The organism is Microvirga sp. GN3 (assembly GCF_055792825.1).
In genome coordinates, this window is the sequence record NZ_JBVVAK010000030.1 from 1 (window position 1) to 57,671 (window position 57,671).

Annotated in this window: 48 protein-coding genes (1 of these 48 running past the window's edge); 24 read left to right on the forward strand and 24 right to left on the reverse strand. The window is 60.1% G+C overall.

Annotated features, from left to right (window positions below):
* Nucleotides 1–136: 136 nt before the first annotated feature.
* The 4 genes from ACS5Q1_RS16075 to ACS5Q1_RS16090 all read right to left on the reverse strand — a co-directional run bounded on the left by ACS5Q1_RS16075 (nucleotide 137) and on the right by ACS5Q1_RS16090 (nucleotide 4,156).
* A complete protein-coding gene (locus tag ACS5Q1_RS16075) occupies nucleotides 137–802 on the reverse strand; it encodes a LuxR C-terminal-related transcriptional regulator (protein WP_473099160.1) in 666 nt (221 codons plus the stop codon).
* A gap of 268 nt (nucleotides 803–1,070) precedes the next feature.
* Nucleotides 1,071–1,754: a response regulator gene (locus ACS5Q1_RS16080; protein WP_473099161.1), complete on the reverse strand. Its 684-nt coding sequence runs from the start codon at nucleotides 1,752–1,754 to the stop codon at nucleotides 1,071–1,073.
* The gene (locus ACS5Q1_RS16085) at nucleotides 1,729–3,153 is read right to left on the reverse strand and encodes a sensor histidine kinase (protein ID WP_473099162.1); all 1,425 of its coding nucleotides are present in this window, start codon (nucleotides 3,151–3,153) and stop codon (nucleotides 1,729–1,731) included. Before ACS5Q1_RS16085 ends, ACS5Q1_RS16080 begins: the two co-directional genes overlap by 26 nt.
* Before the next feature lie 301 nt (nucleotides 3,154–3,454).
* On the reverse strand, nucleotides 3,455–4,156 hold the full coding sequence (locus tag ACS5Q1_RS16090) for a GntR family transcriptional regulator (RefSeq protein WP_473099163.1): 702 nt from the start codon (nucleotides 4,154–4,156) through the stop codon (nucleotides 3,455–3,457).
* A gap of 128 nt (nucleotides 4,157–4,284) precedes the next feature.
* On the opposite strand from ACS5Q1_RS16090, the gene ACS5Q1_RS16095 reads away from it, so the two are divergent.
* From ACS5Q1_RS16095 to ACS5Q1_RS16105, 3 genes are all read left to right on the forward strand, one after another.
* Nucleotides 4,285–5,211, forward strand: coding sequence for a dihydrodipicolinate synthase family protein (locus ACS5Q1_RS16095; RefSeq protein WP_473099164.1), 927 nt, complete (start codon nucleotides 4,285–4,287; stop codon nucleotides 5,209–5,211).
* Between the two features lie 79 nt (nucleotides 5,212–5,290).
* Complete coding sequence (locus ACS5Q1_RS16100; protein WP_473099165.1) at nucleotides 5,291–6,307, forward strand: 4-hydroxyproline epimerase; 1,017 nt, start codon at nucleotides 5,291–5,293, stop codon at nucleotides 6,305–6,307.
* 42 nt (nucleotides 6,308–6,349) lie between these two features.
* A complete protein-coding gene (locus ACS5Q1_RS16105) occupies nucleotides 6,350–7,585 on the forward strand; it encodes an NAD(P)/FAD-dependent oxidoreductase (protein ID WP_473099166.1) in 1,236 nt (411 codons plus the stop codon).
* A gap of 357 nt (nucleotides 7,586–7,942) precedes the next feature.
* Here ACS5Q1_RS16105 and ACS5Q1_RS16110 read toward each other — a convergent pair whose 3' ends face one another.
* From ACS5Q1_RS16110 to ACS5Q1_RS16120, 3 genes are all read right to left on the reverse strand, one after another.
* Nucleotides 7,943–8,365, reverse strand: a complete 423-nt coding sequence (locus ACS5Q1_RS16110; protein ID WP_473099167.1) for a hypothetical protein — start codon at nucleotides 8,363–8,365, stop codon at nucleotides 7,943–7,945.
* A 7-nt stretch (nucleotides 8,366–8,372) separates the two neighbouring features.
* Nucleotides 8,373–9,215: a TIGR02587 family membrane protein gene (locus ACS5Q1_RS16115; protein ID WP_473099168.1), complete on the reverse strand. Its 843-nt coding sequence runs from the start codon at nucleotides 9,213–9,215 to the stop codon at nucleotides 8,373–8,375.
* A 150-nt stretch (nucleotides 9,216–9,365) separates the two neighbouring features.
* On the reverse strand, nucleotides 9,366–11,240 hold the full coding sequence (locus tag ACS5Q1_RS16120) for a glycoside hydrolase family 2 protein (RefSeq protein ID WP_473099169.1): 1,875 nt from the start codon (nucleotides 11,238–11,240) through the stop codon (nucleotides 9,366–9,368).
* A gap of 206 nt (nucleotides 11,241–11,446) precedes the next feature.
* On the opposite strand from ACS5Q1_RS16120, the gene ACS5Q1_RS16125 reads away from it, so the two are divergent.
* Both ACS5Q1_RS16125 and ACS5Q1_RS16130 read left to right on the forward strand, forming a co-directional pair.
* Nucleotides 11,447–12,760, forward strand: coding sequence for a family 1 glycosylhydrolase (locus ACS5Q1_RS16125; RefSeq protein WP_473099170.1), 1,314 nt, complete (start codon nucleotides 11,447–11,449; stop codon nucleotides 12,758–12,760).
* A gap of 20 nt (nucleotides 12,761–12,780) precedes the next feature.
* On the forward strand, nucleotides 12,781–14,013 hold the full coding sequence (locus tag ACS5Q1_RS16130; RefSeq protein WP_473099171.1) for a glycoside hydrolase: 1,233 nt from the start codon (nucleotides 12,781–12,783) through the stop codon (nucleotides 14,011–14,013).
* Nucleotides 14,014–14,061: 48 nt separating this feature from the next.
* Here ACS5Q1_RS16130 and ACS5Q1_RS16135 read toward each other — a convergent pair whose 3' ends face one another.
* Together ACS5Q1_RS16135 and ACS5Q1_RS16140 are read right to left on the reverse strand one after the other, a co-directional pair.
* Entirely contained in the window at nucleotides 14,062–14,946 is an 885-nt protein-coding gene (locus tag ACS5Q1_RS16135) for a 2-dehydro-3-deoxygalactonokinase (protein WP_473099172.1), read from the reverse strand.
* 11 nt (nucleotides 14,947–14,957) lie between these two features.
* Nucleotides 14,958–16,109 carry a mandelate racemase/muconate lactonizing enzyme family protein gene (locus ACS5Q1_RS16140; protein WP_473099173.1) on the reverse strand — a complete coding sequence of 384 codons (1,152 nt, stop codon included), beginning with the start codon at nucleotides 16,107–16,109 and terminating at the stop codon, nucleotides 14,958–14,960.
* A 114-nt stretch (nucleotides 16,110–16,223) separates the two neighbouring features.
* Between ACS5Q1_RS16140 and ACS5Q1_RS16145 the strand changes: the two genes are divergently transcribed.
* The 8 genes from ACS5Q1_RS16145 to ACS5Q1_RS16180 all read left to right on the forward strand — a co-directional run bounded on the left by ACS5Q1_RS16145 (nucleotide 16,224) and on the right by ACS5Q1_RS16180 (nucleotide 25,199).
* Nucleotides 16,224–17,954 carry an SMP-30/gluconolactonase/LRE family protein gene (locus tag ACS5Q1_RS16145; protein WP_473099174.1) on the forward strand — a complete coding sequence of 577 codons (1,731 nt, stop codon included), beginning with the start codon at nucleotides 16,224–16,226 and terminating at the stop codon, nucleotides 17,952–17,954.
* A 27-nt stretch (nucleotides 17,955–17,981) separates the two neighbouring features.
* Nucleotides 17,982–19,079, forward strand: coding sequence for an ABC transporter ATP-binding protein (locus ACS5Q1_RS16150; protein WP_473099175.1), 1,098 nt, complete (start codon nucleotides 17,982–17,984; stop codon nucleotides 19,077–19,079).
* On the forward strand, nucleotides 19,076–19,882 hold the full coding sequence (locus tag ACS5Q1_RS16155) for an SDR family NAD(P)-dependent oxidoreductase (protein ID WP_473099176.1): 807 nt from the start codon (nucleotides 19,076–19,078) through the stop codon (nucleotides 19,880–19,882). Before ACS5Q1_RS16150 ends, ACS5Q1_RS16155 begins: the two co-directional genes overlap by 4 nt.
* Before the next feature lie 68 nt (nucleotides 19,883–19,950).
* Nucleotides 19,951–21,237 (forward strand): extracellular solute-binding protein, encoded by a 1,287-nt coding sequence (locus tag ACS5Q1_RS16160; RefSeq protein ID WP_473099177.1) that lies wholly within the window; start codon nucleotides 19,951–19,953, stop codon nucleotides 21,235–21,237.
* Nucleotides 21,238–21,311: 74 nt separating this feature from the next.
* Nucleotides 21,312–22,253, forward strand: a complete 942-nt coding sequence (locus tag ACS5Q1_RS16165) for a carbohydrate ABC transporter permease (RefSeq protein WP_473099178.1) — start codon at nucleotides 21,312–21,314, stop codon at nucleotides 22,251–22,253.
* A gap of 1 nt (nucleotide 22,254) precedes the next feature.
* Nucleotides 22,255–23,091: a carbohydrate ABC transporter permease gene (locus ACS5Q1_RS16170; protein ID WP_473099179.1), complete on the forward strand. Its 837-nt coding sequence runs from the start codon at nucleotides 22,255–22,257 to the stop codon at nucleotides 23,089–23,091.
* The gene (locus ACS5Q1_RS16175; protein WP_473099180.1) at nucleotides 23,088–23,999 is read left to right on the forward strand and encodes a dihydrodipicolinate synthase family protein; all 912 of its coding nucleotides are present in this window, start codon (nucleotides 23,088–23,090) and stop codon (nucleotides 23,997–23,999) included. Before ACS5Q1_RS16170 ends, ACS5Q1_RS16175 begins: the two co-directional genes overlap by 4 nt.
* A gap of 6 nt (nucleotides 24,000–24,005) precedes the next feature.
* Nucleotides 24,006–25,199, forward strand: a complete 1,194-nt coding sequence (locus tag ACS5Q1_RS16180) for a mandelate racemase/muconate lactonizing enzyme family protein (protein ID WP_473099181.1) — start codon at nucleotides 24,006–24,008, stop codon at nucleotides 25,197–25,199.
* Nucleotides 25,200–25,227: 28 nt separating this feature from the next.
* Here ACS5Q1_RS16180 and ACS5Q1_RS16185 read toward each other — a convergent pair whose 3' ends face one another.
* From ACS5Q1_RS16185 to ACS5Q1_RS16245, 13 genes are all read right to left on the reverse strand, one after another.
* Nucleotides 25,228–26,412, reverse strand: coding sequence for a hypothetical protein (locus ACS5Q1_RS16185; RefSeq protein WP_473099182.1), 1,185 nt, complete (start codon nucleotides 26,410–26,412; stop codon nucleotides 25,228–25,230).
* 98 nt (nucleotides 26,413–26,510) lie between these two features.
* Entirely contained in the window at nucleotides 26,511–27,737 is a 1,227-nt protein-coding gene (locus ACS5Q1_RS16190) for a polysaccharide pyruvyl transferase family protein (protein WP_473099183.1), read from the reverse strand.
* A 130-nt stretch (nucleotides 27,738–27,867) separates the two neighbouring features.
* A complete protein-coding gene (gene galE / locus ACS5Q1_RS16195; protein WP_473099184.1) occupies nucleotides 27,868–28,863 on the reverse strand; it encodes a UDP-glucose 4-epimerase GalE in 996 nt (331 codons plus the stop codon).
* 80 nt (nucleotides 28,864–28,943) lie between these two features.
* Nucleotides 28,944–30,131 (reverse strand): polysaccharide pyruvyl transferase family protein, encoded by a 1,188-nt coding sequence (locus tag ACS5Q1_RS16200; protein ID WP_473099185.1) that lies wholly within the window; start codon nucleotides 30,129–30,131, stop codon nucleotides 28,944–28,946.
* Nucleotides 30,132–30,165: 34 nt separating this feature from the next.
* Nucleotides 30,166–31,473 (reverse strand): glycosyltransferase family 4 protein, encoded by a 1,308-nt coding sequence (locus ACS5Q1_RS16205; protein WP_473099186.1) that lies wholly within the window; start codon nucleotides 31,471–31,473, stop codon nucleotides 30,166–30,168.
* Between the two features lie 7 nt (nucleotides 31,474–31,480).
* Nucleotides 31,481–33,649: a glycosyltransferase family 2 protein gene (locus tag ACS5Q1_RS16210; RefSeq protein ID WP_473099187.1), complete on the reverse strand. Its 2,169-nt coding sequence runs from the start codon at nucleotides 33,647–33,649 to the stop codon at nucleotides 31,481–31,483.
* Between the two features lie 78 nt (nucleotides 33,650–33,727).
* The gene (locus tag ACS5Q1_RS16215; RefSeq protein WP_473099188.1) at nucleotides 33,728–34,498 is read right to left on the reverse strand and encodes a hypothetical protein; all 771 of its coding nucleotides are present in this window, start codon (nucleotides 34,496–34,498) and stop codon (nucleotides 33,728–33,730) included.
* On the reverse strand, nucleotides 34,495–35,781 hold the full coding sequence (locus ACS5Q1_RS16220) for a glycosyltransferase family 4 protein (RefSeq protein ID WP_473099189.1): 1,287 nt from the start codon (nucleotides 35,779–35,781) through the stop codon (nucleotides 34,495–34,497). Before ACS5Q1_RS16220 ends, ACS5Q1_RS16215 begins: the two co-directional genes overlap by 4 nt.
* On the reverse strand, nucleotides 35,778–36,614 hold the full coding sequence (locus ACS5Q1_RS16225) for a class I SAM-dependent methyltransferase (protein WP_473099190.1): 837 nt from the start codon (nucleotides 36,612–36,614) through the stop codon (nucleotides 35,778–35,780). Before ACS5Q1_RS16225 ends, ACS5Q1_RS16220 begins: the two co-directional genes overlap by 4 nt.
* Nucleotides 36,611–38,845: a glycosyltransferase gene (locus ACS5Q1_RS16230; protein ID WP_473099191.1), complete on the reverse strand. Its 2,235-nt coding sequence runs from the start codon at nucleotides 38,843–38,845 to the stop codon at nucleotides 36,611–36,613. Before ACS5Q1_RS16230 ends, ACS5Q1_RS16225 begins: the two co-directional genes overlap by 4 nt.
* A 77-nt stretch (nucleotides 38,846–38,922) precedes the next feature.
* Nucleotides 38,923–39,663: a calcium-binding protein gene (locus ACS5Q1_RS16235; protein WP_473099192.1), complete on the reverse strand. Its 741-nt coding sequence runs from the start codon at nucleotides 39,661–39,663 to the stop codon at nucleotides 38,923–38,925.
* Between the two features lie 360 nt (nucleotides 39,664–40,023).
* Nucleotides 40,024–41,412: an HlyD family type I secretion periplasmic adaptor subunit gene (locus ACS5Q1_RS16240; protein WP_473099193.1), complete on the reverse strand. Its 1,389-nt coding sequence runs from the start codon at nucleotides 41,410–41,412 to the stop codon at nucleotides 40,024–40,026.
* Nucleotides 41,409–43,130: a type I secretion system permease/ATPase gene (locus ACS5Q1_RS16245; RefSeq protein WP_473099194.1), complete on the reverse strand. Its 1,722-nt coding sequence runs from the start codon at nucleotides 43,128–43,130 to the stop codon at nucleotides 41,409–41,411. The genes ACS5Q1_RS16240 and ACS5Q1_RS16245 overlap by 4 nt, the downstream gene beginning before the upstream one ends.
* 372 nt (nucleotides 43,131–43,502) lie before the next feature.
* On the opposite strand from ACS5Q1_RS16245, the gene ACS5Q1_RS16250 reads away from it, so the two are divergent.
* Both ACS5Q1_RS16250 and ACS5Q1_RS16255 read left to right on the forward strand, forming a co-directional pair.
* Nucleotides 43,503–44,012, forward strand: a complete 510-nt coding sequence (locus ACS5Q1_RS16250) for a MarR family transcriptional regulator (RefSeq protein WP_473099195.1) — start codon at nucleotides 43,503–43,505, stop codon at nucleotides 44,010–44,012.
* Nucleotides 44,013–44,493: 481 nt separating this feature from the next.
* Entirely contained in the window at nucleotides 44,494–44,871 is a 378-nt protein-coding gene (locus ACS5Q1_RS16255) for a hypothetical protein (RefSeq protein WP_473099196.1), read from the forward strand.
* 118 nt (nucleotides 44,872–44,989) lie between these two features.
* On the opposite strand, the gene ACS5Q1_RS16260 is transcribed toward ACS5Q1_RS16255, so the two are convergent.
* Nucleotides 44,990–45,589, reverse strand: a complete 600-nt coding sequence (locus ACS5Q1_RS16260; RefSeq protein ID WP_473099197.1) for a GntR family transcriptional regulator — start codon at nucleotides 45,587–45,589, stop codon at nucleotides 44,990–44,992.
* Nucleotides 45,590–45,838: 249 nt separating this feature from the next.
* Here ACS5Q1_RS16260 and ACS5Q1_RS16265 point away from each other — a divergent pair, with 249 nt between their 5' ends.
* Nucleotides 45,839–47,275: a M20 family metallopeptidase gene (locus ACS5Q1_RS16265; RefSeq protein WP_473099198.1), complete on the forward strand. Its 1,437-nt coding sequence runs from the start codon at nucleotides 45,839–45,841 to the stop codon at nucleotides 47,273–47,275.
* A 79-nt stretch (nucleotides 47,276–47,354) separates the two neighbouring features.
* On the forward strand, nucleotides 47,355–48,212 hold the full coding sequence (locus ACS5Q1_RS16270) for a transporter substrate-binding domain-containing protein (protein WP_473099199.1): 858 nt from the start codon (nucleotides 47,355–47,357) through the stop codon (nucleotides 48,210–48,212).
* A gap of 45 nt (nucleotides 48,213–48,257) precedes the next feature.
* On the opposite strand, the gene ACS5Q1_RS16275 is transcribed toward ACS5Q1_RS16270, so the two are convergent.
* Complete coding sequence (locus ACS5Q1_RS16275; protein ID WP_473099200.1) at nucleotides 48,258–48,692, reverse strand: MarR family winged helix-turn-helix transcriptional regulator; 435 nt, start codon at nucleotides 48,690–48,692, stop codon at nucleotides 48,258–48,260.
* 59 nt (nucleotides 48,693–48,751) lie between these two features.
* Between ACS5Q1_RS16275 and hmgA the strand changes: the two genes are divergently transcribed.
* From hmgA to ACS5Q1_RS16310, 7 genes are all read left to right on the forward strand, one after another.
* On the forward strand, nucleotides 48,752–50,110 hold the full coding sequence (gene hmgA, locus ACS5Q1_RS16280) for a homogentisate 1,2-dioxygenase (RefSeq protein ID WP_473099201.1): 1,359 nt from the start codon (nucleotides 48,752–48,754) through the stop codon (nucleotides 50,108–50,110).
* Between the two features lie 6 nt (nucleotides 50,111–50,116).
* Nucleotides 50,117–51,427 carry a fumarylacetoacetase gene (fahA, locus tag ACS5Q1_RS16285; protein WP_473099202.1) on the forward strand — a complete coding sequence of 437 codons (1,311 nt, stop codon included), beginning with the start codon at nucleotides 50,117–50,119 and terminating at the stop codon, nucleotides 51,425–51,427.
* 112 nt (nucleotides 51,428–51,539) lie between these two features.
* Entirely contained in the window at nucleotides 51,540–52,175 is a 636-nt protein-coding gene (maiA, locus tag ACS5Q1_RS16290; protein WP_473099203.1) for a maleylacetoacetate isomerase, read from the forward strand.
* A gap of 1,294 nt (nucleotides 52,176–53,469) precedes the next feature.
* Nucleotides 53,470–54,660: an ABC transporter substrate-binding protein gene (locus tag ACS5Q1_RS16295; RefSeq protein ID WP_473099204.1), complete on the forward strand. Its 1,191-nt coding sequence runs from the start codon at nucleotides 53,470–53,472 to the stop codon at nucleotides 54,658–54,660.
* Nucleotides 54,661–54,728: 68 nt separating this feature from the next.
* Nucleotides 54,729–55,652, forward strand: a complete 924-nt coding sequence (locus tag ACS5Q1_RS16300; RefSeq protein WP_473099205.1) for a branched-chain amino acid ABC transporter permease — start codon at nucleotides 54,729–54,731, stop codon at nucleotides 55,650–55,652.
* 5 nt (nucleotides 55,653–55,657) lie between these two features.
* Nucleotides 55,658–57,442, forward strand: coding sequence for a branched-chain amino acid ABC transporter ATP-binding protein/permease (locus ACS5Q1_RS16305; RefSeq protein WP_473099206.1), 1,785 nt, complete (start codon nucleotides 55,658–55,660; stop codon nucleotides 57,440–57,442).
* Nucleotides 57,443–57,457: 15 nt separating this feature from the next.
* Nucleotides 57,458–57,671 carry the beginning of an ABC transporter ATP-binding protein gene (locus tag ACS5Q1_RS16310; RefSeq protein ID WP_473099207.1) on the forward strand. It continues 509 nt past the right edge of the window, so only the first 214 of its 723 coding nucleotides appear in the window; the start codon lies at nucleotides 57,458–57,460; its stop codon lies off the right edge, out of view.

A 57,671-nucleotide genomic window follows, 5' to 3' on the forward strand; every position in this document is an offset into this window, starting at 1 on the left:
ACGCACTCTCGAAGCCTTGGAAGCCGAACTCAAACCAGCCCTCGACACCATCACCGCAAACGATGCCAAAGGCTGGATCAGGCACGCCGGCTATGTCCTACACTGAAACCAAAAACGCTTTAATCAGTGTGCCTTATCAGGAAGCCATCAGGCTTTGTGGAAGATGATTGGATGCAACGAGGGCCGCTTCCACCCGATTGCGGACGCGCAGTTTCTGCAAAATGTTGGTCAGATGATGCTTGATCGTCTTCTCGCTTAGATCAAGCTTGTTGCCGATCTCCTTATTGCTGCGACCTTGAACCAGGATCGACAAGATCTGTTGTTCGCGAGGAGTCAGGTGTGGGAGAGAACCTGGTTCCCGTGCTTCGCTGACGCTACCCGTATCGGATTTCATAAGCAGTTTGGCCGCAAGACTTGGTGAGATGAAGCTTTGTCCCTGGTTCAACACCCGCACCGTTTGTATCAGTTCCGTGCTGCTGGCGCCCTTCAGCAAATAGCCACGTACACCGCGCTTTAAAGCAGTGTAGACGTGCTCTTCGCCCGCCACAACGGCAAGGATTAGGATACGGATCGTAGGATGTTGCTGGAGGATCGACTCCACAGCCCCCATGCTGCAATCGAGCGTACTGGAATCGAGTACAATCGCATCCGGTCGGCTCTTGTTAACAATCTCTATTGCATCCCAAACCGTTGCGCCTTGGCCAACAACTTCGATGTCCGGTTGAGAATTCAAGGCTAGGATGACACCATCCCGAAAGAGAGGATGTTTATCGATCACTCCAACGCGAATTCTGCCTGTCATTGGAGCCCCCCAGTTCCAATCTCGCTTGCCGCTTACAGGTGCAGCAAATATTCATCTGTTCAATAATGAGCTCATTGAACTTCGTCAGGATCTCAGGATACTGAGTTCAATTTGGATTCAGCAATATCTATGAAGTGAGAGAATAGTATCTTACATGCCCTTGCGTGTTATCCCCAAGTGGGTAAGGAATATTTGCCTTCCAAAAATACCAAAAGGCAACTCGATGTGCGTGTCCATCTCAGTCGGGAACAAGGGCTTGTCCACTGCGTCACTTCAGAGATAGCCTCCTCTCAGACAGCCGTTCCGCCGCCACTATCGCGGCCTCCACGCGATTGCGCACATGAAGTTTCTCCATCACGGCGGTCACGTAACCTTTGATGGTTTTTTCGGTCAGTCCGAGTTCGTCCCCGATCAGCCGATTGCTGAGCCCCTGATGAATGAGCATCAAGATCTGTTCTTCTCGATCTGAGAGCTCAGGAAAATGCCTCGCTGTCTCCGAAGAGGTGTTTTCGTCGGATCCCCTCGACATGAAGAGTTGTGCAGCGAAGCTGGGCGATACGTAATTCTGCCCGGCGTTGACCAAGCGTATGGCATTCACAAGCTCCAAGCTGCCGGTTCCCTTTATGAGGTAGCCTTTGGCCCCTTTTCTCAAGGCATCGCGCACTTCATGCTCGTCATCGACGACCGTCAGCATGAGAGCTTTCGTTGAAGGACAACTTTGTGCCACTTTGGCGACGGCATTGACGCCGCCTCCTGGCATGTTCATGTCGAGGAGGAGAACGTCGGGGGCATGGTCCTGAGCGATTTGAAGAGCCTCAAGGGCTGTTTCTCCTTGGCCGACAACCTCGATGTCATGTTCTGACTCGAGCGCGAAGACCACTCCGTCTCTGTAGAGGGGATGATCGTCGATGACCGCGACCCGAATCTTATGCTGCATCCGTCCCCCCAGCATCCATCAGAGGCAGAGATGCTCTGATGCGCGTTCCATCACCCGGCGTGCTCTTGATGCTCAAAGCCCCTCCGATACTCTCAATTCGATCCCGTAGACCGGCCAACCCTAAACGAGGCTCGCCCTTGGTTCCGCTCGATTCGCGTATACCTGGCCCTTTGTCTGCCACTTCGACAGTCACGGTCGCTCCATCCCAGTTGACTTCGACTTGTTGCTCATGGCCATCTGCGTGCTTGAAAGCATTGTTGAGGCTTTCCTGGATATACCGGCACAAGGCGATCTTCACGAATTGCGGCGCTTGGTCCGGAAGGTCTGCAATCATACAGGTGATCGTTGTTCCTGTTCTGCGTTCGTGCTGACGGACGATGAACAGCAGCGCCTCCTTAAGTGTCAGAGTTTGAATCTCCGGCAGGAGAAGACCTTTGCAAATGTTGCGGGTATCGTTGAGCGCATCCAAAAGGGCTTTTTGAATTTTCTGCAGATTGTCTCGATCGCTCTTTGAGCCCTTTACGCGGTCCAACCGCAGAAGTGCGAGGCTGATCAGTTGAGCGACACCATCGTGGAGATCGTAGCCCATTCGCCGCATAAGGCGCTCGTTGTCCTCCGTGGCGTTCTGTGCCGCACGCTCGATGCGTCCTTGCAGAACCCGATTCTGACGCAACAGTTCTGAAAGTTGGGAAACACGCTCTCTCAGCGCTTCGCGCTGTCGATCAATCGTTTTGCTTCCATTGGCGACGATGACGAATAAGCATCCCATCATGTTCAAAGTGATCAGAGCGGTCGAGAGCCATGTTTTCCATTCCGATGCGATCAGTTCCGAGTTCAACGCTTCCGCACGCTCACGAAATTCGACGACGGCAATGACATTGCCGCTTTCGAAATCTCGGATCGGTGCAAAGACTTTGAGTACGGGTATGCCGGTAAAAGGTTCTGTGACTTCATCATCGTCGAATGTGCCATCGAAGTCTGCCACAACCGCTCCAGCCCAGGCACGTCTGGAATGAGGGTCCAGCGGAAATCTCTTTCCTATGAGCGCCGGCTCTGAACCATGCACGATAAGTCCATCATGTTTCCAGACGCGGATCGAGGTGATACTCGCCTGGAGATCCGGTTTTTCCATCGCTTGGTTCAGGCGGCGAGCATTGTGTTCAGAAAGGACGTCGCCTGTTGCAAGATCTTGCAGAAGCGGAGCGAAAATGGTGTTGACATAGAGCGCTGTGGATATGCCTTTAACTTCGGCAACGCTCCTCTCGATCTGCCATGACACGAGAGTACCCATGGCGAGCATGCCCATCAGCATGACGGCGAATGCAACGAGAAGAAATTGTCCTGCAAGACTTCTTCTCTTTCTTGGCATCGGTCCCAAGAGCGTACCAAGCTCTACATGATAAGAAGCAGACACAGCGACGATCCCCCACCCCTGGACCGTAGCCTTCTTGGCGAGGTTGGGACCTAGAGGCTTTCCAAAGTAGGTCCGGAGTCCCTATTGGGTAAATACTATCCCGAAGAGGTAGCGGTTCTCAGGTGGTTTGGTCTGCGATTGCGAGTTGTGCGAGAAGCGAGATGAAGACAAGCAATGTCAAAGACTTAGCCAATGTCTCCTGGTCCGGACAGATTTCTACGGCGAGCTCATTCCCGGTGAGAACGGCATCCCATAGTTAAATGAAGCGAGCATGAGCCCTCATGGTCAACAATGATCATGCTCAGTCAGCTCTCTGATGATTTTCGATATAGACCCGCAAGGACTTGCCGACGTCCTCGATATGCGTCTTTAACAGAGAACAGGCAGCCGTGATCTGTCCACTCTCGCAGAGACTCAATAGCTCGGCATGCTCGGCCTCAGCCCGCTTCATGCCATCCGTCAGAGAGAGTTGAAGCCGGGTATGCCGATCGCATTCCTGAAGGAGGTTGGCGACGATCGCCAATGTGCGGGGTTGCTTGGCGTGAGAGTACAGAAGCGTATGAAACTCCGTATTCAGCTCGCCCCAGCGCCTGACATGGTGAGCCCGGAGTTCCGCACTGTATTCCTGAAGGATCCGATTGAGTTTCTCGTAGTCATTTGGGGTCAGATGCCGGGCGGATGCTTTGAGGAGGCGCGGTTCAAGCAGCGCCCTGAGTTCAAAAAGCTCCTGCACCTCGTCCGTCGAGAGCTCGGAGACGATGGCACCCCGGTGGGGATGAATCTTGACGAGCCCCTCCGCTTCGAGCTGCATCAGGGCTTCTCGAACCGGGATGCGGCTCACCCCGAACTCGCCCGCCAGAGCGTCCTGCCGCAGTGGAAATCCTGCCTTGAAGTCGCCGTCCAGAATTCGTTGCCGCAGGTTTTCCGCCACCGCAGCCGCAATCGTCCGATGCTGAAGAGACTTCTGCGCTGGTCTGGCGGCTGGCTTGGTTTCGAGCGTCATGGGTTGGGCAATCACTGAACTTGGAAGGTCCACCTCTATAGCAGCATCCCAGGAGTTTGGCTTGACAAGGTAGATTTTATACAATCTACAATAATGCCCATCAATGTCCAGTGTGGGAGAATGGCGGCATGGCTAGAATCGGATGGGAAGGGGTCTTTCCTGCGGTAACCACCCAGTTCAAGTCGAATTATGACTTGGACATCGAGGCTACGGCCAAGGTGATCGACGGGTTGATCCGGGACGGCGTCTCCGGGTTGATCGTCTGCGGAACGGTCGGGGAAAACACGTCTCTGAGCCGTTCGGAAAAGGTGGCAGTCATGGAGACCGCGAAGGATGTCTCCCGTGGCCGTGTGCCGGTGATCGCCGGTATCGCCGAGTTCACGACAGCCTTCGCATCCGAGGTTGCTAAGGAGGCCGAGCGAGTCGGGCTCGACGGCGTCATGGTCATGCCGGCTCTGGTCTATTCCTCGAAGCCGCATGAGACCGCCGCGCATTTTCGCGGCGTTGCCAAGGCCACAGATCTGCCGGTGATGGTCTATAACAATCCCCCTATCTACAAGAACGACGTGACGCCCGATATTCTGGCTTCGCTCGCGGATTGCGAAACGATCGTCTGCTTCAAGGATTCGTCAGGTGATACGCGCCGCTTCACCGATACGAAGAACATGGTCGGCGACCGCTTCGTTCTGTTCGCGGGCCTTGACGATGTCGTCGTCGAAAGCGTGATGCTTGGCGCTGCCGGCTGGGTCTCCGGCATGTCGAACGCGTTTCCCCAGGAAGGCGAGACCCTGTTCCGTCTGGCAAAGGCAGGACGCTACGAGGAGGCGAGGACGCTCTATGAATGGTTCATGCCCCTGCTGCACCTCGATGCCCGGCCCGATCTCGTGCAATGCATCAAGCTGTGCGAGGCCATCATGGGCCGCGGGTCGGAGTTGACGCGTCCTCCGCGTCTTGCTCTCAATGCCCAGGAGCGTGCCGAGGTGGAGGCGGTTATGGACAAGGCCCTGAAGAACCGCCCGGTTCTTCCCGACGTCGGCTTGAAGTCCGCCGCCTGATGCGCTTACGGCGAAGGATCATGAGGTCCTTCGCCCTTTTCGTGATAGTTGGCAATATCTCTGATCAGCGAGTGAAGCGATGGCGCGTCATACCTTCTTTTGCATCGACGGTCACACCTGCGGGAATCCGGTTCGTGTGGTGTCCGGTGGCAGCATTCCCCAATTGAAGGGGGAGACGATGTTCGAGCGCCGTCAGCATTTTCTGGCGGAATACGATTGGATCCGCACCGGCTTGATGTTCGAGCCCCGTGGACACGACATGATGTCTGGTTCGATCCTTTATCCGCCGACGCGTCTCGATTGCGATGTCGGAATTCTGTTCATCGAGACATCCGGCTGTCTTCCGATGTGCGGGCACGGGACGATCGGCACCGTCACCATCGCTCTCGAGAACGGCCTGATCCATCCGAAGACACCAGGTCTCCTGCGTCTCGATACGCCGGCCGGTGTCGTCGAGGCTCGATATGAGCAGAACGGCCCCTTCATCGAGCGGGTCCGCATCACCAACATTCCCTCCTTCCTGTATGGAACGGGCTACGAGGTTGAAGTCGAGGGGCTCGGACACCTGACCGTGGATGTCGCCTATGGCGGCAACTTCTATGCCATCGTGGAGCCGCAACAGCTCTATTCCGACCTGTCGGATATCAACCCCTCAGACATTCTGCGCTGGAGCCCGAAGCTGCGGGAGGCCTTCAACGCGCGCTATCGGATCGCCCATCCGGAGAATCCGGACATCAATCGCCTGACCCATGTTCTGTGGACGGGACGCGCGCAGACCAAGGTGGGTACGGCCCGCAATGCCGTGTTCTATGGCGACAAGGCTATCGACCGTTCACCCTGCGGTACGGGAACTTCGGCTCGCATGGCTCATCTTGCGGATCGCGGCGAGCTGAAAGAGGGCGATGAATTCGTTCATGAGAGCATCATCGGCTCGACCTTCGTCGGACGGATCGAGGGGCGGGCGAAGGTCGGCAATCGCGATGCCATCATTCCGTCGATCGAGGGATGGGCGCGGGTGACAGGCTTCAACACGATCATCATCGACGACCGCGATCCCTTCGCGCAGGGTTTTCAGGTCGTAGATCGGACGAATTAAGCGTAATCAGCAGTAACCTGATACCTTCAAACAGGATGCACGATGCGGATCGCGATTGTCGGTGCTGGAATCGTCGGCCTCGCGGCCGCACATGCCCTCCTCGACAGAGGACATCAGGTTATTCTCATCGAACCGGGCGACCAGACGGCGCGCCCCACGGATGGCAATGCCGGCTGGATTGCTCATACCGACATCATGCCGCTGGCATCTCCCAAGGTCTGGCGAAATCTTCCAAACTGGCTGATGGATCCGCTGGGGCCTCTCACCATCAGGCCTGCCTATCTGCCCACTTTGGCGCCCTGGCTCATCCGCTTCGTGCTGGCATCATCTCCTGCGCGGATCAAGACCAGTATGGCCGCGATCCGCGCTATGAATGCGGAGGCTCTGCCGGCTTGGAAGAAATTATTGTCGTCGTTGAATTTGAGCGATCATCTGCGAGAGAAGGGAATCCTCTCCGTATGGAAGCATCAGGATGCCTTTGAACGGACGAAAGACATCCTCGATCGCCAGCGCGATCTCGGCATCGGTGTCGACATTCTCAGCAGAAACGATCTCGCGAAGCTGGAGCCAGCACTCCACAACGTCGAGGCTGGTGTGCTCTACCCGGAGGCGTGCCACATCTCCGATCCGGCCTACTTGGCGTCCGATCTTTTGAGGCTTGCTCTCGAACGGGGAGCGCAGCACAGAGCAGCACGCGCGGTGGCAGTGGAGCCGAAAGATGGTGGCGTCCATGTCCATACGGATAGTGCCGCGAATGCTGTCATAGCTGACAGGGTCGTCATCGCAGCGGGCATATGGTCACGGCCGCTTGCGAAGCTGTTGGGCGATCGAATTCCTCTCGACACCGAGCGCGGCTATAACGCGACCTATCCCAAGGGGGCGTTCGGCCTCAATCGACCGATCATGTTCGAGGGTGAGGGCTTCGTCACCACGCCTCTCGATGCCGGCGACAGGGTTGGAGGGGCGGTTGAGTTCGCGGGGCTGGAGGCCAAGCCCAATCGTGAGCGCACATCCGCGATGATTGCCCGCTTGAAGCGCTTCCTGCCCGACTTCGATGCCGATCAGGAGGCAAGGCGCTGGATGGGCTTTCGCCCATCCATTCCAGATTCCTTGCCGGTAATCGGTTCAGCTCGGGATGATAGCCGTGTGGTCTACGCATTTGGCCATGGCCATCATGGATTGACCCAGGCCGCCATGACATCGCGGCTCATCGCAGACCTGATCGATGGAAGGACCGGCGAGATCGATCTCAAGCCGTATTCGGCGCAGCGCTTTTGAAACTCGCCCCGGGATCCTCTCCTGACACGCATTATGCCGTAGGCTGAGGCATTGTCGGCGTTACAGGGATCTCCGGCGGTGACGTGGGTGGCACTCCGACCGGTTCGCCCGGCGGTGGAATGTCGCCAGGGGTTGTCGGAGGCACCCCGACAGGCTCAGGCTGAGGTGATTCAGGCGGCGTCGGGGGGCTCACAGGCGCCGGATTGGGATCGGCCGGTGTCGGCTCCGGATAAGGCTGGTTCGGCAGAGGAATGGGCATTCAGACGGCACTCCGCTGATGAGGTGGAAAACGTTACCTTTCAAGGGGCAATCATCAGCGCGACAGGAGGTTCCGGCATGAAACGCGACTGGCACGCTTCAGGGCTTGGCGAATCCTGCCGCCCGTAACGAAAGATGATGCCCTGACTGCGGGTTCTGGGTGAAGAACAGCCCGCCCTTTCGTGCCGAGTGGCCAGGAATGTAGTCGAGGATCACGCTGCTGGTCTCAGGGCCACTACCGCCTGAGATAGTCCCCTCGATCCGTACCTGCGCTGCCGCCGCGCCGCCGACGTTGCGGGCCTCGAATATGACGCGGTAGCCGCCCGCAACCTGGCTTGTCTCCGTTGCTGCAACCGTGATCGCCGGTGAAGAGGTCGCATCGTGCAGTGCCTGCCACCCGATGAAGCCGAAGACGCAGAGCGCCAAGAGAAAACCTAAGCCTGATGCGAGCCATTCGAGCCAGGGGATATGATTCCCGGAGCCGGAGCGACTTTCGTTCTCGATTGCTCTGTTCTGTTCCATCGCCGCCTCATATCACCAGTCGGGCTGTTGCGGCGCCGAGCGAAGCCGGGAACCCGAGTACCACAACCATGTTCGCGATCTCCGTCGGTGCCACCCCCTCCGTGCGGCCAAAGGTCCAGAGCACATAAAAGCTGATGAGCAGGGCAATGCCGTATCCGGCCAACGTGAAGTGGAAGAAAGTGGACAGAAACGTACCACCCTCCAGCCGGCTCTCCTGACCGGAGAACCCGACTGTGTAGACAAGCACGTGCAATAGAATGATGGAGAGGGCGCCGAGCGCCAAGGTGTGCCAAGGGGACATCTGGTAGGCGATCAGGATCATTTCCTCCGTCGGCGCCACATTGAATGCCAGGAACAGGGCGCCTGCCAGCATCAGGAAAAGCTCTCCACCGTATCCGGCTTCCGCTTTGCGCTCCTCTTCGGCTTGGATGTCCTGTCCGCCCCCAAGCTGCTTGCGCCCGAGCATGGCCCCGATGCTCGCCGGCACGCTCTGCAGGGCCACCTTGCCGACGATCTCGTTCCACGTCATGTCGAGGGTGATCACCGCCAGGAGAGCGAGCATGGCCGCCGAGGTGAGGACGCCGACCCCGAAGGCTGCAAAGGCATCCATCGCGTCCTCCTTCCAGCTGAAGGTCTTCTCGAAGCCTGCGAAGTAGGACAAGCCGATCAGGATGGCGAAATTGATGCTCATGAACAGGAGCAGCCGAACAGGCTCCATCGAGAACCCCAGCCACCACATCTCCATGGTCATCAGGAGCGGAATGGCAAAGATGACAGCTCCGCCAAAGGCGCGACCCAGGCCAATGGCATAGTCTTTATTCGTCTCCGGAACGCTCTCTTCGTGCACCATCTCAGCAACCTGCGGCGGACTTCGCCATGAACGAAGCTTGGCCGTGCGAGGAAAACTCGCGTGCTGAGACAAGGTTCCAAAGCAGCCCGCGCTACCGGCGGAAGCTGGAGCTTGTCATGTCCGCTCGCCCGTCGTCGCGGCGGGGACGTGCTATTCCTGCCCGCGCTCACGGCGGCGGCGCTCGACCTCCTGTTTGATCATCACATCGAGGATCTCACTCGGCACCGCCTTCGATGGGCGGCTGTTGACGGCACGCAGACGCTCGAGGTCGAACTTCGGCTCGCGGTTGACGGTCAGAAGGCCGTTGGTCTCCTGGGCCGTATCGGTAAGCTGCGTGTAGCAGAAGCCCGCGAGCGCGGTGGAGGCAAGCAGTGCATCGACGAGTTCCTCATAGCGTGTGAGCAATTCATCGGGGTTGGCGAACTGACCGTAGCCGAACCAGTCCTCGCTGGCCTGCGGCACGAAGCCAAGCCCGCCGAACTCGCTGATCACGATGGGCTCGTCGTCGATCTCGACGCCTTCGCCCAAAAGCGGATGGTGATGCGGACGCACTTCGCGAAACGTGCGCGCGATGGTCTCCCGGTCGGCGTAACGCTCCCGCAACATGTCGCCGGTCGGCGCATAATCATGCACGCCGAAGATGTCGCCCACCGCATGCTGCCATCCATCATTGCTGATCACGGGCCGCGTCGGGTCGAGCGCACGGGTGAGGTGATAGAGCGCCTGCACGAAGTCACGCTGCTGCCTTGACCGATCCAGGTCCGGGACACCCCAGCTTTCGTTCAAGGGTACCCAGGTGATGATCGAAGGATGGTTGTAGTCCCGCCGGACCGCTTCAAGCCACTCGCGGGTCAGCATTTCGGCGGCACGATCCGAGTACACATAGGCATTGGCGGCTTCGCTCCAGACGAGCATGCCGAGCCGGTCGCACCAGTACAGAAAGCGCGGATCCTCCATCTTCTGATGAATGCGGATCCCGTTGAAACCGAGCGATTGCGCCCGCTCCACCTCGCGCTTGAGGGCATCCGCATCCGGGGCGGTCAGGAGCGAATCCGGCCAGTAGTTCTGCGCCAGGACGAGACGCAGGAAAGTCGGAATGCCGTTGATGATGAAGCGCCCGTCGCGGGCCTCAACACGGCGCAGGCCGAAATAGCTTTCAACGCGGTCGACAATGGTGCCATTCCCGTCGATCAGCTCGATTACGGCCTCGATGAGGTTGGGATGTTCCGGGGCCCAGAGCAATGTGCGGCGTCGGCGGATCGCCGCATCGTTGATGTCGAGAAGAAGGTCGCGCCGCAGCTCACGGCCGGAGATCAGATAGGTGTCGTCGATGAGAGTGCGTGCGGGCCGGTCGCCCGTCAGTTGCACCCTCGCGCGCCAGCCAGCGGGAGGCGCGCGGTCGAGCCGGAGGACGAGCCCGGCGCCGAGGCGGTCGACATCGGGCGTCCAGCGCAGCTCGGCAATGGCAACCCTGGGAACGGGTTCCAGCCAGACCGGCTGCCAGATGCCGGTGGTGCGGTGATACCAGATATAGCCGGGCTGCTCCTCCCAGTACTGCTTGCCCCGCGGCTGCTGCAGGTCGCGTGGTTCGTCCTCGGCGCGAACCACGATCACCTGGGTTGTGCCCGGAACGAGCAGAGGGGTGATGTCGCCCGAAAAAGGCGTCTGTCCGCCTGTGTGCTCGACCGCCATGCGACCGTTGACCCAGATGGTGGCCTTGTAATCGACGGCGCCGAAATGGATGAGAAGCCGTTCCCGACGATCCGCCTCATCTACCCCCACCTCACGCCGGTACCAGACGACCGGATGAAAGCCTGTTTCGTGCACGCCGGACAATTTACTCTCGGGGGCAAAGGGCACCAGGATCTCGCGAGTGAAGGGCTCTGTCCGCTCGAACCAGCGTTCGGCAAACCCTCGATCCTCATCGTCGAAAGCAAAGCCCCAGGGGCCGCACAGATCGATCCAGCGTTCGCGGCGCAGCTGCGGGCGGGGATGGAGATCCACAGGGGAGATCGTTTCGGCCATGTCTCGTCTCCTTGTCTGGCGTGAAGCCAGACGGCTCTTCGCCGACCAACGCGCGAGGGCAAGGGATGTTCTCAAGCGGCGGATCAGGTGCAACTTTCTCCGATGTGAGCCGTTTCCTACCCTGGATCCCATGACGGCCGAGGTTCGCCTGCGGCCTAATCGCTGTGCTGCAGTGGAAGCACTGACGCTCAAGAGATGGCCACGGCATGACCCGACCGCTCCCGCCTCGATCTCAACTCCACCGATTGACAGCACCCGAAGCCTTCTGGTGGTCCACCGGAATCGAGGACACCTTCATCACGGCTCCGCACCCGGTCACAGGGCGCACCCTCGACGAGTATGAGCTGACGGGCCATTACGACCGCTGGCATGACGATCTCGGTCTCGTGGCCGAACTCGGCGTTCTCTGCGCCCGCTACGGCGTGCCATGGCACCGGATCCAGCCGACGCCGAGCACTTGGGACTGGACCTTTCCCGACGAGACGCTGGAGCGCCTGCTCGATCTCGGCGTCGACCCTCAGGTCGACCTCGTCCATTACGGATTGCCGTCCTGGATCGAAGGCGCCTTTCTTCATCCCGACTATCCAAAGCTCGTCTCCGATTATGCAGCGCGCCTCGCTGAGCGTTTTCGTGGGCGGATCACCTGGTACACCCCGCTCAACGAGCCGCGCATCACGGGCTGGTATTGCGGGCGCCTCGGCTGGTGGCCGCCATTCCGGCGCAGCTGGCCCGGCTTCGTGGCGCTGATGCTGGCCATCGCAAAGGGCATGGTGGAAACCGTCAAGGCGTTGGAGAACGTCGATCCGGAGATTGTCCCATACTTTGTCGATGCCACCGATCTATTCGATACCGACGATCCCGCTTTCGAGGACGAGGCCCGGCGCCGTCAGGACATCGTTTTTCTCGCGTTGGATCTCGTCTCGGGACGGATCGACGAGCGCCATTCGCTCTGGTCTTGGCTGTTGAAGAACGGCGCGCGGGAAGCCGATCTCGCTTACTTTCTCGACAATGCCGTGGCGCTTCCGGTCATCGGCATGAACCTCTATCCGATGTTCACGCAGAAGAAGCTGCTGCGGGATGCCGGAGGGCGTTTTCGGATCCGCATGCCCTATGCCGGCGCCGATCTCATCACCCGTCTCGGGCGGCTCTATCACGAGCGCTACCAGGCGCCGCTCATGATCTCGGAGACGGCCTCGATCGGCTCCCTCCGCCGTCGGCTCGATTGGCTTGATGCATCGGTCGCGGCCACACGGCAGCTACGTGAAGAGGGAATTCCACTGGTGGGATATACCTGGTGGCCGATGTTCGCCCTTGTCACCTGGGCCTACCGCCAGGGCCGTCGCCCCGTGACGGATCATCTGGCTCAGATGGGGCTGTGGGACATCGTCCCGGACGAGGCCGATCCGCTGCGGCGGGTGCGAACTCCGGCCGTCGACATTTATCAGAGCTTGGTGCGAAGCGGGACCGAGAGCATCGGCAGGCTCGCCGAAATGCCGTCCCGTGCTGCGGCAAGCCTATAAAGCGAAATGGGGAGAGCGGGATGTTCAGAAGCTTCTTTCTGGCCGGTTTCGAGGGATCCACAGGCTACAATCGGCATGGTCATTGGTTCGACCAGGTGGTCGCAACGGGTCATGACAAGACGGTCAATGAGGATTACCGGCAACTCGCCGAGCTCGACATTCACGCGGCGCGCGAAACCATCCGCTGGCCCTTGGTGGATCTCGGGCGCGGACGCTACGACTTCTCCACGGTCGAGCCCTTCGTTGAGGCGGCGCGGCGCTATCATGTGGAAGTCATCTGGGATCTCTTTCACTACGGCTATCCGCGGGGTCTCGACCTGTGGAGCGAGGATTTTCCCAAGCGATTTGCCGATTATTGCTATGCCGTCGGCCGCTACATTGCACAGCGCACGGAAGGCACCTGCGCTTTCACGCCGGTGAACGAGCCCTCGTTTATGGCTTACGCAGCCGGCGAGAAGGGCCTGTTCGCACCGCATGTCACGGGGCGCGGCTGGGACCTCAAGGTGGCGCTTGCGCGGGCGGCCATTGAAGGTATCAACGCCTTGTGGGCGGCCTGCACAGGCGCGCGCATGGTGAATGTTGATCCCCTGTGCCGCGTGGCTAGCCCCTTCGACCGTCCGGAACTTGAGGAAGAAGTGCGAGACTTCAACGAGCGCCTCGTTTTCCAGAGCTGGGACATGCTCTGCGGTCGCCTGTTGCCGGAGCTTGGCGGCAGCCGGGAGCACTTGGACATCGTGGGCATCAACTATTACTGGACCAACCAATGGGAGTTCGGCGGCGCGGTGCGGGAAGATGGCGTGATCCCGCCGCTGGGGGATGACGATCCGCGCCGCTGGCCCTTGAGCGCACTCGTTCGCTCGGTGTGGGAGCGCTATGGCGGCGAAGTGATGATCACGGAAACCAGCCACATCGGCGACAGCCGCGGCCGCTGGCTGTGGGAGGTGGCGCAGGAATCGGAGGAACTGCTTCTAGATGGCGTGCCAATACGCGGCGTATGCCTCTATCCGATCTTAGGCATGCCGGAATGGCACGATCCGGAGATCTGGACGCCGATGGGTCTTTGGGACCCGGTCTGCCATCGCGAGCCCTGCGGCGAGCGATTGATCTGCGAGCCAATGCTCGAAGCTCTGCAATCCGTGCGCCATGTGGACGAGCTCCATCACAGGATGGTCTCTCGTTCCGATCAGCGGAAAACCTCGTTCCAGTCGAAGAGAACCGCAGGGAGGATGGCTGGTCCGGTTGCAGCTGAGTGAAGGACTTTCGCTGCAACCAATACCGATATGGCTGAGGCCGACCCTAGTTCAGAAATGACTCAAGCAAAGCGCGCGAAAGCCCGCGAGAGCGGCGTTATCGGCTAAAACCGATGTCATTCCCGCCTCGCGAAGGGCGAGGCTGTAGCGCTGGCACAGCACTGGCGTGCCGATCAGCGTGACATTCCTGTCCGATGAGCCGTACTCCTCGATCGCCTCTTTGATTTCCGCGCCGATCAGCAGGCCGGAGAGATAATCGCTGATATCGGCAGGAGGCAGTTCCTCGAACAGAACCAGGCTGCGCGCTGAGAAGATGCGCCGCAGGATGCTGCCGCCGATGCGACGATCCTGGCTAAGCCTGACGCCACGCAGGAACGCCTCCGGGTTGTCGGCCGATTGCGCGGGAATGAGCTTGCTGACGAGCGAATTCGATTTGAGCAGCGATGCGATTTCACCCGACATATAGGTGGCGAATTGCTCGATGCGGCCATCCTTGACGGCAACCCATTTGGTGTGGGCGCCGGGGAGGGCGACAAGACCGCTATTCTGGCCCATCGCGCCAAAGACCTTGAGCTCTTCCCCGCGCATCATGTCGGGGAGGGGCGTGCGTACCGAGACGCCGGGAAGAAAGACGAGAGGCTGCAGGCCGTCGATCTGTTTGACGATTGCCCGCGCCGCGATGTCGTTCAGCGAAGCGGGTGTTTCTGCATAGGGCGTCTCGACCCAGCCATTGCGGCTGGTGATCATGCCGGCGAGATAGATGCGGCTCGCCTCTGCCGCCCAATCTCCGACGATTGCGCGCAGCGCGGCCTCAAATCCGCCGTCGGTGACATGGTTGACGCCTTTCGCCTCCTGCCGCTCTCCGAGAAGGGTTCCGTCATGAGCGAAGAGGTAGGCATGGAAGGCAGCCGAAGTCCATTCGATGGCGAGGAACACGCGAAGCTCCCTTAATAGGCCGGCTTGACGGGGAACCAATCCTGCCGCTCGCTGTCGAGATAGGCGCCGACGATGCCGTCGACCGCATAGCGCTGAACGAGATCCTCATCGACCTCGACGCCGAGGCCGGGGGCATCGGGAACCTGAAAGCGTCCGGACAGCATGGCGGGAGGCGCGGGCGAGATATCGCCGCCGAGATAGGCCCGCTCCGTATCGATGGCGAGACTCATATTGGGAATCGACGCCGCGAGGTGAATATAGGCAGCCTGCGACAGGGCGAGCTCCGCGCCGGAATGCAGAGTGACAGGAATGCCGACCGCCTCGCAGATGGCGGCGGCCTTGATCGTCTGCCACAACCCGCCTTCCTCATGCGGATCGAGCAGCACCACATCCGCCGCATCGGCGCGCACGATGTTGCCGATGTCGGATAGGGTATAGGCGCTCTCATCGAGAGCGATCGGGACCGACGTGGACCGGCGCAGGAGCGCGTGGCCCGCCAGATCGTCGAGTTCCAGAGGCTGCTCCACATAGGCCGGATCGAAGGCGAGCAGCTTCTCCAGTTGCCGCTTGGCGGTGCCGGGCGTCCAAGCGCCGTTCACATCGAGCCGCAAGGCGCGCGCGCCGATGGCCTCGCGGGAGGCTTCCGCCAGCAGGATGTCGCTCGGCTCATCGAAGCCGATCTTGATCTTGAAGGTCTCATAGCCGGCATCGAGAAACCTCCCGATCCGCTCCTTCAACTGCTTCGTATCCTTGGTGAAGAGATAGGCGGCGGCTTCCACATCCTTGCGCCAGCGCCCGCCCCAGAGGCTCGACAGAGGAAGCTTGGCCTGTTTCCCCAAAGCGTCCCACATGGCCATCTCGAGCGCGGCGATCGCCATGACGGCCGCTCTCTTGTGGTGGTAGTAGCCGGCGCCGAGAACGTGCCGGTGCAGCCGCTCCACGTCGGCCACGGAATAGCCCAGTCCCACCTTGGCGACGATGTCGGAGAAGACCGCCGGCACGGCCGCGATCAGCGAGATCGTCTCGCCCCACCCGACAATCCCGGCATCCGTTTCGATCCGGCAGATGAGCCGCGTCGTCCCGATCCTCCGGCCCGATCCCCACAGGATATCTTCCGTGAACGGCACCCGTACGAGGGTGTGGTGAATGGCGGTGATTTTCATCGCGAGAAGCCTCTTCAACGAAAGGCGGGTTGACTTGGAACTGAGTTCCAACATAATCGGAGCCATCCTGAAGGGTCAATTGGGCAGCCGGCTCATCCTTTCGACGGAGCTTTGATGGGACGCATGCAGGCCGAGCTGAAAATCGACGATGAGGCCGAGGTCGGTGCTTCCGGGCCGGTTCCCGGCGTGCAGGCGCTCACACGGGGGGTCCATCTCCTCGAGCTTGTCGCCTCAGCAGCCGCGCCTCCCCGGTTCACGGACCTGCTCGAAGGGTCTGGCATGCCCAAGGGCACATTGCATCGCATCCTCCAGGCCCTTGTCGACGAACGGCTCCTGAAGCTCGACAGCCGGGATCAGACCTATCGCCTCGGGTCGCGCCTGTTTCAGTGGGCGCATCGGGTCTGGGACGATTTCGACCTGCGCGGCGCGGCCGAACCCGAACTGGAGCGGTTGCGGGACCTCACCGGCGAGACGGTGCGGCTTGGCATCCTCGACGGCGATGAGATTCTCTACATCGATCAGCGTGAGGCGCCGCAGCCGGTGCGCCTGAGCAATGGCGTTGGTAGCCGAGCGAAGCCTTATGCCAGTGGTCTTGGCAAGGCGATCCTGGCTCATCTTTCACTCGAGATGCGGCGCAGGCTCCTGGGCGAAGCGGAGCTGAAACGGCTGACGCCTCATACCATCGCGGATTTCAACGAACTGATCAGCCAGCTCGATCTCACCAAGGCCCGCGGCTATGCGGTTTCCATTGACGAGCAGAATGTCGGCATCAGCTCCGTGGCCGCGCCCATTCTGGATCACGAGGCCAAGCCCCTCGGCGCCATCGGCGTCATCGGCCCGTCTTTCCGGCTGCCACCCGAGCGCCTTCATGCCCTCGGGCGCGATGTCATCGAGGCGGCGCGCCGAATCTCAGGCAATATTGGCGAGGTGGCGATGTCGCTGAATATCAATCCGCGACCTCTTGGCGCCGACCGGAACGATGTGCGCTGCGCCATTCCCGCCAGCCTCTTCCTGGGCGAGGGGCCGCATTGGTCTGCTCAAGACCAGCAGCTCTATTTCGTCGATATTCTTGCGCCATCCGTCTGTGTTGGCGATCCCGTGAAGGGTTCCTATCGCTCCTGGGCGATGCCGGAGCTCACGAGTTTCCTCATTCCGCGTAAAGGTGGAGGCTTCATCGCCGGCATGCAGAGCGAGGTGCGGGCAATCGATCCGGTGAAGAACGAGAGTACCGTGCTCGCACGGCCGGAAATCAACCGCCCCGGCAATCGCTTCAATGATGGAAAGTGCGACCGTCGCGGCCGGCTCTGGGCCGGGACGCTCGCCATCGACACGACGCCTGGCCAAGGCTTGCTCTGGCGTCTCGATCCGGAGGGCCAAGTTCACCAGATGGACCGGGGCTTCCACGTCTCGAACGGTCTGGGCTGGAGCCCCGACGATCGCCTCTTCTATTTCACCGACACCGCGAAGCAGACGATTTACGTCTACGACTTCGACAGCGAGACGGGCGCCATCGAGAACCGGCGCGTTTTCGTGACCGTGCCGGAAGGCGAGGGAAAGCCGGACGGCCTGACCATCGATGCTGAAGGCTTCGTGTGGAGCGCGCATTGGGATGGCTGGTGCGTCACACGCTATGACCCGGACGGGCGTGTGGAGCGTGTCATCAACCTGCCGGTGCCGCGTCCGACAAGCTGCGTGTTCGGCGGCGCGGGCCTGCAGACGCTGTTCGTCACTTCCGCACGCATCCGGTTGTCCGCTGCACAGATCGCCGATGCTCCCCTGTCGGGCAGCGTCTTTGCGATTGAGACCGGAATAAAGGGATTGCCCGAAAACGTCTTCGGCGGATGACAGATATCGCAAGGGTGCGCAATCAACATGGCTAGATTAGAGCTCCATCAGATCCGAAAATCATTCGGCAATGTCGATGTGCTGAAGGGAATCGACCTGACCGTCGAGGATGGTGAGTTCACCGCCTTCGTCGGTCCGTCGGGCTGCGGAAAATCCACGCTGCTGCGTCTGATCTGCGGGCTCGACGAGATCACATCGGGCCAGATGACGATCGACGATCAGGTAGTGAACGACGTGCCCCCGGCCAAGCGCGGCATCGCCATGGTATTCCAGTCCTATGCGCTCTACCCGCATATGTCCGTTGCCGACAACATGGGCTATGCACTGAAGCTGGCGGGCACGCCGCGCGAAGAGATTCGCCGTCGGGTCGAGGCGGCGACCAAGGTGCTGCGGATCTCCGATTATGTGGATCGCAAGCCGCGCCAATTGTCGGGCGGTCAGCGCCAGCGCGTCGCCATCGGTCGGGCCATCGTGCGCGAACCGAAGATCTTCCTGTTCGACGAGCCTCTGTCGAATCTCGATGCGGCGCTCCGGGTCGAGATGCGCATCGAGATCGCGCGCATGAAGGAGCGGCTCGGCACTACGATGATCTATGTCACGCACGATCAAATCGAGGCTATGACACTCGCTGACAAGATCGTCGTACTCAATGCGGGCCAAGTCGAGCAGATCGGCTCGCCGCTCGATCTTTACAACGCTCCGGTCAATCGCTTCGTCGCAGGCTTCATCGGAAGTCCGCGCATGAACTTCCTGTCCGTGAAAGGGCAGCGTCTTGAAGGCGGCCGGGTGAGGGTGCACGGCGGACTCGTTTCCCTGAACACGCTTCCGCCTGAGGCGCCTGCTGAGATCGGCGTGCGTCCCGAGCATCTGGAACTCTGCGCGCCCGGAACCGGCAATGACCTGGACGGAAAGATCGTCATGACCGAGCATCTCGGCAGCGATACTTATGCCTATGTGGCGCTCGAGGGCACGGAAGAGATGATCGTCGTGCGCCTCGACGGCGAGCGGCCGATCCGCCAAGGTGAGCCTGTGGGCGTCTCGATCAATCCGGACGCGGTGCATGTGTTCTCGGCCGATGGGCGGACGCTGGTTTCCGCAAAGCCGATGGCGAGGAATGCGGCATGAGCATTCATCCCGAACTCGTCCCGCGTGTAACGGTAGAGGGCGCCGTTTATCCGAGCCTGAAAGGGAAGGGTGTTCTGATCACGGGCGGCGGGTCCGGAATCGGCGCGTCCCTGGTCGAGCACTTTTGCGCGCAAGGCGCCCATGTCGGCTTCATCGAACTGAATGCGGATTACGCGGACGAGACGGCGCGACGCATCGAGGTGGCGACCGGCAACCGGCCGCATTTTGAGGCGGTGGATCTGCGCGACATCGGGGCGCTTCGCTCCGCCATCAGTTCTCTCTCCGAGCAGATCGGGACGGTCCGGGTTCTGGTCAACAATGCCGGCAATGACGACCGGATGCCGCTTGAGGACGTGACGCCCGAATACTGGGACGAACGCTTCCAGACGAACCTGCGCCATCAGTTCTTCGCCGCTCAGGCGGTGATCGGCGACATGGCTCAAGCCGGGGGCGGGTCCATCATCAACATGGGGTCGATCTCCTGGATGCGCGGAGCCGCCGGGCTCATCTTCTATACGACGGCGAAATCCGCCGTCATGGGCATGACGAAGTCGCTCGCGCGGGAAGTCGGCGAGCGCAACATCCGCGTCAATTCCATCGCTCCCGGCTGGGTTCTCACCGAGCGCCAGGTCGAGCGGGCGAAGCGCATCTATCAGGGAAAGTTCGCTGAATATCTCGAGGTGCAATGCCTCAAGGAACATCTTCTGCCTCCGGACATCGCCCGGATGGCCCTCTGGCTTGCTGCCGACGACTCACGTCTCGTGACCGCGCAGACATTCATCGTCGACGGAGGGGTGGTCTAGCGCGCAACCGCCTCAAAGAAACATGTGCGCAGGAATATGGGGTTTGCTCCATATCGGGAGGAAGAACAATGAAACAATTCAAGTCGATCGCATCCGTCGCGATGCTGGCAGCAGGGCTCGGCCTGTCGGGCCAAGCTGCGAAAGCCGCCGATGTCAGCTTCATGAGCTTCAGTTACGCGGAAGAGGCCGCCAAGCCCTCCGTTGAAGCATTGCTCAAAGGCTTTGAGGCACAGACCAAGCTCACGGTCGAGCCGTTGGGTTATGCCTGGGGCGATATGCAGAAAAACATTTTCCTGCGCGCCCGCTCCAAGACCCTGCCGGGCGTTGCCCAATTGTCGGAACGCTGGCTCCCGAGCTTCGCCAATGTCGCCGGTCTCGTCGATCTGAACGAGGTCTATGGCAAGGACAAGCTGGCTGCGATGTTCGCGCCTGACGCCCTTGCCATGGGGCAGATCGGCTCCAAGCAGTATGCGCTGCCGCTCATCTCCGGCTCCATCGGCCTCATCGCCAACAAGGCGGTGCTGGAGAAGGCGGGCGTCACAAAGACACCGACGACCATCGAGGAATTCCGGAACGCTCTGGTCGCCGTTCGCGATAAGGTGCCGAATTCGGTTCCTTACACCATGGCGACCAAGAACAACGGCTCGATCCTGCTCGACTTCATGATCTGGACCTGGACCTTCGGCGGTGAAATCATCGACGAGCAAGGCAAGGTGAAGATCGGCAATGGCGATGCCGGCAAGCAGGCACTCGGCTTCATGGTCGGCCTGATGAAGGATCGTCTTGCAGCGCCCGAGATCGACCGCCCCGATGCCCGTCGTCTCGTGGCCCAAAACGCTTCAGCCTTCTTCTTCGACGCGCCTCAGGCCAGGACGCACCTGCGCAGCTTCTCCGGCCAGGGACCGGCTTTTGATGCCAATGTTCTGCCGCTGGCGACGCCGGTAGCGGTTGCTGGAAAGGAGCCTGCTTCCATCCAATGGGGTCATCTGCTGGTTCAGTTCTCGGCCGACGGAAAGGCGAAGGCTGACGCGCCGGCGAGCCAGTTCATCACCTACCTCACTTCTGACGCGGCACAGGCCACGTTCCCGCTGGAGCAGAGCGCACTGCCGGTGACGAAGTCCGCGCGCGCCAATCCGAAGGTGACCGGAGACGCATATCTGACGGCCTGGGCCAAGGCAGCGGGCAACCCGCGCCGCAACGAAGTTGGCATCTGGCCGAACGCCGCCGAGTTGACGCAGATCATCGGCGAGGAGGCGCAGGGCGCGCTGCTCGGCCAGAAGAGCGTCGACGATGCGATCCAGGCGATGCAGAAGCGCCTCGAGACGTCGATGGCGAACGTCAACAAGCAGAACTGATTTCATCGGCCGGCTGTTCGAGAACGTACAGCCGGCCGAACCTTCCTGCATCTTGCATTGCATGTGATGATCCCATGAGTCTTGCCGCCGAGATCACATCAGCTCCTGCACCGGCCAAAGTTTCGCCGCATGCCGTCCGTGGCGGGCTGAAAGCCGGACAGCGCCGGATCGGCATGCTGCTTCTGCTTCCGGCGGCAATCGCCTTCGGCCTCGTCATTCTCTACCCGTTCCTGCAGGCGCTGGCGCTCTCCCTCTTCGAGTACACGCTCGAGACACCGGCGCCGCGATTCTACGGCCTGGGAAATTTCGCCAAGATCGCCGCGACGCCGGATGTGTGGCAGGCTTTCGTCACCACGGCCATCTATGTGTTCTTCACGACGACCGGGACGCTTATCCTCGGTCTCGGCTGGGCGCTGATCCTGAACCAGCCGTTCCGCGGCCGGGGATTGCTGCGCTCCATGTCGCTTCTCCCCTGGGTTCTGCCGAGCACCGTGAGTGCTTTCATCTGGGGCTGGATCTTCAACAGCCGCTATGGGGTGTTGAATGCGTTCCTCATGGAACTCGGCTTCATCGACATGCCACAGGCCTGGCTTTCCACCTCGACCGGCGCCATGGTTGCGGTGATCATCACCAAGATCTGGCTGTCGATCCCGCTCTTCATGGCGTTCTTCCTCGCCGGGCTGCAGAACATGGACCGCGAACAGGTCGATGCGGCGCGGGTCGACGGAGCCAATAACTGGGCGATCCTGCGCGATCATGTGCTGCCGCATCTGCGCCCGGTCCTGATTGTCGTCGTGGTGCTCGGCGTCATCGGCAACCTGCAGCAATTCGATACGATCTATGCCCTGACCGGCGGCGGTCCGGTCCGCGCGACGGCCGTTCTCTCGGTGGAGGTCTATCGCCGTGCCTTCGAACAATGGGATGTCGGTTTCGCCTCCGCCATCGGCGTGCTCTGGGTGGCGACCCTGCTGCCGCCGGCCTTCCTGTACCTGCGCATGCTGGTGAAAGGCGCCTGACATGTTCGATCTCTCCAGCACAATCTCCAAGGTGGTCTTCGGTCTGCTTCTCGCGCTGATCGGCCTCTTCCTGTTCTTCCCCCTCTATTGGCTCGTGATCTCCTCGGTGAAATCGAACGCCGAGCTCTACAGCATCGTCCCGTCGCCGTTTCCGCTCGCGCCGACGCTGACGCATTTCATCACCGCACTGACGACCGGAAAGCTGCCGATGTATCTGGTCAACAGTCTGATCGCATCGGGATCGAGCGCGGCGCTCAACACGCTTCTGGCACTCTATGCCGGCTACAGCTTCGCCAAATACCGTTTCGCGGGCCGCCAGCCCGTGATGCTCTTCATGCTCTCGGCGCAGATGTTTCCGTTTGGACTACTCCTGATCAGCATCTATCCGCTCATGAGCGAAATCGGCCTCCTGGATACCCGTCCCGGGCTGATCCTTAGCTACATCGTCTTTGCCTTGCCGGTCTCGACCTACATGCTCTACAGCTATTTCTCGCAGGTGCCGGACGAGCTGATCGAGGCCGCGCGGGCGGATGGCGCGAGCGATCTGCGCATCTTCCACACGATCGTGATCCCGATCTCGATCCCGCCGATCGTCACGGTTTTTCTCTACTCGTTCATGTGGTCGTGGAACGACCTGCTCTATTCGATGACACTCATCGTGTCCGACGACAAGCGCACCATCGGTCCTGGCCTGCTGCTCACCTATCTGAACGAGGTCAATTCGGATTGGGGTGGCGCCATGGCAGCATCCCTTCTAGCATCGGCCCCGATCGTGGCTGCGTTCCTCTTCCTCCAGCGATATTTCATTCAAGGCGTTACAGCAGGAGCTGTTAAATGACGACCTCGCTTTCCGGTGCATTTCCGGTTCTTCCGACCCCGTTCCGCTCCAATGGGGCCATCGATGAAACCGACTTCCTGGCCATCATCCGGTTCGCTCTCGAGAGCGCTGTCGACGGGGTCGTCTATCCCGGTGTGGCGAGCGAGGTGGATACCTTAAGCGAGGAGGAGAGGCGGAGCCAGGTCAACCTTCTCGCCCGTGAAATCAGCGGTCGCGTTCCGATCATCATCGGCGCGAGCGATCCCGATCCGGCTATCGCCGCCCGCCATGTCGCCCACGCGGCCGAAATCGGCGCGGCCGCGGCGATGGTGATGGCGCCCGGACATCTCGGCAATTCAGTTGAGGCACAGATCGAATATTTCCAGCAGGTTGCCGCCGGGGCCGGCGTGCCGATCATGCTGCAGAACCAGCCCAAGCCCATCGGCGCCGGATTGACGCCGGAGGAGGTGGCGGCCGTGGCCTCCGCTGTCGACATGATCCGCTACATCAAGGAAGAGACGCCTCCCTGCGGCCAGCACCTCACGCGCATCAAGAACGCGGCGAAGGATTCCGTCGATGCGATCTTCGGAGGAGCCGGGGGGCGCTACGCGATGGACGAGATGGCGCGCGGTGCGGCCGGCACCATGCCGGCCTGCGAGCTCGCCGACATTCATGCCATGATGATGAAATCCTGGCGCGAGGGTGACGTCGCAACGGCACGAAAACTCTATTCTGCTTCGCTTCCTCTTCTGAACTTCCAGGCGATCTTCCGAATGCACATGACAAAAGAGGTCCTGCGGCGCCGCGGTGTGATCCGGAACACGTTCGTCCGTTGCAAGGGCCCCAAATTCGACGAGGGAGATCGCGCCGAACTGTCACTTCTTCTCCAAGAGGCGGTGCTTCCCTACAAGCACCACCGTCCGGTCTGATCGCTCATGGGCCATCCCGTCGATTCCATCGTCAAGGTCGAAACCTTCATCATCTCGATCCCGCGCGAGGTGCCCTATCTCGGGCCCTTGAAGGAGGGAGAGCGCATCAACGAGCGTGGCTATCTCGTGCGCAAGGGCAACCGCACGATCTATCCCTCCGCGGACATGACCCTGCTCATCAAGGTCACCGGCGAGAGCGGGCGCGTCGGCTGGGGCGAGTGCTACGGCATCGTGGCACCTGAGGCGACGAAGGCCATCATCGATGATGTCCTCGGACCCGTCATCATCGGGCGCGATCCCGGCGATGCGGTGGTGATCCATGAGGATCTTTACGACCTCATGCGGGTGCGCGGGTTCTTTGGCGGATACTACGTGGATGCTCTCGCCGGTGTCGACATCGCGCTCTGGGATCTCGCCGGCAAGAACCTTGGCGTTTCGGTCTCCACGCTACTCGGCGGGCGGCGGCATTCCACGATCCCGGCCTATGTGTCGGGGTTGCCTCGTGCCACTCTGCAGGAACGCTGCGACCTTGCCGTCGAGTGGGTGGCAAAGGGCTATCGCGGCATCAAGTTCGCGGCCGTCGTGTCCGACGAAGGCATCGTAAAGGAGATGCTGGCCCTGCGTGAGGCGGTCGGTCCCGACATCGACCTCATGGTCGATCTGCATTGGAAATTCGAAGCCTCCGAGGCGGTGCGCCTCATCCGGCGCCTTGAGGCCTCGAACCTCTACTTCGCCGAAGCGCCGTGCCAGCCGGAAGACCTGGAAGGACAGACGCGGGTGGCGCGAAGCATCGGCGTGCCTCTCGCGCTCGGCGAGGAATGGCGGACGGTCTATGAATACCGCCCAAGGTTGGAAGCCCGCTGCATGGGCGTGATCCAGCCCGAGATCGGCCATACCGGCATCACCGAATTCATCCAGATCGGCCGAATGGCACAGACCTTCCACATCAACACGATTCCACACGCCTCGATCAGCGTCGGCATCTTCATGGCGGCAAGCCTTGTGACGTCGTCAGCCCTTCAGCGCGTTCCCTATCACGAGTACCAACACTCCGTCTTTGATCGCAATTTTGCTTTCACGGACGGCGATATGGGCTGCGCAGAGGGACATTACACCGTGCCGACAGGAGCCGGCCTCGGCGTCGAGCCCAGGGACGAGCTGTTCAACTTCGTCGTTGCGGAGGGACGCACCGTCCGTTGATAGCGCGGGACGCGGTTGGCTTAAAACTTCAGCGGTCCAAGGTCACCTTGAACCGAACCAAATCCCTGTTCATGGTGGGGCGCTTTGACTGCCAGTTGAAGCGCGTCAGATACAAATGGAATGTGTTTCCAGCCGATTGAAAGACAGGAGATCGGCTGTCGTGATCGATGATCGAGGGATAGTCGTAATAGGTCTTTCTCTCGGTGGTTCCCCAGGGCGGATCAAACGGGGCCAGCAGCGATGCTGATGACCAGTTTCTCAAGTCCGGCGAGGTTGCATAATAGACGCCGCCTTGATTGTTCACTCGTGTGGACCAGACGACCATCCAGAGGTTCTTGGCCTCCAGCCAGATCAGGGATCGCACCTTGCCGGTGATGTCGCCGCTGCCGAGACGGTCGCATTTCGCCTGAGCGGGTTCCTGTCCGCTTGCCGGATAAGGGTTCGGCGGCGAGACGAAGCGGCCTCCGCTCATCATCCGCCAGCCCGCCACGAGATCGGACCGCGGAGCGCGAAACAGGCAGTTTCCGCGTCCGCCGGGTTCCGCGGCATCCTCCGTCCAGGCAATGAAATAGGCATGGTCTTGATCGAAGACGGCATTGGAGAGCGTGAGAAAGCCCGCGGCGTTGACGCCCGTATCGAACGGCTTGTTCGACCCGGCAATGAGGCGCCGGTCGCGAGGCAGCAGCTTGAATGAGAAATCCCGCTCGCTCGCCTCCAATCCAACGATCGCAAGATACCAGCACTCCGGCTTGCCGGGCCCTTTGGCGCAAAGCCCGTCATGGCGAAGTCCGGAGAATTCCTGGCTCGCCAATCCGAGAATGCGGTCGTCACCAAGCGGGATGAGGCTCTGAACCCAGAAGCGGTCATCATAAGCTGAGGGATCGGCCGATTCCTCGCCTTGGGAAACAACAGAGCAGTTGGGCCGAAGCTCGGCAAAGCCAGGCCCTTCGAGTACCCTGTTCCGGAAGTGCGCCGCAATCAGGGCCACTGAGCCGTCACGGCGGCGATAGGCCCTGGCGGGAGAATCGGGGATCGAGCGCCAGTCGCATCGCTGCCGCTCATAGCTATAGACCTCTTCAGGCTTGGGAGAGACCGAGAAGTGCAGAGATTCGCCCGAGGTCGCGGCCGTGCTCATCACAAGCATCAGAACCGCCGGCCATATGGTGGCGTTCCAATGGCCGATCCTGTTCATGAGATTCGTCAAACGGGCCATGTCAGAACCCTCCCAATCATGCTGCCTGTCGTCCGTGAGGAAATTTCTCAAGAACGGCGATCATGGGGACAGGAGCCATCGTGATCCGACGCCCCAGCTCACTTGCCGGTTGCAATCCGCTGCAGGAAGGATGCGGGCTGGAGCCTGTTTGCCGTGAGGAAGTCGAGATATCTCGATGCAGCTTCACTCCGGTGCCTGTCATAGGAATCCGGATCGAAATTGATCATCTTCTTCAAGCTTGATCGCGTGAGCGGCGCGGTCAGATCGGATGCGGCGACATGCGGAACCCCCGTATTCTCGCAGAGCTCTCGGGTTCGGGAATCGATCGTGACGGTCAAGCCCATGCGCTCGGCCTGAAGAGCCAGGGCTACGCCGTGATAACGGGCTCCGATGGTGAAGTCATACCGGCGCAATGTGTCCATCCAGGCCGGAACGTCATAGAAGGAATGGACATAGTTCCTGCACCACGCCTTGAATTCCTCGAAGGAATAATGCGGGACGGTGTGGTTGTGGATTTCCTTGAGCGCATGAGGATCGATTTCGTCGAAAATGCCTCGAGACACCCTGATCATTTCGCCCATCGATTGGACCACGTATTGACCCGGATACATCGGATCCATCATCAGGCTGATCAGCTGATGCTCGATATCGCGGGTCTTCACCCACGCCTGATGTCCCGCCGCGACGGAAATGGAGCGCGGCAACGCGATGTCCGACCAATGCTTGTGAATTTTCTTGCCGAGCCCCGACTCCTGGTTCGTGAAGTACGAGGGGCAGCCGCCGACAATGGAATCGTGGATGCCGATCTTATCGAGCTGCGAAGTAGTGAACGCACCACGGGTATAGATGTTGGAGGTCGAGGAGGACGGGTTGGAGCGCGCAATGACCTGGGCCCATCGATAGGTCCCATCGGAGAGCTGGATGTCCTGATCGTAGCTGTCGGCCTGGGCTCCAAGTCCAATGGCGACGATCGGTAGTCCGGACCTCTCCAGGTTGTCTGCCATGTTGCCGTAATCCGTGTGACGGCCCAACTGATTGGCGCACGGAATGACGATGATATCCGCGTTTTCCTTCAGGGTCTCCGCCGAGGCGCTCCAGCCAAAGAACTTGACCGGATTGGAAATGTGACTGGCAATGGCATGGACAAATGCCAGATTGCCGTTGTTGTGGCCGATGCCATTGTAAAGGTCCTCGAACGCTGCGTTCGAATAGAGTCCCAGAGACGGGTACTTCCACAGGATCGCCACTCGCAGGGACTTGGCAGGCGGTGTCATCTTGGCGGTGGGTTGATCGAGTGTCCTATCCTTGATGATTTCGTCCAGCATATGAATTCCATTCTAAAATTGAATATTGCGTGCTTGTTTCGGAGCGATTGCATGCCGAAACCTAAAAGATTTTACGAAGCGATGAGGAAGATTTTGCTCGCAGGCACATGAGCCATCGTGCAATCCCCGGCTAAGCAGCTTCCGCTCTGCGAAGTCTCAGGCTGCTTTCCCACGCCAATGCATGGCGGATGATCGCTTCGAGATCGTCGAGCTTGGGCGTCCAATTCAGGACTTCACGAATTTGCGCCGGGCTTGCAATCAAAGTGGCGGGATCACCAGGCCTCCGCGGGGAAAGGTTCACGGTAAAGTCGACACCCGATACCCGCTTGACGGCCTCAATGACTTCAAGAACGGAGTATCCGCGACCATAGCCACAGTTGAGGATGGTGCTGTCGCCTCCCGCATCGAGATAGTCGAGGGCAAGAGTATGGGCATGGGCTAGGTCCGAGACATGGATATAGTCTCGAAGGCACGTGCCGTCCGGCGTTGGGTAATCGGTTCCAAAGATGTCGAGGTGCGATCTCTCACCCAGAGCCGCTTGGGTCGCGACCTTGATCAGGTGCGTCGCCTGTCGCGTACTCTGCCCGCTTCGGCCTTGAGGATCGGCGCCGGCAACGTTGAAATACCGGAGGGCCACAAAGCGGAGAGGATGGGCACGAGCCACATCCCGCAGCATCATCTCGGTCATGAGCTTCGATGTGCCATAAGGCGAGACCGGATTGAGAGGTGTCGCTTCCGAGATCGGGCTCTCCCTGGCGTCGCCATAGACGGCAGCGGTCGAGGAGAAAAGAAACCGCTCAACGCCGTTCCGCACCGCTGCACTGATGAGGGCGCGCGATTTGACCGTATTGTTGAGATAGTAGCCCAGCGGATCCGTGACGGATTCCGGAACCACGATCGATCCGGCGAAGTGAGCAATGGCCTTAACGCCATGCTTCTGAACGATATCCGCGACGAGGGATTCGTCACCCACATCGCCCTGGACGAGGGTTGCCGAAGGATGGACCATCCACTCGAAGCCGGTGCTGAGATCGTCCAGGACGACGACGTCTCTTCCGGCATCGATCAACGCCAGAAGCATATGGCTCCCGATATAGCCGGCACCTCCCGTTACCAATACAGTCATGACTGATCCCCTGCTCTTGGCGATTAGTTGAGAAGAAATGGAAAGGGATGCCGTAGCTCGAACGGCACCCCATGAGACTACTAGGCAGCCTGGAGCTGCCCGTATTCCGGCGGCCTCATCACAGGGAGCATCTTCGTATCCGCCCCGTTCTCAACGAGGAACTGATGCATTTCCCGGTATGTATGATGATAGGCGCGGTTGAACTTGTCGAAGAGTGACTGGTCCCAGTAATCCTCGAGCTTGAACTCCTTGCCTGAGAACACGTCGAAACTCGGAATCTGATAGGTCTCGGCGAATTCGACCGTTCGGCTGTCATAGGTAAAGTAGATCGACGGCACGCCATTCGCGAGCGCCATCAGGTTGCCGTGGAGCCGGTATCCAAGGACGAGATCCTTCTGCTGCACGAGATCCTCGTAGTCGGCAACCACGTCGGAATAGAACAGCCTCTCCCGGTGCAGCTTCTCCATGGCTTCGTCGAGATACCATTCGCTTACCTGCCTGTCCGCGCGCAAAGCTGCGATCGCCTCCTCCCGCTGCTCTGCGGTCCCAAGCACGATCTTCTTCTCCTCGACTTCCCCCTGCGCCATCAGCACCACGTCAAATCGCGCCGCCAGGCTCTTCACGAGGTCCCGATGGAAGGTCAGATACTGCTTGATATCGCGGGCATAGGTGGACGACACCTCGCGTCGGACAGTAATGCCGGCGGTCCGGATGCTCTCAAGAGCCGGCAACTGGATGTTGAGATCGGGGTTGTTCCGGCGGAACGCGGTCGGGCAACCCACGATGCGGATGTTCTTGATTCCAAGATCCCAGAGAACCTGCGCCGAATAGGCCCCACGCACGCCGATGGATGTCGTGGAATCGGCCATCATGCGAAGAACCGTCTTAGTCTCTTCCGAGAGCTCGATCTTGCCCTTGACCGGTGCCTGGGCGCCGATGCCCCAGGCGATGACCGGGATTTTGAGCTTCTTGAGGACGTCGATCGCCTGGTCCCAAACCATGTCCTTGTGCACATAATTGGACCCGCGCAGAAACACGTAATCGTATTCGGCATTGATCCGATCGATCTGGGCGAGGTCGGGATTGGCAATCTCCAATGCGTCGAGCTTGTCGTAGTTCAGAAGCTTGAGCGAAGAGTCGAAGACGAATGCGTCTCCGATGTTGTGGTAGTGGTTGATGCTGCGTTGAACATCTTTGTGCTTATACCAACGGACATTGTCGTGGTTATAGACTTCGCCTGAGGGGCTGATGACCAGGATACGCTTCATCGAGATATCTCCAATTGTGTTCGTGCCAAGCCCGCTAGGCCGTCAGCGCAACAGCCGATGACGCTGTTGCCTTCTTCGTGGCAAGTTCCTGATAGAGTTCGAGGTGCTGCCGAGCGCATTCCTCGTAAGTGATCGGCTGCCCGATGCCGGCGCGCAGGTTTTCCCAGAGCTTCGGTGTGATCAGCGCCTCGGTCATGCGGTCGACGAGATCCTGGGACGAGCCGACCCGAAAGTGCAGTCCGTTGACACCATCGGTGATCTTTTCAGCCATCCCGCCGATATTGCTGCAGATCATGGGGCGGCCGTGAAAGAAGGATTCCTGGATCACGATCGGTGAATTCTCCCACCAGATGGAGGGAATGATCGTCCAGTCGATCGAGCGCATCAGGCGCGGCATCTCGTTGTTCTGGTAGGATCCGTAGAAGCGAACACGAGGACCTGCACGCTCCACCAGCTTCCTGATCTTCTCTTGGAAAGGTTCCGGCTGCCGTTCCAGATTGCCGCCGAAAATCATCAGCTGGGCATCGTCTCCCCAAACAGAGTCCGGAATGCAGGTGACGGCGTCGAGAAGGATGTCGACGCCCTTGAACTGCGTGATCTGGCCGAAATAGCCGAACCGGGAGCGTCGTCCTGCCCGCTGGGGGAGGGGGCGCGGCGGCGCCGGCTCGGCGATATCGAGACCATTTTCGATGACGGTGAATCGCGAACGATCCAGGCCCCAGTCGACATAGCGGTCGACAAGGAACTGACTGGGTGAGACGAAGTAATCGGCAACATCCAGCAGACCGCGTATGAAATGTTCGCGGCGCAGGAAGCGGGCCGGAGAGATTTCCGGAAAGCAGGCATTGCAATCCGAAGGAGACGCCCGGTGGCAGAGCTTGGTGCCGCCTGTCTTCACCATCTGTCCATGATGGTTGCAGATGGAAAGGAACTCATGGAACGTGATCACGATCACGCAATCCGGAAGAGCCTGTCGAACGGCGTAGATCATCTCCAGGCCGAGGCCGATGAAATGATGGAAGTGGACGACGTCGGGCTTCAGGTCTCTCAGAACACGCAGGAAGTCACGCTCGATTTCCTCGGTGTTCCGGTTCGAGATGAGAAAGTGATCATATTCGTCGGCATGGTAAAGGAACTCGCCTTCCGTCTGCCGAAGGCTCATGAGAGCGGTTCCACTGTGCCGTGCGACCGGGTGTCCGACGCGAGCGAAGAAGCGGGATTCGGCTCCACCGACCCGGTTGAGGCCTTTGTGCAGATTATAGGCAGCGATCTCGGCTCCTCCGAGAGAGAAACTCGGATGACCGTGAGAGACGATGAGAATGCGGGGAGAATGTTTGGGCATGATTCCACTACCTCATGTTATTGATGAGGAGCGACCACTTCCGCTCGAAGCTCCAGCGGTCGATCTTCTGGGCCAGGCGATGCATGGGAAGAGCCGACGCGCTGGCATCACTATCGGCTGAGATCATCTCGACATCCGGCAACCAGACGGCGGGCGTCCCTCCAAGCCTCATCTTGAGGCAGAGGTCGCGGCCCTTTTCACCGGCGCCCAGATAGGACCGCGTGAACCCGCCGGCAGACGCAATGGCTTCGCGTGAGACGATGCAGCATGCAAGCGAGCCTGCGATGACTTCGGCCGGTTGCGATCCGCGCACGACATCGCGCGGGTATCCGATATACCGGTCGACAAGCTTCTGCTCTCCATTGTCGAGCCAAGTGCCTGCGAAGCGGATGGAATTGTCCTCGTAGAGGATCGTGGGGCTGACCAAAGCTTTGCCGCCGCGATTGCGATAGGCCCTTTCCAGGGATGAAATCCAGCCCGCTTGGCGCGGCAGAACTCCTGCAGCAAGAAAGATCAGCGTTTCCGCCTTCGTCGCCTGAATGGCAGCTTCAAAAGAATCGCAGGCATCCTGCACGCCTGTCGCGCCGATGACGCGAACCTTGATGCCGTAGAAGCGCGAGAGCCGCTCTGCCTCCGGCGCAATATTGTCGAAGGATTCCACGGGAGCCGCGACGATGATCGGCATTTCCTTCGTCTCAGCATCCAGTGCGAGGAGCGACAATGTAACGGACACTTCCTCGGCATCCATACCCGCTCCGATGACCAGAGCCTTGCCGGCTTCCATGTCGTTGAAGTCGAAGTCACGGGTTTCCGTGATACTCGGTGCAGGCGAGGCCATGGCCTGCATCATCGGCCCGATATGGCGCTCGATGGCAGCTCCAGCCGCTGCAGTCCGTGGATCGAGAGGCGAGATCAACCTCTCCAGGGACCGTCGGGACATGCCTCGAAGAGGTGTGAGAGGATAGAACGCGATTGTGTCGCCGACAGCGAGCTCGAAATAGACGGGCGTCTCTGCCGAGGACGAAGGGCCGGGGACAAAGGCCAGAAAGCCGTGGTCATTACGGGCCGGCTCAAGGCGTCCGACAAAAAGGCTGTTGTGCTGGAATGCCGTCGACACGTCAGCGCGCGGCAGGCGGGTCCAGCTATCATCGACCCGCTGGCTGTTTGCACCGGCGCGCAACGTGAGGGAATCCACATGGCCCTCTGGGTCGAGCATCCAACCGGCGACCAGAATACCTCCGCCAGGAACTTCGGCGACCATATCCATGCCGATGCGAACCGGCACTTTGAGATCCGACACGGTGTCGCGACCGTCGAACCGCTCCCCGGCACGTCGCAATGTCTGTATCGTATCTGCGTTTGCGTTCGCGTGGATCAAACCATCCCGGATATGAGCGGGAACGTCGGTCGGGGACAGGAGAACGCGACGATCATAGACATTAAGTGTCCGCCATCCGTCCTGTCCGCGAAAGAACATCTTCTTGAGCTTGCTTGGATCAAGAGTAGACTCGCCAGTGTCGAGCAGGCCTACGAAGCCCTTGCCTTGCTCTCCCAAGTCACTGCGAGGCACATAAGCCGACTTGAATTCTCCAGCCAGCAATCCGTCATCGGCCGCAAGGATGCGTACCGTATCGCAGGGCAGATCGGAGGCCCAGCCCTGCAGAAAGACCTGGCCCGTGTCAATTGAGCCGATAACCTCGATCCAGCCATCGGTAGTGCCTGCCGATGTCAGGACCGACGAGGCGGCATCCAAACGCTTCTGATTGGTTTTCCCGCCGATCAGGGCATGGACAATGCGATCGAGGATGATTGAGGATCGATCGCCGGCGTCGGAGGTGACGATCTGAATTAAGGCTGGAAGGGACAATGCCGGCCTGATCAGGGTGTAACGGATCGGCTGTCCGCTGCGACGCATGACGACCGAGCGCAAGCGAACCTTGCTTGCGAGCCTAATGGGGACAATCGCCACAAAGCCGATGGCGGATTCCGCAGGCGCGCCTTTCCGAACCCAGTAGACGATATCGGTCTTCATGGACATGGAAGGATCGCCGTTAAGCAACGCTTCGACGTTGTCCGGCATCGTATCGGCCACGCCCGCAATCAACGCGAGGTCATCTCCAACCGGGCTGACAAGAGCGCTCTCGCCGTCGAGAGGAAGATCACGTAGCTCTTGCATTATTTGTGTATTGTTCTGCATCGATTTTCCGGAACTATGTTCGATGATCGTTTCGCCTCTTGCTTTGATGGCTACGGCTTACCACGGAGGATGGCGCAGAAGGACGACCAGCGCCGCGATGGCGCACGCCGCGGAGATTCCCCCGAAGGCAATCAGGAGCGTGACCGCTCTGCGCATGGGACGGTCGACAGATGATCCAAGATCCTCGATCTGCCGCCCGAAATCGGAAAGAATTCTGTCGAAGCGCATATGGAAGACTTCGATATCGGATACCTTCTTGGCCAGATCGGACTGATTGGCTCGCACGACGTCGAGAGCCGCCGCGATGCCGTCCTCCTCACCAACAATGTCGTTGATCTGATTTGACGTGCCGCGGAGGGCTTCCACAGCTTCACGTTGCAGAAGCTGCGATCGCCTCTGCGCCTCGATGAGCAGCTCAAGCCGGTCGAACACACGAGTCAGCGGTGCATTGAGTGCAGCTTCCGCTGCACGCTCATCCTGGCTGGGCGAACGTAGAACGAGTTCCTCTCCGGTCGAAGGAGATGCAGCGATCACGGAAATGCCGGCCGTGCCGTGTTCGGCACCATCAGGCAGCTCGATCTCGAAGGCGTATCCGCCATCACCTATCCCGTTGCGGCGTAGATCGACACGAGGCATGTCGGCCGTGGCCGATGCGATGACTTTTTCATCCAGTATGACGCGCACCTGAAGTCGCTCAGTGGGGCGGGAGCGATCCCAAACCCATCCAAACAGGCGCTGCCCTTCGATCGCATCGACACGACCTTGAAGTTGCGCGTTGCCTGGAGTTGCCGGTAGGGCTACCGCGTTACCGTGCTGTGCTGTGCTCATGCCGCGTTTGCCTTCAGTTCGATGATCTCTGCGCCTTTCAGGAGGCTGTGATAGAGAGCGAGGTGGTGCTCTGCGACGATCGTGATATCGGCCGGCGGATTGATTCCTGCCACGAGGGTTTCCCAGAGTGCCGGTGTCTCGACCGCTTGTTGCATGACACGGGCAAGAGAGACTGGATCGTCTGGACGGACGTGCAGGCCGTCAATGCCATCACGAATAGCTTCAGCCATTCCACCGATGCCGCTCGCAATGACAGGACGCCGGTGTATGAACGCCTCTTGGATGACCAAGGGGGCATTCTCCCACCAGATCGACGGCATCACCACCCAATCGACCGCTGCCATGAGGTCGGAAAGGTCCTCGCGGCCGTAAGGTCCAAGCCTGACGACTTGAGGTTCAGTTTCTGCAAGAAGATCGTCGATCTCGTCGATGAATTTTTGCGACTGAAAGGGCGCCCCGCCATGCAGGCGGAGCTCGAAATCATCAAATCCTGTTGCAACGAGACGTTGGGCGGCTTTGAGGAGAACGGGGATCCCCTTCCATGGGTTCAGGTTGCCGAAGTAGCCGAAGACGGACCGCCTGCCTGAAGAAGTGGGTCGATGGGCAGCCGGCAGGACAGCCGGACGTCCATTGGCAACGACCTCGATCGATTCGGACGGGAGACCCCAGCTCACAAACCGGTCCTTGATGAAGCGGCTCGGAGCAATGAAGCGATGAACCTGATCGAGATGAGTCTGAATGTACTTTTCGCGTAGAAGGAAGCGATCGGGCGTAATGCTCGGGAAGCATCCGCTGCAGCGATTGGGGGTCGCGCGATCGCACCTTTCCCTCCCTTTCGACCGCATCATCAATCCGTCATGAGCGCAAATCGGGTAATAGTCATGAAGCGTCATGACGATGCGAGCGCTTGGCAGAATGCGACGCACCAGGGCTATGAATTCCACTCCGATGAGCAGAACATGATGAATATGGACGACATCAGGTCGAAAGTCCTCAAGTAGGCTGACGAGATGAGGAACAACTCCGTAGCTGTCGATCTGGCTCAGGTTGAGCTGATCGAAGTGTCCGCACCACATGATGACTTCATCCGAAGCGTCACCAGGTGACTGGAAGCTGGTTCCCGGCCGCTGCCCGCGGTGGAGATTGTTGGTCGCCGCGAGGAACAGAGCCTCCACATCGGGACGCGAGCGATACTCGCGAAAGAGATCGTGAGCGAAGATCTCCGTTCCGCCAGGATGAAAGTCCGGATGATTGTGGGCAACGACCAGCACACGTGTCGTCAAGTGATTGACTCCGGCTTAACGGCGATGATGATATCCTGATAGTGAGCGCTCTCAATTCCTCGCCAATGGCCGAGGCTGAGGCGTTGGATCTGCAGGCCTGCGTCCTTCAGGGAACTCTCGATAATCCCGGCGTCGAAGCCGATTGCACCGAGAGGGGCCAAAGGATCGCCATACCACGTGCCGGGCTTCGTCCCCCGCGTGAAGCGCGGGCGAGCGGTCGGCCGATCCGGGTCTCCCGCCGCAACGATGAACGCGGTCAGAAACAGGCGTCCGCCAGGTGTCAGCAACCGCATGATCTCACGGGCGTAAGCAGAAATCTCCGCTTCGGGCAGGTGGGTTGCGACGGATACCATCGTCACGAAATCGAACTTTTCGTCCGCAAAGGGCAGGACGACCTCATGCCCGGCGATTGCTCCTCCGGGATTGTAGAGTTCGTGAGCAATATCCACACGGCAGAACCGGAAGTTCGGATAGGCGGATGTAATGTTCTGCACGCACCATTCGACCCCGGCATTCACAGGATCGATGCCTTCATAGAAAGCCTTTTCGGAATCCAGATATTGTGTCAGCGGGACGGCCATCCGTCCGATGCCGCATCCGATATCCAGGACTGATTCGAATGGCTTGAGTCCACCGATGCGAGCGAAGTGACCGAGATACTCAACGCCGATTGCGCGATAGTCGCCATCACCCACGAAGACGTTTTCGGGCGGTGGAGCAGGCAGCGAGGCGTTTTGAGAAATCTCTTCCATCAAATGACTGAGGTTCGATTCAGCATCGGGATGGAGTTTCAGCGCATTCGAGGCATTCGTAAGATCGAACTGCACATTCATATTGCCGCATTCCTTCCTTTGCGAGGGCGTCCAGCCTGCATCGCTGCGATCATGAGATCACGCCAGCGCTCGCTATGAAGAGCGCAATTGTACTGCCAGGCAATTCCGCGCATGTACTCGGCGTTGAGAGACATCGATCTACGCTCGAGGTGGTAGAGTTCGATGTCTGGAAGATATGCGATCTTGCGATCTGTCATGGTAATTTTGAGGCAAAGATCGCTGTCTTCGTAATCTCCGACCACATAATCTTCCGTGAAACCGCCAACAGCGTCGAAAACGGACTTGGATGTGACAAGGCAAGCCCCGGTCACTGCAGGTACGACACGTTCCTCGCAGGCTGGAGCATAGTCGCGCGGCATGCCTTTATGGAAATGCTGGTTGAGCCAATGCCCGCGGTGATCCTGCGAGAAGTACATCCCGGCGTGTTGAATCGATCCATCTTCGAACAGGAGTTTCGGTCCGACAGCGCCAATCCGGCGGCGACCGTTCAGACGCGCCGTCATTTTCTCCAGCCAGCCCGGAGAGACAGGGATGATGTCGGAATTGACCAGCGCCAAAACGTCGCCTTGAGCGAACGAGACGCCGACATTGTTCGCGCGCGCGTATCCGCCGTTTCGCTCCATGACGACTAGGGTGATGGGCAGACCGTAGACAAGATGGAGGCCACCCAGAAGATGCTCGACTTCCTGGACCTGCTCGGGAGAGTCGAGGACATAAATGATCTCGGCGTTCGTGCGAATCCATGGATCCGCGGCAAAGGCAGCGATCTGGAAGCGGAGAAACTCCAGATTCTTGTAGAGCGGAATGATCACCGAGGCTTTTGGCCGCGCTAGAGGGACTCCGATCTTCTGAAGAGTGGGACGTCCGATTCGCTCGCGTGTCTGTTCGTGGAGATTTGCGATCACAGGGCTGAGGATCTGCGTCAGAACGGATTGATCGACATGTTGTGCCGGAATAGCCCGCAAGGCGGCGGCGCGGGCCGCGACCGGATCGGCGGGCTGAAGCTTCGGCACGAGAGGATGACGGGCACCCGATTTCAGGCGCAGGTGGAAGCGCGGTTGGAGAATGTGTGCCGAGCCGGCGGTTGCGGGTACCAGGACGGCAAATCCGGTGGCGCCAAGGCGGGATCCTTTCGTTGGACCTGCGACTTCGACGGGAAATCTGAACAGATCGGCCGTCAGATCCAGTGAGCCGCCGTCTGGACGGCTCGCTTCAATTCCCGCGAAGAGGCCGACCGGATCGCGGTACCAGCCGGTCACCAGGGTTCCTGCCGGCGTTGCCAGGGCCGATAGGATTTCGGCCGATGGGGTGGTGAGGCTGCTGGAAATCCGTCGTGGACGCAATGGCGAGCGCAGTTGCAGTTCGAGCGCGTAGGCCGGTCCCGCCGAGGAGCGGTCGGATATTTCCGTCAGCATATGCTCGCGCAGGCCCGGTGCTGTGTGCGCGTGCTCGCGGAACCAGCGCTCGATAGAGGGGAGGCGTCCATCGGGCGTGAACATGCGCCGGACGGACAATCCTCCGGGACCAATCAGGATGAGGAGGGACTCGTCAGAGGAAATCCGCGCACGGTCAATCAGGAAATGGACAACATCTCGTCCGCCCTTCGCATCCGGAATCCGGTAGGGGCGCGCAGGAATGCGGGTCGGGCCGTTCCTGCCGAGCGTGTAGATCGCATCGACCTTGCCGAAGCCAGAGACGAGCGATGTCCTTGCCAGAATAAAGTCGTTCGCAATCTGCGCCACGGCAACGGCTTGGCCGGGTGCCGGGGCCATCTGCGAGAGCAGATCCTCCAGAATCCCGATGAAGGTCCGGTTCCGCTGTAGACGGAACATGGTGCCCCATACATTGAACAGGGCAGACACCAGAGCGACGCAGCCCTGCCTGTCGATTCCGTCGACCAACTCTTCGGCATCCACCGGCGCGATGTCCGTGTCGGAATCAATGGTGACGGCTATGGTGCTTCCGAGTGCTTCGAGGGACAGATCCACAGTGATCTGCCCATCGGGCGGACGTTGAAAGACCCAGAAAAGGCGTGTGCCGCCATGAGGCAACGAGAGACGCAAGGAAGCGAGGGGCCAGATGTCATCGCCATCGGTCTTAAGCGTGGGAGACGAAATCCGTTCGGCGTGGGGCACATCCCAGGTGAGCAGAACGACATTGCGTCCGAGAGATGAAACTCCCCGAGAGGCAAGATCCTCGTCCAGCAATGTGAGCATGGCAGAATCCGCCATCGCTTTCCTGTCTCCATATGTCTGAATGGGATGCCGCAGAGAGGTCCGCGACATCCGTGATTTGTTGAAGTCGCAGATCAGTGAACCGAGAAATAGTCGCTCGGATTGCTGTTGATGTCGTCGGCGTTCACATTCACGAGCGTGATTGTGTCGCCGTTGCCAAGGTCAACGATCGTATTGCTGCCGACCTGCTGGACGCGGCCAGCGAGATCTTCGGCCGATGCGATGTCGGTTCCGTTGATGCCCTTGGAGATCTGCAGGATGTCCTGACCGGCCTTGAAGTCGAGAACGACGTCGTTGCCGCCGCCGCCACTGAAGACGAAGGTATCGCCGCCCGAGCCGCCTTGCAGCACGTCGTCACCTTCGCCGCCTTCCAGGATATCGGCACCGGAGCCACCACGCAGAATGTCGTCGCCCGTACCGCCCTGAAGAAGGTCATCGCCGGACCCGCCTTCGAGAAGGTCGCTGCCGTCGCCGCCGCGTTGGATATCGTTGCCGTTGCCGCCGCGGAGATAGTCGTCTCCGGTACCGCCGAGTTGGATATCGTCGCTGTTGCCACCGAACAGGATGTCGTTTCCGGCGTCGCCCTGTTGGACGTCGGCACCGACACCGCCGAACAGCACGTCGTCATCGGCACCGCCGGACATCCAGTCGTCTCCGGACCCGCCGAAGAGAACATCGCTTCCCGTTCCGCCGGAGAGCGCATCGCTGTCGCTGCCGCCGAGGATCAGGTCGTCACCGCCATTGCCGAAGATGACGTCCGCACCCGAAGTGCCATTCAAGACATCGTTCGCGGCTCCACCACCAATAGTCGCCATATCTCTCATCCTTATTGTCAGCACCGGGTAGACCGTTACGCGCCCGGTTGCATGTTTGAGCCAAAATGAAGCGCCATCTGCGCAAGGAGATTTCCGGGATGGTATTTGTGCTGCGAAGATCCCGGTGATGAGTTAAGTAAAACAATAAGTAGTAATTGTAAATCCTAAAGTAGTATTTTCACTTTGCGTCAATTTAATAGCATATATAGGTCAATATTGTATTTGTATTGTTTGGTTTTATTTTATTAATGAAGATGATTTAGTTTTAAATTCGAAATGACGGTTCGAGAGGCGCCATCCCGCCTCCCGCTGCAAGAGAACCGTCGACAGTTGGAGTGAAAACGAAACGCTCGATGCGCCCTATTCTTCTCGGAATGCGCGGTCGAAGCTTTCGGTAATGGGGCTCAGCAGATAGTCGATTGCCCGCCTGGGCTTGTTGATGATGAGCACCTCCGCCGGCATTCCAGGATAGAGCGCTGTCGTAGAGTTCGCCTTGAGGCTTTCCGGTTCGATCTCGGCGCGTGCGACGAAGTAGGCATAATTGTTGCGGTCGTCCATCTGCTGGTCGGCCGAGAGATAAGTCAGCTTTCCCGCGAGGGGCGGGGTGCTGCGACTGTTATAGGCGGTCAGCCGAATCTGGACCGGAGCGCCGACGCGCACGGAATCGACGTCGCGCAGACCGATCTTGGCTTCGACGATCAATGGTTCATTCTCCGGCACGATGTCGAGGATCGGCTGACCGGCGGCAATGACGCTTCCCACGGTATGAGAGCGGATGTTGGTGACGATCCCTCTCTCCGGAGAGACGATCTCGACGCGGCGCAGGACATCGGTCGCGGCGTCGATTCGTCCGATCGTGTCGGCCAGTTCGAGTTGTGCGGTTTGGATATCCGATGCCACCTGCTGCTGGAAGTCGTTGCCGAGTGAAAGAATTTCGAGCTCTGCCGCCGCTTTGGCCTGTTCCGCCTTGGCCTTGCGGGAGACAAGCTCGCCGGCATCGCCCTGGAGCTGGCTTTCGCGCGTCTGCATTTCCGTCAGGCGCGGGCGCGGCGCATAGCCCTTCTCGACGAGACTCGCGATGGCCTTGAGTTCCCGGTCGAGCAGTTCCGATTGCCGCGTGTTCGCGTCGGTTTGGGATCGCACGGCCTGGAGTTCCGCCACCTGTTGCTCGATGGTCTTTTGCTGGATGTCGACGCGGCGATTGAACATCTCGCGCCGTGCCATGAAGAATTTTCGCTCGGCTTTCAGGATCTCTTCTGCCGTTGGCCCTCCAGCCTGGAGCAGGTTGTCGGGAAAGCTGAGATCGGTCAGTCCGGCTTGCTCGGCCCGCAGACGCACAAGGCGCGCCTCAAGCCCGATCCGTCTGGAACGCAGCTGCTCGAGTTCGGCCTTCGCCCTTGTGTCGTCAAGGCGCAGCAGCGGCTGTCCTGCCTTTACGACTTCGCCCTCATGGGCGAGCAAGGTTTTGAGGATGCCGCCCTCGAGGTGGCTGATGGTCTTGCGCTTGGAATCGACCACGACTGTTGCTGTGGCGACCGCGGCACTGTCGAGATGCGCCGAGAAGGCCCACGTCGTGAGACCGCCGAGACCAAGAAAGATCGTCGCCAGGCCGGCGATCACCGGTCCGCGGTAGGAGGGCTCGCGCGCGTCCTGCTTCCGGAAGCGGTCTCTCGTGGCTTCAAGGTTCACGGCGACGTATGTCGCGGGCGCGGGCGCAGGCCGTTGCACGATCTCCGAACGCTTTCTCATGCGGTTCCTTTCACGGCAGCAATCGGCTTCTCGCCGGGAGTGATCGCGCTGACGACCGAGGTTCGCGGGCCGAACTGGCTGATCTTGCCTTCCTGCAGGACCATGAGTTTGTCGGCGGCCTGCATGATGGAAGGCCGATGCGCGATCAGGATGATGATGGCTCCGTCGGCGCGCAGGGCCTCGATGGTGCGCACAAGCGCCCGTTCGCCGTCGGTGTCGAGATTGGAGTTCGGCTCGTCGAGGACGATCAGGCGCGGCTTGCCGTAGATTGCCCGTGCCAAACCGATCCGCTGCCGCTGGCCGCCGGAGAGAGCATATCCCCCGTCTCCCAGAGGCGTATCGTATCCGAGCGGCAGTCGGCCGATCATGTCATGAACCTCGGCGAGCCGGGCAGCTTCCAGCACCAACCGCGGGTCGGATTCCCGCATCCGGGCGATGTTGTCTCGGATCGTTCCATCGAGAAGCGAGACGCTCTGCGGCAGATATCCGACCATGTCGCCGAACGAGCTGCGCTCCCAGAGATAGACATTGTTGCCGTCGAGATAGATGCCGCCGGATGTGGGCTTGGTCACGCCGATGAGCGCGCGCGCCAGAGTGGACTTGCCGGCTGCCGACGGGCCGACGATGCCGAGCACCTCGCCCGGCGACAGGGTGAATGACAGCCCCTTGAGTACAGGCACATCGGAGCCGGGAGGCGCATAGACCAACCGGTCGACGGTGAGTTCGCCCTGCGTGCGCGGCGTCGGCTTGGTTTCGCGTTTGGGTGCCTGGTTCTCGAGGAGATCACCCACATTCTTCCATGCGGAGATCGCCAGGACCCATTGCCGCCAACCGTCGACCATCGAGTCGAATGGCAGGAGCATGCGGCCCATGATGATGCTTGAGGCGACCATCGAACCGGGGCTCGCTTCCTGCCGGATGACCAGGATTGCGCCGGTCGACAGAACGGCAATCTGCATCGCATACCGGCAGGTGCGGGTGAAGGACGCCATGGCGCGGCTCCGGCGAGTCGCGACATCCAGAAGATCCTGTGTGTGCAATTGGGATTGGCGCCACCGATCCGAGAGGGCAGGAAGCATTCCCATGGCTTCAATCGCCTCCGCATGGCGAAGTGTGCCGCTGATCTCGCCGATGTTCTGTACGGAGGATTCGTTGGCGCGCTTCATGGCTCTGCGCGTCAGGAAATCCGACAGCAGGCTGAGCGAGATGATGATGATGGCCGAAATCAGCGCCACCAAACCGTAAAGCCAATGCAGGGCGAACAGGACGGCGAGAAAGATGGGAGCCCAGAAGGCTTCCAATGGGACGCTAATGGCGCTCCCGACGATGAATGACCGAATATCGTTGAGGTCGCGAATCGCCTGACCTGACTTCGAAATGCCCCTCGTCACGGAGGCGGATATCGCAGCCTCCAGGACAGGGAGATTCAGCTTTCTGATCAGCTTGCTCGCCATGACCTGATAGGTGAGGGCGCGCACGTAGTCGAGGATGCAATAGATTGCCAAGCCGATGGCGGAGACGATGATCAGCATGATCAGCGTATCCGTGCTCTGACTGTTCACAACACGGTCATGCACTTGCAGCATGAAAAGAGGAACTGTCAGCTGCAGCACGTTGATGACGGCACTGAGGGCAGCCGCATAGACGACACCAGCTGCAAAGGCCTTGCGGCCTTGGTGGATGATGTCGGCAGCTTCTGGGTTGGCCGTTTTCTTCATGCAGAAATGACTCCAAAAGAGGCAATGGTGCGGCAGATCAAACTTTTGCCTAAAAGATATTCGAGGGGTTTTATGAAACACGGTTGGTAGAACGTCTAGCCATAAAGTATGATTCGACGAATAATAAAAAGTCTCTGGCAGAGGAAACTAAAATAAGGGCCATCCAATTTGTCCAAATTACTTGTTGGATAAGCCGCAAACGCCAAGAGCACTACTAAACTAGTTCGAATTTCGAACTAGTTTAATTGATCGATAATGGGGTATAATATGCAAAATATATCGAACTCCTTGCCTTGGATTGTCGCGCAGGATGAACCGGATTCCAACCTGCATGCTACCTTGCAGGCCTTGTATCGAAGGAGTGACGAACACGTGAGCCGCACGGGAAGCCATGAGCCACCTCAGGCGGAGCCGGCAGGCATCACCCATATCGAGATCGTTCGCGTGATCGAGAGACTGCATCGGCGCTCCCTCGATCTCGTGCGGGCTGATCTGATCGAAGCGGGCATCGATGACCTAAGTCCGTCTCAGGTGATGATGCTGTTCACCATCGGGTCGGGCGAATTGTCGGTCCGTGACCTGATCGAGCGCGGCTACTATCTTGGATCGAACGCCTCTTACAGCCTCAAGCGGCTTGTCGAAGCTGAGTATGTCATTCGCACGGCCTCGGAGCGGGATCGCAGATCCGCTCGCATCCGACTGTCGGACAAGGGGCGCGAATTGTGTGATCTGATCAGGCGGAACGACAGAACCTATCATCAGCTTGTCGCGCGCAATGAGGCGGAAATTCGCGACCTCGAAACCACGTTCCGGACGCTCAAGCGGATCGAGCAGGCGTGGAGCAATGCCGTGCGTTACCGCGGCATCGCTTCGGACGAGTAACTCTATCGCCCGTCATCGTTGATCTCACTGTGGTGCAAAGCGAACGTTCCCCGCGGCCCTCGAACAGGGCCGGCGGACGCTTATGCAGTCCTGTGTATGGAGTCTCTGGTGCGGGCATGGATGGAGAGACCGGTGAAGTCAGTGAGTGTTGTGAAGGATTGATCCTGCGATGTTGCAAGATCTGATACGGACTGAAACGATTTTCATTCAAAATTCGGATCATCTCATTTTCGAGCCCGATTCCGATTGCAAGAAGCTTCTGATTGTTTTTGCGTATATCAACCAGCAACTTGGAACGCGGTCGCATTCGAGTTTCCTGCGCAATGTCGATTGCAAAAAACTCTTCCTGAATCCGGGCCTGAACGAGTGGTACCAGACCGGGGTTCCGGGAGTGGCTTCCTCCTATTCAGGTCTTCTCGCATTTCTACAGAACGTGAAATCAAGTTTCGCCGACCACGAAATTCTATGCCTGGGTCATTCGATGGGCGGCTTCCCAGCCCTGGGCATCGGCGTGAGCATCGGGGCCGACCGTATCCTCGCCTCCGCTCCGGAATATATCTTGAACACGCCCGATAGTCTGAGCATACGGCACTTGAAGGATACCCAGATCGAGTGTGGAGATCTGACCGAGGTTCTCTCTGGCAATTCCAAGAGCTCGATCACGATCCTGGTTGGAAAGCGGAATGCCTTTGATATGAATGTAGCACACCGATTGAGCGAATTCCCGCAGACCGATGTCGTCGAGCTGGAAACAGGGCATAACACGTTTCCCTATCTGAAGGACGTCGGAAGGCTCGGTGCAATGCTGGAGGCCTTCGTCGAGGGCCGGGACATCCGGTCCATTGTTGCCGGTGTGTAGTGCTGGCGCATCGTGCGGCCCTCTGGGGCCGCATCAACGGTGCGCTTTTTAGAGAATGAGCATCGGACCCAAAAGTGCGTCCACTTTTGGGTCCGATGCTCTAGGCCGGTTCGACCCTTCAACGGTCCTTCGGCTGACGGATATGCAGCGCGATGATGTCTTTGAGCTGCTGCGCGTCCCGCGCCTCGAGAGCCTTGATCATGGCATGATGTTCTCGGCTCGATTGCTCGACGCGGGCCCGCGTGCTCCACTGACCGGCCAACGCAGACGACGTCCTGCTGCGGAGATCCGTGACAAGATTGAATAATTCGGGATTGGAGCAAAGGCTGAGCAACTCGCGGTGAAAGGCGAGGTTCGCTTCATATTGGTCCAGGACCGTGCCGTGGAGAATCATCTCGTCGAACTTGCGGGCGAGCGTGTCGATCCGCGCGATGGCAGCAGACGTCGCATTGGCGACGATGCTGTCGACGGCTGCCGTTTCGAGAATGACGCGAAGCTCGAGAATATGGGCCGTCTGGTCGCTGTCCGGCAGAACGACGTGGTACCCGCGATTGGGGACGTGCTGGACCAGACGCTTCTGCGTGAGATAGTCGAGTGCGCGCCGGATGTCCGGGCGGCCAAATCCGTAACGCTGCTCGAGATCGATCTGCTTCAGCCACGCGCCTGGGGCGAAGGAGCCAGCTCGGACGTCGCGCGCGATCAGATCGGCGACGGTCATCCAAGCCTTCTTCAATGGTGAATCCATCGTGGTCATGTAATTTTGTCACGCCTCATGGATTAGCTTTGCTTCGTCTTTAGGCGGAAGGCAAGACGGTTGCAAAATCATTCGTCGGACCTCCTCTTGCATCCCTCCGGCAGGCATGCATCATATTGGTACCAATTTTGGCAAACATCCAATGTCCCAATCGCTGACGTTTCTGAAAAATGCAGATTGAGACGGGGTGACGCAAGGAAAGGGCAGGGCGTGATGGGAAAAAATGCCTCGGAGATCTGGGATCTGGTCGAAGCCAAGCGTGAGGTCTTCTTCGCCCTCAGCGATCGCATCTGGGAGATGCCGGAGCTCAATTTCGAGGAGAGCCGCTCTTGTGCCGAGCACCTGGATGTTCTTGAGCAGCAGGGTTTCCGGATCACCCGCAATGTCGCCGGCATCCCAACCGCCGTCATGGGAGAGGCGGGGGAGGATGGGCCCGTCATTGCCATTCTGGGCGAGTACGATGCTCTGCCGGGTCTGAGTCAGGTCGCAGGACTTGCAGAGCAGAAGCCGGTCGTCGAGGGCGGCAACGGCCATGGCTGCGGACATAACCTGCTCGGCAGTGGCTCGCTCATGGCGGCGACGGCCGTGAAGGATTATCTCGAAGCTCATGGCCTTAAAGGGCGCGTGCGTTATTATGGGTGTCCGGCCGAGGAAGGAGGATCCGCCAAGGGCTTCATGGTGCGGGCAGGGGTCTTCGACGACGTCGACATCGCTATCTCCTGGCATCCTGCACCTTTCGCAGGTGTCAACAATCCGATCTCTCTGGCCTGCAACGAGATCAATTTTCATTTCAGCGGTCGAGCCTCCCACGCAGCGGCCTCGCCTCACTTAGGTCGAAGCGCGCTCGACGCGGTGGAGCTCATGAATGTCGGCGTCAACTACATGCGCGAGCATATGCCGAGCACGGCGCGCATCCATTATGCCATCACCGACACCGGAGGTTCGGCACCGAATGTCGTGCAGGCGAACGCAACGGTTCGTTATCTGATCCGCGCGCGCGACCTGCCGGAAATGCAGGGATTGCTCCACCGCGTGAAGAAGATTGCCGAAGGCGCGGCGCTCATGACGGAGACCACCGTCCGCAGCGAGATCGTCAGCGGCGATGCCAATCTCGTTGGCAACACGCCTCTCGAGCGGTTGATGCACCAGAGCCTGGAGCGGCTCGGACCTCCCGTCTTCGACGAACAGGACAGGGCCTTCGCGGCCGAGATCCAGAAGACGCTGACGGATGAGGACATCAAGTCATCCTTTGTGCGCTTCGGGCTGAAGCCGCGCAAGGATGTCCCGCTGTGCGATACGATCTTTCCGCCGGAGAGCGGAGACGGAACGCTCGTGGGCTCCACCGATGTCGGTACCGTCAGCTGGGTGGTTCCGACCGTTCAGATGCGTGGCGCCACCTATGCCGTTGGCACGCCAGGCCATTCCTGGCAGCTTGTGGCACAGGGAAAAGCGCCTGCGGCTCACAAGGGTATGGAACATGCGGCGAAGGTGATGGCCGGCACGGCGATCGATCTCTTCCGCAACCCGGCACTGATCGACGAGGCCAAGGCCGATTTTCGCGAGCGGCTTTCCGGCACACCCTTCGTCAACCCGATTCCGGACGATGTCGATCCGCCTGTCACCGTGAAAGAGAGCCAGGCTCAGGCATAACGGGCTGTAAGCCGCTCCTTCAACCAACGCTATCCATCCAAATGCGGCACGCTCGCATCTCATCAATAGAGGAACATCTATGAAGACCATCAGCAAATTTTTGGCATTTGCGCTCGCGGGCGCAACACTCGCGCTTGGGACAAGCGCGATGGCGCAGGAGAAGACCTGGACGAAGGTCCGTGTTGCGACGGAAGGAGCGTTCGCGCCGTGGAACTTCACCAAGCCTGACGGTACGCTCGATGGCTTCGAGATCGATCTCTACAAGGACCTGTGCAAGCGCATGAAGGTCGAGTGCACGATCGAGGCGCAGTCCTTCGACGGCATCATCCCGGCGCTGAATGCCGGCAAGTTCGATGCGATCATGGCCGGCATGTCGGCGACCGCGAAACGCGAAGAGGTGATGGCCTTCACCCAGCCCTACGGCACGACCGGTCAGACCTTCGCGGTCCTGACGTCGAGCCCGCTGGCGAACATGCCTCTGAACGCCAAGATCTTTTCACTGGCGACCAATGAAGCTGGAGCCGCTGCCGCCGTGGAGGAGCTCAAGCCGGTTCTGAAGGGCAAGACCATCGGCGTGCAGGGTTCGTCGATCGCAGCGAACTTCCTCGACAAGTACCTGAAGGGCACGGCCGAGATCCGCGAGTACAAGACCACGGAGCAGCACGACCTCGACCTCACGGCCGGACGTATCGATGCGATCATGGCGTCGACGGCATATCTCTCCGGCGCTGCCGCGAAGGTCGGCAACGAGGAGATGACGCTCGTGGGGCCGCGCTTCCAGGGCGGCATGCTCGGACGCGGAAGCTCGGTCGGCCTGCGCAAGAGCGATCCGGAGCTGAAGGCCATGTTCGACAAGGCCATCACCGAGGCGAAGGCCGACGGGACGATCGAGAAGCTCTCGATGAAGTATTTCGGCTTCGACGTCACGCCTCGCTGAGAACCGCATTGGCATCATGGTGTCGGAGCCCTGGCGGCTCCGACATCAGCGTACTCCGAAAATGTGCTCGAGCCGCTTCAATGCGGCCAGGAGCGGCTTAGCTTCGGGCCCGAACTCGTCGAGGATACGACGTTCGAACGCCACCGCCTTCGGGACGATATCCCGGTAAACTTTCCGACCGAGCGCCGTGAGCGTCAGAATCTCCTCCCGCCTGTCCTCCTCGCTTTCACGGCGCTTGAGCCAGCGCCTCTCCTCCAGGGCCCGCACAGCTCGGCTGACCTTGGTCTTGTGCATGGAGGAGTGCCGGCCGATCTCCTTGGCGCTCAGCTCCTCGAACTGGCCGAGGGTGGCCAGAACCCGCCATTCCGGGATCGTCAGATCATGATTGGGGCCGTAGATGGAGCGGAAATCCTGCGACACTGCCGAGGCGATCCGGTTGAGCCGGTAGGGCAGGAATTGTTCGAGCTGGAGTTTGGCCATGGCGTTGTTGGTTACAAAATAGACAGTTACAGTCGTGACTAATTGTGGAGGTCACGACCATGAATGTCCAGAATCCATCCTTGCAGAATGAGACCGCCGATCGGTTGGAGAGCGCCATCCAGCCCGGCTACATGTCCGGCTTCGGCAACGGTTTCGAAACCGAGGCTTTGCCCGGGGCGCTCCCCATCGGGCGCAATTCACCGCAGAAATGCTCTTACGGCCTTTATGCCGAGCAGCTCTCCGGCTCACCGTTCACCGCGCCGCGCACCACCAATGAGCGGTCCTGGTTATATCGTATCCGTCCCACGGTGACCCATTGGGGACAGTTCCAGAAGGCGGATATCGGCCTATGGCGCACGGCACCGGCCGTTGAGGTCGAGGTGCCGATCGCGCCCATGCGCTGGAGCCCGATCCCGTTGCCCGATGAGAGCGTCTCCTTCCTGGAGGGTGTCCGTACCATCACCACGGCGGGCGATGCCGGCAGCCAGGCCGGCATGGGCGCGCATGTCTATCTCATCACCCGTTCGATGACGGACGAGTATTTTTACAATGCCGACGGCGAGATGCTGTTCGTGCCGCAGCAGGGCAGCATCCGGCTGTGGACCGAGTTCGGCATCATTGACATCGAGCCGGGCGAAATCGCGATGATCCCGCGTGGGGTGAAGATCCGGGTCGAGCTGATCGACGGACTGGCGCGGGGTTATTTCTGCGAGAATTACGGCGGCGCCTTCTCCCTGCCCGAACGCGGGCCGATCGGCGCCAATTGCCTCGCCAATCCGCGCGACTTTCTCACGCCGGTCGCTGCCTACGAGGACAAGGACGCTCTGTCCAAGATGTACGTGAAGTGGGGCGGCTCGCTCTGGGTGGCCGACATGGACCACTCGCCCCTCGACGTGGTGGCCTGGCACGGCAACTACGCGCCCTACAAGTACGACCTGCGGCGCTACTCGCCGGTGGGGCCGGTTTTGTACGACCATGCCGACCCGTCGATCTTCACGGTGCTGACCTCACCGTCCGAGACGCCCGGCACCGCCAATATCGACTTCGTGATCTTCCCGGACCGCTGGCTGGTGGCGGAGAACACCTTCCGGCCGCCCTGGTACCACATGAACGTGATGAGCGAGTTCATGGGGCTGATCTATGGCGTCTACGATGCCAAGACAGGCGGTGGGTTCGTGCCGGGCGGAATATCCCTGCACAACACGATGCTGCCGCATGGTCCGGATGTCGATGCGTTCGAGAAGGCGAGCAACGTGGAGCTCAAACCCCACCGGCTGGAAGGCACGATGGCATTCATGTTCGAGACGCGCTTCCCGCAGAAGGTGACGGCTTTTGCTGCGAACACCGAGTCGCTGCAGAAGGATTACGGCGCCTATGGGCACAAGCTGAAAAAGCACTTCAACCCGAACCAGCGTTGATGGAGCGTGACAACTGTGCTCGATCATACGCATGACCCGAAGCGTCAAAGCTTCGTGCTCTCGGCCAACGGCCACGCGGACTTTCCGATCCAAAATCTTCCCCTGGGGGTATTCAGCCCTCGGGGTGGAGAGCCGCGAAGCGGAGTGGCCATCGGTGATAAGATCCTCGATCTGCCGGCGACTCTCGCCGCCGGTCTTTTCGAGGGGAGAGCGCGCGAAGCCGCGCAGGTTGCGTCCGGCGCGACGCTGAATGAGTTTCTGGCGCTGGGAGCCGGACCACGGCAGGCGTTGCGCACTCGTCTGTCGGAGCTGCTGGCGCAGGGAAGTCCTGAGCAGGACAAGGTCGAGGCCTGTCTGCATGATGCTGTGGAATGCACGCTGCACCTGCCAGCACGCATCGGCGATTACACCGATTTCTATGTCGGCATTCACCACGCCACCAATGTCGGCAAGCAGTTCCGTCCCGACAATCCCCTATTGCCGAACTACAAGTATGTTCCCATCGGCTATCATGGCAGGGCATCGTCTATCCGTCCGTCGGGTGTGCCCGTGCGCCGGCCGCGCGGTCAGGCCAAGCCAGTGGATGCCGTGGTTCCCGAATTCGGCCCGAGCCGGCGACTCGATTACGAACTGGAGCTCGGCGTCTGGATCGGCCCCGGCAATGGACTCGGCGAGCCGATCCGCATCGATGAGGCATCCGGCCATGTCGGCGGCTACTGCCTGCTGAACGACTGGTCGGCGCGCGACATCCAGGCTTGGGAATACCAGCCGCTCGGTCCGTTCCTGTCGAAGAGTTTCGCCAGCACGATCTCGGCCTGGATCGTTACGCCGGAGGCCCTCGCTCCGTTCCGCGTCCCCCAGCCGCAGCGCCCGGAAGGGGATCCCGCACCCCTGTCGTATCTGACGGACGAGAGCGACAGGAAGGAAGGAGCGCTCGACCTGGAGCTTGAAGTCCTGCTGCTCACGCCGGGCTTGCGGGCCAAGGGCCTGCCGCCGCATCGGCTCGCCTTGTCGAATGCGCGGCACATGTACTGGACCGTGGCGCAGATGATCACGCACCACGCCAGCAACGGCTGCAATCTGCAGCCCGGCGATCTTCTGGGCACGGGAACGATCTCAGGTCCTGATCTCACAAGCTGCGGCAGCATCCTGGAGACGACGCTCGGCGGCAAGAACCCGGTCGTGCTCGCCTCCGGCGAGGAAAGGCGCTTCCTGGAGGATGGGGATGAGGTGATCCTGCGGGCCCGCGGCCGTCGCGAGGGTTACGCCTCGATCGGCTTCGGCGAATGCCGGGCCACGATCCTGCCCGCCCTCTAGCGCATCGTGCGGACCCGTAAGGGCCGCGCCCGACGATGCGCCACTTAAGGGATTGAGCATCGGACCTAAAAGTGGACTCCACTTTTAGGTCCGATGCTCTGAGGTCTCTTCCATGAAGCTCTATACCTATTGGAGGTCGACCTCCTCCTACCGCGTGCGCATTGCCTTGGCGTTGAAGAACATCGAGGCGGAGCAGGCCTTCGTTCACCTCGTCCGCAACGGCGGCGAGCAGAATGCGCCCGCTTATCGCGCCATCAACCCGCAAGGCCGTGTGCCCGCTCTTGCTCTCGACGAGCACACGGTCATCACCCAATCCCCTGCCATTCTGGAGTATCTGGAGGAAGCATATCAGGAGCCTGCCCTGCTCCCGTCCGATCCCGTTCAGCGTGCGAAGGTGCGGGCTGTCACGTCGATCATCGGCTGCGACATTCATCCCCTGCACAATGTCGGTCCGCTCAATCATCTGAGAAAGGTTTTCGACCGCTCGGAGCCGGACGTGGCAGCCTGGATTGCCACTTGGGTGGGGCAGGGGCTCGCGGCCGTCGAGGCCCTGATCGGAGACGAAGGCTTCTGCTTTGGACCTGAGCCCGGCATGGCCGACGTCTATCTGGTGCCGCAGCTTTATGCTGCGCGCCGATTCAACGTGCCGCTGGAATCCTATCCGCGCATCCTGCGCGTCGAGAAGCTTGCTGGCGAGCACGAGGCTTTCAGGAAAGCTCATCCATCCATTCAGCCGGATGCGGAGTAGTCGTCCGACCTAAGAATCTGGCTGGTAATAGGGAGCGAGCGCTCACCAGACCTTTGTGCTTACACTTGGTGGTCATGGCGGTCCTCGCACTTGATCCGGGGATTGGTCCCGCTCATCCCGATGCTGCGAAGCGCAGCGCTTCAGGTCGCCGGGATCGCAGGCCCAAGGCCTGATGACAGGGAGCCGTCGGGCGGTCGGAGCAAATGTTCTGTTTTTGTTCTTGACAATTCTCCTAAGCCCGGCTATATCATCAGGGTCTCTTCTTCGAGGGGCGCGCTCGCGAGGCGTCGCAGTGTGGAAGACGACCCGGTCTCGCTGGTCCGCCTCGCAAGCGGATCAGGCGAGTGGCCCAGGATGCTGGGCGGGTAGTCGGGATCGGTCGCAGGCCCCCGTCGCGCAGACGGATCACGCCTGAGGCGGTTGACTGAGCCTGCCTCTCCTGTCCGCCGAAACAAACCGGACGCGAAGAGACAGTTCGGCTCTTCTCATTCATCACAGACATCGAGCCGGGCTGCCTGTCGCGCCACCCTCGATTACCATTCAGCTCAGGGCTCACAAGCCCTGGGCCACACGGTGCTAGCTCTTTGACAGACCCATCATCTCAGGCCCGTCATGGCCGGACCTGATCCGGCCATCCACGTCTTGGGAACCACAGTGGTGCCAAGACGTGGATCCCCGGGACTGATCCCCGGATCAAGTCCGGGGACGGGGATGACGCCAGAGAGGCGGATGAAGGAACGTCATCCCGGATGAAGCGTCAGCGAAGATCCGGGATCGCAAGACAATGACAATGTTGAGGTTCCAGACAGACACTGACTTCGATAGACCCGAGAGCGAATAATAATATTACGGCTCCAGATTTGGGCCGCCGCTTCTGACATGCGCGAGCATCCGTCTTCTGAAGCCCTATGCAGAGGCATGGCGGAGGCTCGCGAATAGGAATGAGAGTGCTCCCGTCCGTGCCGGGAAATAGCCCAGCCTGCCTGCGGCGCGACTAAAGTCGGGAATTCGTCTATTGCAAACGCGTTCGCTGCACGCTACCAATAGCGGCAAGCTCTGGAACAAGAGCGGACAATGCAAAATGCAGAAGGTGAGGAGCGTCCGTGAGCCGAGAGCCGCAATGCTTGAGCTGCCGCGGCCGGCATGCGCAGGATGACATCCGCGCAGTTCTTCCCTTCCGTTCGACTTTCGATATCCGGCAGGTTCTTGCCGAGCTGAAGAAGCCCTGAGCGGGCGATGCGCGACAGGCGTCTCACCCGCAGCTGAAATCGAACCCTTTGAGGGAAGGAACACCATGACGCCAAAATATGCAGCGCTGAAAGCGGCTCTTCTCGGAAGCGCGCTTACCGTCTCGACCGTCGGCTACGCCCAGGAAATCAAGATCGGCTTCAACGGCGATCTGTCGGCTTCGCCATCCGCTCAGAGCGGACAGGCCGGTGTGCTCGGCATCCAGGCCGCGATCGAAGATATCAACGCAGCCGGTGGCGTTCTCGGCCGCAAGCTGGCCCTCGTGGTTCGCGACGACCTCTCGCAGCCGCCCAAGTCGATTCAGAACATGAGCGACCTAATCGACAACGAGAAGGTGGTTGCGGTTCTGGGTCCGACCAATTCCGGCAACGCGCTTGCCTGGAAGCACATCCCTAACCAGAAGAAGAATCCGTCCATCGGCTGCATCGGCTCGGCCACCGACATCACGAAGAGCGCGGGTTCGGACAACTACATGTACCGCGTGTCGATGGTCGACCGGGCGCAGGTCGCGGGCCTCATCGCCTACGCGAAGAACAACGCTTCCACCAAGAAGGTCGGCTATCTCGTCGAGACGACCGGCTATGGCCAGGGCGGACTGAAGGATCTTCAGGAACTCGGCGACGCCAAGGGGCTGAAGCCTGTCGCGACCGAGAAGTTCGGCGTCAATGACACCGACATGACCTCGCAGCTCAACAAGATGAAGGCCGCCGGCGTCGATACGGTCCTCGTCTGGGCGCAGGGCACCCCCATCGGCCAGCTCGTGCGCAGCATGGAGAAGATCAACTACTTCCCCGTGACCCTGACCTCCTGGTCCTCCGACAATGCAAGCTTCTTCGATACGGCCGGCAAGACCCTGGCCGAGAAGCCGATCTTCATGCGCACGATCACCGAGGACCGTACGCCGAAGCAGCAGCAGCTCTACGATCGCCTCGCTTCGAAGATGGCCTCCAAGAGCGCCTTCAGCTTCGCGGCGCATTGCTACGATGCGACGATGATCACGGCTGCCGCGATCAAGCAGGCGGGCAGCACGGAAGGGGCGAAGATGCGTGAGGCGCTCGAGAATCTTCAGGCGCCCGTCGAGGGCATCATGAAGACCTACAGCAAGCCGTTCTCCGCCACCGAGCACGAGGCGCTCACCGCCTCCGACTATCGCTGGACGCACTGGAAGGACGGCAAGCTCGTCTCCTACAGCGACGATGTGGTGAAGGCCCTGAAGCCTTCCGACTTCACGCAGTAAAGTCAACGACCACCGGGCCTGCCGGCGCTGTTCGGCAGGCCCGACACTTTGCACCCTTGGAGCGCCCCATGCTGGACGCATATCTCCAGACCCTCCTGAGCGGTCTTGCCGTCGGCGGCGTCTATGCCCTGATCGCACTCGGCTTCAGCATCACCTTCACCACCACGAAGACGCTCAACTTCGCACAGGGCGAGTTCATCTCGTTCGGTGCCTTCATCGGTGTGACGATGCTCCTGCTGCTGTCTGGCCTCGCCGGCACGGCAACGGCTGTTCCCAGTGAGGCGGCAGCGGCATGGCGCTATCCTGCGGCCGTTATCGGCGCCGGAGTGGTGGCCGGTGTTTTGGGAATTCTCATCTTTATCCTCGCCGTCCGACCCTTCGCCGGAAAGGGCGGCATGAACTGGGTGATGAGCACCATCGGTTTCGGTGTGATCCTGCAGAGCATCGGCCTCGCCGTCTGGGGTCCTGCTCCGGTCATGGTGCCGTCTCCGCTGGGGGACGACGTTCTCCGCATTGCCGGGGCAGGGGTCCGACCGCAGGAACTGCTCGTGCTCGCCTGCGCTATTCTGATCATGATCGTGCTCGATCTCGTGATGCGCCGCTCGCGCATCGGCAAGGCGATGATGGCCGTTGCGCATTCGCCGCAGACCGCGAGCCTCATGGGCATCAATGTCAACCTCGTCATGATCGGCGCTTTCGCCCTGTCGAGCGGCCTCGCAGGGGTGGCCGGCGTCCTGATCGCACCGATTGCTTCCGCGTCGCTTTTCATGGGCATGGGATTTGCTCTCAAGGCCTTTTCGGGAGCCATCATCGGTGGATTGAACAATCCGCGCGGTTGCATTTATGGCGGCTTCATCCTGGGCGTTCTCGAGTCCGCCGTCGGCCTCTGGCAGGCGCAGTGGCGTGAGATCGTCGTCTTCGGTCTGATCATCCTGGTTCTGGCATTCCGCCCGGCAGGCCTTTTCGGCCGGGCTGCCGTCGACAAGGTTTAATGCGCATGCGCCACATCATCGGATCCATCGGCCTCGTTGCGGCTCTCGCGCTTGGTGCCTCGTTCATCGAGAACGAGTTCTATCTGCGCACGCTCTTCATGATCTGCATCTACTTCCTCTGCGCTGCGGGCATGAACGTGCTGCTGGGATTCGCGGGGCAGAAATCTCTCGGTCAGGCGGGCCTGTTTGCGGCAGGAGCCTATGCGGTCGCTCTTCTGACCACGCGCTATGAAGTCGGCCCCTGGCTGTCGCTGCTGCTCGCCTGCTTTGTTTCGGCGTTCTTCGGCATCCTGATCGCCGTGCCGTCGCTGCGGGTCAAAGGACCGAGCCTTGCCATGGTGACGCTGGCCTTCGGCATCGTCATCGAGAAGGTGGTGACGGAAGGCTCCGAGGTCTTCGGCGGCGCCATGGGCATTTATGCCATCCAGCCTCTGAATATCGGTGGCGCGCCGTTCACCATGGTGCAGTGGGTCTGGTTCGGATTGCTGTTGTGCCTTGTGGCCCACCTTCTGCTTCGCAACCTGCTTCGTGGACGGTTCGGGCGGGCCTTCCTGTCCCTTCAGGCCGACGAGGTCGCGGCCGGTGCTGTCGGCGTGGCGGTGTATCGCTACAAGGTGCTTGCCTTCGTGATTGCGGCCGTGACCTGCGGTCTTGCGGGGGCCTTGGTGGCGCAGCAGAACCAGTACATCAATTCCGACTTCATCAACTTCCACCTGTCGATCTTCATTCTCCTGCTGGTGCTGTTCGGCGGAAGCGGTTCTCTCTATGGCCCGCTGCTCGGCTCCGTGACGCTCGTGATCATTGGCGCTCTCGTGGCGCGCTGGTCCTGGATCGAGCATTTCGTCAACGGCGCGCTGCTGCTGTTTGCTCTCTACGCCATGCCGAAGGGCCTGGCGGGTGTGTTCGGATCGCTCTTCCAGAAGATCGGCTGGGTCCGCAGTGCGGGAAGCGATGCTGCGGCGGTGGAAAGCAGGATAATCCCCAAGCTGCCGACGCGGCCCATGCCTCGTGCGGGTGCGGGAAGCCTTCTGACGGCCGATCATCTCAACAAGGCCTTCGGTGGCGTCGTTCCGGCAAGGGATGTCTCCGTCAGCCTGACGGAAGGGCATATTCACGCTCTGATCGGCCCGAACGGGGCGGGCAAGAGCACCTTCATCAACATGCTCACCGGGATCATTCGTCCGGATCAGGGCAAGGTGACGTTCTTGGGCTCCGACATCACCCTGCAATCGGTTCACGGGATCTGCGATCATGGGATCGCGCGGACCTTCCAGAACCTCAGGCTGTTCAAGGATCTGTCGGTGCGCGAGAACGTGCTCCTCGGCCAGCATTCCCGCATGCAGAACGGTTTCGCCTCGTCGCTCCTGGGCCTTCCCAAGGCTTGGCGGGAAGAGGCCAAGGCGCTTCGGAAGGTCAATGACATCCTGGCCTTCACAGGCCTGTCCCACTATGCCGAATCCCCGGCCGGGAGCCTGGCCTATGGTCTGCAGCGCCGGGTCGAGCTGGCGAGGGCTCTCGCATCCGAGCCGTTCCTCCTGCTGCTCGACGAGCCGGCCGCCGGGCTGAACCCACAGGAAACGGCGGAACTCGGACAGTTGCTCGTGCGCATCCGCAACGAAGGGATCACGATCCTGCTGATCGAGCATCACATGGATCTCGTCATGACGATCTCGGATCACGTGATCGTTCTCGATTACGGCCAGAAGATCGCCGAAGGCACGCCCGGCAAGATCCAGGCCGATCCGCGGGTCATGGAGGCCTATCTCGGCACCTCCACCGAGGCGGCTTGAGGGGATGAAACAGCTATGCTGAAGATTCAGGACGTTCATCTCTCCTATGGCCCGATCTCGGCGGTTCGCAGAGCCACCATCGAGGTCGAAGCCGGAGAGGTCGTCGCCATTGTCGGTGGCAATGGGGCGGGCAAGAGCACCTTGCTGAAGGGAATTGCCGGATTGATGCCAGTCAGCTCCGGACAAATCCTTTTTGAAAAGGAAGATGTCACCAGACTCCCGCCACATC

Bases quoted from the DNA above. Each gene is read 5' to 3' on its own strand.
- ACS5Q1_RS16090 (WP_473099163.1), bottom strand. From the start codon at position 4,156: ATGACGCTCGAAACCAAGCCAGCCGCCAGACCAGCGCAGAAGTCTCTT.
- ACS5Q1_RS16300 (WP_473099205.1), top strand. From the start codon at position 54,729: ATGCTGGACGCATATCTCCAGACCCTCCTGAGCGGTCTTGCCGTCGGC.
- ACS5Q1_RS16230 (WP_473099191.1), bottom strand. From the start codon at position 38,845: ATGGCGGATTCTGCCATGCTCACATTGCTGGACGAGGATCTTGCCTCT.
- ACS5Q1_RS16305 (WP_473099206.1), top strand. From the start codon at position 55,658: ATGCGCCACATCATCGGATCCATCGGCCTCGTTGCGGCTCTCGCGCTT.
- ACS5Q1_RS16210 (WP_473099187.1), bottom strand. From the start codon at position 33,649: ATGCAAGAGCTACGTGATCTTCCTCTCGACGGCGAGAGCGCTCTTGTC.
- ACS5Q1_RS16270 (WP_473099199.1), top strand. From the start codon at position 47,355: ATGAAGACCATCAGCAAATTTTTGGCATTTGCGCTCGCGGGCGCAACA.
- ACS5Q1_RS16140 (WP_473099173.1), bottom strand. From the start codon at position 16,109: ATGAAAATCACCGCCATTCACCACACCCTCGTACGGGTGCCGTTCACG.
- hmgA (WP_473099201.1), top strand. From the start codon at position 48,752: ATGAATGTCCAGAATCCATCCTTGCAGAATGAGACCGCCGATCGGTTG.
- ACS5Q1_RS16155 (WP_473099176.1), top strand. From the start codon at position 19,076: ATGAGCATTCATCCCGAACTCGTCCCGCGTGTAACGGTAGAGGGCGCC.
- ACS5Q1_RS16115 (WP_473099168.1), bottom strand. From the start codon at position 9,215: ATGGTGCACGAAGAGAGCGTTCCGGAGACGAATAAAGACTATGCCATT.
- ACS5Q1_RS16130 (WP_473099171.1), top strand. From the start codon at position 12,781: ATGTTCAGAAGCTTCTTTCTGGCCGGTTTCGAGGGATCCACAGGCTAC.
- ACS5Q1_RS16215 (WP_473099188.1), bottom strand. From the start codon at position 34,498: ATGAGCACAGCACAGCACGGTAACGCGGTAGCCCTACCGGCAACTCCA.
- ACS5Q1_RS16100 (WP_473099165.1), top strand. From the start codon at position 5,291: ATGGCGCGTCATACCTTCTTTTGCATCGACGGTCACACCTGCGGGAAT.
- ACS5Q1_RS16080 (WP_473099161.1), bottom strand. From the start codon at position 1,754: ATGCTGGGGGGACGGATGCAGCATAAGATTCGGGTCGCGGTCATCGAC.
- ACS5Q1_RS16095 (WP_473099164.1), top strand. From the start codon at position 4,285: ATGGCTAGAATCGGATGGGAAGGGGTCTTTCCTGCGGTAACCACCCAG.
- ACS5Q1_RS16175 (WP_473099180.1), top strand. From the start codon at position 23,088: ATGACGACCTCGCTTTCCGGTGCATTTCCGGTTCTTCCGACCCCGTTC.
- ACS5Q1_RS16110 (WP_473099167.1), bottom strand. From the start codon at position 8,365: ATGGAACAGAACAGAGCAATCGAGAACGAAAGTCGCTCCGGCTCCGGG.
- ACS5Q1_RS16105 (WP_473099166.1), top strand. From the start codon at position 6,350: ATGCGGATCGCGATTGTCGGTGCTGGAATCGTCGGCCTCGCGGCCGCA.
- ACS5Q1_RS16235 (WP_473099192.1), bottom strand. From the start codon at position 39,663: ATGGCGACTATTGGTGGTGGAGCCGCGAACGATGTCTTGAATGGCACT.
- ACS5Q1_RS16190 (WP_473099183.1), bottom strand. From the start codon at position 27,737: ATGCTGGACGAAATCATCAAGGATAGGACACTCGATCAACCCACCGCC.
- ACS5Q1_RS16160 (WP_473099177.1), top strand. From the start codon at position 19,951: ATGAAACAATTCAAGTCGATCGCATCCGTCGCGATGCTGGCAGCAGGG.
- ACS5Q1_RS16265 (WP_473099198.1), top strand. From the start codon at position 45,839: ATGGGAAAAAATGCCTCGGAGATCTGGGATCTGGTCGAAGCCAAGCGT.
- galE (WP_473099184.1), bottom strand. From the start codon at position 28,863: ATGACTGTATTGGTAACGGGAGGTGCCGGCTATATCGGGAGCCATATG.
- ACS5Q1_RS16255 (WP_473099196.1), top strand. From the start codon at position 44,494: ATGGGCGGCTTCCCAGCCCTGGGCATCGGCGTGAGCATCGGGGCCGAC.
- ACS5Q1_RS16165 (WP_473099178.1), top strand. From the start codon at position 21,312: ATGAGTCTTGCCGCCGAGATCACATCAGCTCCTGCACCGGCCAAAGTT.
- ACS5Q1_RS16180 (WP_473099181.1), top strand. From the start codon at position 24,006: ATGGGCCATCCCGTCGATTCCATCGTCAAGGTCGAAACCTTCATCATC.
- ACS5Q1_RS16075 (WP_473099160.1), bottom strand. From the start codon at position 802: ATGACAGGCAGAATTCGCGTTGGAGTGATCGATAAACATCCTCTCTTT.
- ACS5Q1_RS16120 (WP_473099169.1), bottom strand. From the start codon at position 11,240: ATGGCCGAAACGATCTCCCCTGTGGATCTCCATCCCCGCCCGCAGCTG.
- ACS5Q1_RS16205 (WP_473099186.1), bottom strand. From the start codon at position 31,473: ATGCCCAAACATTCTCCCCGCATTCTCATCGTCTCTCACGGTCATCCG.
- ACS5Q1_RS16295 (WP_473099204.1), top strand. From the start codon at position 53,470: ATGACGCCAAAATATGCAGCGCTGAAAGCGGCTCTTCTCGGAAGCGCG.
- ACS5Q1_RS16170 (WP_473099179.1), top strand. From the start codon at position 22,255: ATGTTCGATCTCTCCAGCACAATCTCCAAGGTGGTCTTCGGTCTGCTT.
- ACS5Q1_RS16150 (WP_473099175.1), top strand. From the start codon at position 17,982: ATGGCTAGATTAGAGCTCCATCAGATCCGAAAATCATTCGGCAATGTC.
- ACS5Q1_RS16200 (WP_473099185.1), bottom strand. From the start codon at position 30,131: ATGAAGCGTATCCTGGTCATCAGCCCCTCAGGCGAAGTCTATAACCAC.
- ACS5Q1_RS16260 (WP_473099197.1), bottom strand. From the start codon at position 45,589: ATGACCGTCGCCGATCTGATCGCGCGCGACGTCCGAGCTGGCTCCTTC.
- ACS5Q1_RS16275 (WP_473099200.1), bottom strand. From the start codon at position 48,692: ATGGCCAAACTCCAGCTCGAACAATTCCTGCCCTACCGGCTCAACCGG.
- ACS5Q1_RS16185 (WP_473099182.1), bottom strand. From the start codon at position 26,412: ATGGCCCGTTTGACGAATCTCATGAACAGGATCGGCCATTGGAACGCC.
- ACS5Q1_RS16225 (WP_473099190.1), bottom strand. From the start codon at position 36,614: ATGAATGTGCAGTTCGATCTTACGAATGCCTCGAATGCGCTGAAACTC.
- ACS5Q1_RS16125 (WP_473099170.1), top strand. From the start codon at position 11,447: ATGACCCGACCGCTCCCGCCTCGATCTCAACTCCACCGATTGACAGCA.
- ACS5Q1_RS16240 (WP_473099193.1), bottom strand. From the start codon at position 41,412: ATGAGAAAGCGTTCGGAGATCGTGCAACGGCCTGCGCCCGCGCCCGCG.
- ACS5Q1_RS16145 (WP_473099174.1), top strand. From the start codon at position 16,224: ATGGGACGCATGCAGGCCGAGCTGAAAATCGACGATGAGGCCGAGGTC.
- ACS5Q1_RS16245 (WP_473099194.1), bottom strand. From the start codon at position 43,130: ATGAAGAAAACGGCCAACCCAGAAGCTGCCGACATCATCCACCAAGGC.
- maiA (WP_473099203.1), top strand. From the start codon at position 51,540: ATGAAGCTCTATACCTATTGGAGGTCGACCTCCTCCTACCGCGTGCGC.